Raw genomic sequence first — 56,841 nt, forward strand, 5'->3', positions numbered from 1 at the left:
CGTCCACTCGAACGGCGCGAACCAGTCCTCGGCGGTGCGTGAACCGTCCAGCCCGTAGAACGCGCTGGCCACATGGACCGGGGTACGCGCGTCCCAGTTCGCCTGGTTGGCCAGGAGCATCTCCTCGATGCTGGGCAGGGTCACCGGGAGCGGCGCCGGCTCGCTCTTCTCTGTGGTCATCCCTGACGTCTACCCGCGGGGCGGCGAGGGCCATGCCCCGCGGGGCCGGAGCGGCGCGCCGGACGGAAGCGGCGGGCCCGGGGGGCTCCTACGGGAGCTGTGTCGGCGTCGTCCACACCTCTCCGTCGAGCACATTGCGCATCCCCACCCACACCATGTTCATCAGCCGCAGAGTGATCCGCTCCGGGGGCTCGCCGGGGTGCAGCGCCATCCAGTCGGTGAGCGAGTCCGCCGCCCCGACGAGGGTGTACGCCACGAATTCGGCGTCGTCGTCGGGGCGGGCGGGTCCGTCACTGGCTGCGATGTCGGCCCGCACCAGTCCGGTGACCTCCGCCAGCAGCGCCCGCCGCGAGCGGGCCAGCTCCGCGGTGATCGCCGGGCTCGGCTCGGAGGACTGGCGGTGCAGCACCACCCAGCTGTCGCGGTGTTCGGTGACGAAGGTGAAGAACGCCAGCAGCCCGGCCCGCAGCCGCAGTTCGGGGGAGTGCGCGGGGACCGCGGCGGCCCGGAAGACGGCCAGCAGGCGTTCGGCCTCGCGCCGCAGACAGGCGAGGAACAGCCCCTCTTTGGAGTCGAGGTAGAGATAGACCATCGGCTTGGAGATGCCGGCGAGTTCGGCGATCTCGTCGACCGAGGCAGCGTGGTAGCCGCGCCGGGCGAAGACCCGGATCGCCGCATCGATGATCTGCTGCTCCCGGACCGGCCGGGGGACGCGTCGCCTGCGTATGTCGCTCATTCGCGTCAGCTTACCCTAACCTTACTAGCGAGTAAGGTTACGCGGAAGTAAGGCGATGGGGCCCGGTGGGGTCCTGTCGTCCCGATCGCCGGCAGGTGTAAAGCGCGCCGAAGGTGGTAGGCGATCCTCCGTAACGCCCCGCATCGCAACGGCCGTTGATCGGGTGATGGCCGACGCGGCGCTGTCCGTGGCACGGGCCGGAGTGCTCCTCGGCCGGTCCGTGGCACACGGGGCGGAGCCCGGCGCTGGGTGTCGCCGGGGGAAGTGAGAGCGGGCCGCCGCCGATGAGTGGCGAGGCGGCGGCCCGCACCCCAGCCCCCGGCCGACCTCTGACCCGCGCGGGCGATTTCCGGCCGGAAGGGCCCGGAAGCGGCTCCCCGTCACCGCCGGATGGCCGGTCGAACCCCCTTGATTCGCACGTCTGTTGGGTTTGTGGCGCGCCGGTGGCGCCGCATCCGTCACTCCGTGCACGTGACCCGGTCACTTGTCTGCACCAACCCCCTTCCGGTGGGTATGTTGGGGGCTGCGGGGCGTGGTCGTACAAACACGCAATGATCGCGGCTGCCCCCTGGCTGAATGCTGTCGAAGCGACGGGAAAGTGTGGAATGAGCCAAGAAGCGCGACCGCCCTCCGGAGTCGTCGACGTCAGCATCCCGAGCGTTGCCCGGATGTACGACTACTACCTCGGCGGCAAGGACAACTACGCCGTCGACCGCGAGGCCTGCGAAGAGCTGAGCAAGGTCGTTCCGAGCACTCAGGTGCTGGCGATCAACAACCGGCGCTTTCTGCAGCGGGTGGTCCGCTGGCTGGCCCGCGAGCACGGCGTCCGGCAGTTCATCGACCACGGATCAGGCCTGCCGACGCAGGACAACGTCCACCAGGTCGCCCAGCAGGTCGACCCCGCCTCCCGTGTGGTGTACGTCGACAACGATCCCATCGTGCTGGCGCACGGCCGCGCGCTGCTGGAGGAGAACACCAACACCGCCGTCATCCAGGCGGACATGCGGGACACCGACGGCATCCTGAACAGCCCGGAGGTGACCCGCCTGATCGACTTCGAGCAGCCCGTCGCCGCCCTGTTCGTCTCCGTGCTGCACTGCATAACGGACGCCGACGACCCGGCCGGTCTCATCAAGCGGGTCGCCGACCGGCTGGCGCCGGGCAGCTTCCTGGTGGTGTGCCAGCTGGTCAGCGAGGACGCCGCCACCCGGGACTTCGTCACCGAGTTCATGCGGGTCAGCACCCAGGGCCAGTGGGGCCGGGTGCGCCAGGCGCACGAGCTGGCCGGCTTCCTGGACGGCCTGGAGGTCCTGGAGCCGGGTCTGGTGGAGGTCTCCACCTGGATGCCGGACGCGGACATCGGCCCCAAGCAGCTCACCCAGGAGTGGATCGAGTTCGGCGGCGTCGCCCGCAAGTCGTAGCGCGGCGGCCGCAGGAGAAGAGGGGCGGGGCGCCCACCGGGACCCGGCCCCTCTTCCGCCCGGGACGGGCGTCAGCTCTCCTGCTTGAGCAGCCGTTCCAGTATCACCAGGGATTCCCGCGGGGACTCGGACTGTGCGCTGAGCCGGTCCATCACCGCGAGGTAGTGGTCGACGTCGTCGCGCTTGTCCAGATAGAGCGCGCTGGTCAGCTGCTCCAGATAGACGATGTCCGGCAGGTCCGGCTCCAGGAACCGCAGGATCGTGATCGGTCCGCCGGCCGCCGCCAGCCCGCCGAGGCTGAACGGCGCGATCTGCAGCGTGACATTCGGCAGCTCGGCCATCGTCAGCAGATGTCTGAGCTGGCCCTCCATCACCTCGGGCCCGCCGAGCGGACGGCGCAGTGACGCCTCGTCGATCACGGCCCACACCCGCGGCGCGTCCGGGACCCTCAGCAGCTCCTGACGCTGGACGCGCAGCCGCACCCGCCGCTCGATCTCCTCGGCCGAGGCCCGCGGATGACCGAGCTGCGTCACCGCCCGGGCGTAGTCCGGGGTCTGCAACAGGCCCGGCACGAACTGGACCTCGTAGGTACGGATCACCGAGGCGGCCTCTTCGAGGCCGATGTGAGTCTCGAACCAGCCCGGCAGCACATCGCCGTACTGATGCCACCAGCCGGGGGTGCTGGTCCGGCGGGCCAGGGTGAGGAAGTCCGAGCGGACCGATTCGTCCGTGACGTGGTAGAGCGTCAGCAGGTCGGCGACGTCCCGTTCCTTGCAGCTCACCCGCCCCAGTTCCAGACGGCTGATCTTCGCGTGGGAACCGCGGATGGCGTCGCCCGCGGCCTCGCGGGTGATGCCCGCCCCTTCGCGCAGCCGGCGAAGCTGGGTGCCCAGCACGATGCGCAGGACGGTCGGGCCGCCCCGCGGGTGGGTGAGGTAGCGGCGCAGCGACGGATCGCCGCTCGGCTGTTCGGCACTCATGCCGGGACCCCGTTCCGCTCGGCCTCGCACTCGCGCGGCGCGCACCGTTGCGCGGTTCGCTCGCTGCGCTCGCTCATGCTGACTCCCCTGGGTGGTCGGGCGAACGCCCAGTGTCCCATTGCCCCCAGCCCGCGTACAGCCGGGGCGGGTATTCGGCCGACATATGCGTCAGCCGCGGCCGATGAGATCGTCGAAGTCGCCGTCCTTGGCGCCCTGGACGAAGGCGGTCATCTCGTCGCGGGTGTAGACCAGCGCCGGACCCGAGGGGAAGCGGGAGTTGCGCACCGCCACCTCCCCGTCCGAAAGAACCGCCAGTTCAACGCAGTTGCCGCTGGGGTTGCTGCGACGGCTCTTGCGCCAGACGGCGCCGTCGATGGCGGTTGCCGCTATGCCGTTGGTCACCGGCTCCATATCAGATGCTCCCTTGCTGGAGGACGTGCCTCCGACCGATCCCGGGCCTTCACTCACCTTGGCGTGAACGTGCCCCTGTGTGGCCGTACTTACCGATGTAATTGCAGATGCACTTGCATCGACGGACGACTGACGAGGATATTAGCTCTCCGAGGCAGTCCGGCCCAGTCCCGAAATCCCCTTCGCGGAGATGTTGATGACCACTCATCCGGCAGAGACCGTGCACGACGCCCTCCGGGATGAAGCGTGTGACGACACCTGGTGGATGCCCGCCCCGGACGACTTCGCGGCGTGCGCACTGAGCAGCTCGGCCCGCACCGTGGCGGAGGCCCGCCGGTTCACCCGGGCGACGCTGGAAGGCTGGAAACTCTGCGCGGGCGTCGCGGAGGACGCGGCCCTGGTCGTGTCCGAACTCGTCAGCAACGCCCTGCGCTACGGCAGCGGTACCGGGGCCAGGCGCGGGCGCGACGAGGCGCTGGCCGCGCTGTGCCCGGCCTGGCTGGCGCTGACCCGGCAGGGGGCGACGGTGCTGTGCGCCGTCTCGGACGCCGGCGGCGGCGCACCCGTCGTCAGGCCCCAGGACACACTTGCCGAATCGGGACGTGGTCTCCAGATCGTCGACCGACTGAGCGATGCCTGGGGCTGGACGCCCCCGGACCGCTCGGGCAAGACGGTCTGGGCGACCGTGTCGGAGCGCGGCTGAGGGGGGATCGCGCTGCGACGACGCGGCCCCGCCCCGAGTGAGCCGATGGGCCGCTCGGGGCGGGGTCGCGTTGTGGGGCGGGTGCTAGCCCTGCGGGTCGCCCAGCCCGAACGCGGTCAGCAGCCGTTCGGCCGCGAGCGTCGCGGTCAGTTCACCGTCGCGCACCGCCCGTTCGACCTCGGGGCTCAGCCGGCGCACCTCGGGGTGTTCCTGGAGCCGGTCGATCATCCGGTCCCGGACCATCGACCACGTCCAGTCGACCTGCTGGGTGCGGCGCCGCTCGGCCAGCGCGCCGGTGGAATCCAGCAGGGTGCGATGCTGCTCGACCCGCTCCCACAGCGCCTTCAGGCCGGTGCCCTCGCGGGCGCTGCAGGTCAGGACGGGCGGGGTCCAGGCCGCGTCGACGGGCTGCAACAGCCGCAGCGCACCGGCCAGTTCGCGGGCCGCGGAGCGGGCGTCCCGCTCGTGCGGACCGTCGGCCTTGTTGACGGAGACCAGGTCCGCCAGCTCCAGCACGCCCTTCTTGATGCCCTGGAGCTGGTCGCCGGTGCGCGCCAGGGTCAGCAGCAGGAAGGTGTCGACCATGCCCGCGACGGTGGTCTCGGACTGTCCGACGCCCACCGTCTCCACCAGGACGACGTCATAGCCCGCCGCCTCCATCACCACGATGGACTCGCGGGTGGCCCGTGCCACACCGCCCAGCGTGCCGGAGGTGGGGGAGGGCCGGACGAACGCCGCCGGGTCCGTCGCCAGGCGCTCCATCCTGGTCTTGTCGCCCAGGATGGAGCCGCCGGTGCGGCTGGAGGACGGGTCCACGGCGAGCACCGCCACCCGGTGCCCCATGCCCGTCAGCAGCGTGCCGAGGGCGTCGATGAAGGTCGACTTGCCGACACCGGGCACCCCGCTGATGCCCACTCTGCGGGCCGCGCCGGAGTACGGCAGCAGCTCGATCAGCAGCCGCTGGGCCGCCGCCCGGTGATCGGGGCGGGTGGACTCGACCAGGGTGACGGCCCGGGCGATCCAGGCGCGGGAACCCGCGCGGACACCCTCGGCGTACCGTTCGACATCGATCCTCGCCGGCATGTCCCCCCGCTCACAGCTCGTGGCCGAGGACCGCAGCCAGGTCCCGCACCAGATCGTGGGCGGCCTCGGGAATCACCGTGCCGGGCAGGAAGACCGCGGCGGCGCCCATGTCGCGCAGCGGCTGCACGTCCTGCGGCGGGATCACCCCGCCCACCACGATGGTGATGTCCTCCCGGTCCTCCGCGGCCAGCGCCTCGCGCAGCGCGGGCACCAGGGTCAGATGGCCGGCGGCCAGCGAGGAGACGCCGACGATGTGGACGTCCGCCTCCACGGCCTGGCGGGCCACCTCGGCCGGGGTCTGGAACAGCGGGCCGACGTCGACGTCGAAGCCCAGGTCGGCGAAGGCCGTGGCGATCACCTTCTGGCCGCGGTCATGGCCGTCCTGGCCCATCTTGGCCACCAGGATGCGAGGCCGGCGGCCCTCGGCGCGCTCGAACTCGGCCACCAGCGACCGGGTGCGCTCGACACCGGAGGAGGGGCCCGCTTCGTCTCGGTACACACCGGAGATCGTACGGATCTGGCCGGAGTGGCGCCCGTAGACCGACTCCAGTGCGTCGGAGATCTCACCGACGGTGGCCATGGCGCGGGCCGCGTCCACCGCCAGTGCCAGCAGATTGCCCTCCAGCCCCTCGCCGGGACCGGACTTCGCCGCCGCGGTCAGCGCGCGCAGCGCCTCCTGGCAGGCCTGCTCGTCGCGCTCGGCACGCAGCCGCTTGAGCTTGTCGATCTGCTGGGCGCGCACCGAGGAGTTGTCGACCTTGAGGACCTCGATCTCCTCATCCGTCTCCACCCGGTACTTGTTGACGCCGATCAGCGCCTGCCGCCCGGAGTCGATCCGTGCCTGGGTGCGGGCCGCGGCCTCCTCCACCCGCAGCTTCGGGATGCCCGCGTCGATGGCCTTGGCCATGCCGCCGGCCTCCTCGACCTCCTCGATGTGCTGCCAGGCGCGCCGGGCCAGGTCGTGGGTGAGCTTCTCGATGTAGGCGCTGCCGCCCCACGGGTCGATGACCCGGCAGGTGCCCGACTCCTGCTGCAGGAACAGCTGGGTGTTGCGGGCGATCCGGGCGGAGAAGTCGGTGGGCAGCGCCAGCGCCTCGTCCAGGGCGTTGGTGTGCAGGGACTGGGTGTGGCCCTGGGTGGCGGCCATCGCCTCCACGCACGTGCGCGTGACGTTGTTGAACACGTCCTGCGCGGTCAGCGACCAGCCCGAGGTCTGCGAATGGGTGCGCAGGGACAGCGACTTGGGGTTCTTCGGCTCGAAGCGCTGGACCAGACGCGCCCACAGCAGCCGGGCCGCGCGCAGCTTGGCGATCTCCATGAAGAAGTTCATGCCGATCGCCCAGAAGAAGGACAGCCGCGGCGCGAAGGCGTCCACGTCCATCCCGGCGGCCAGGCCCGCGCGCAGGTACTCGACCCCGTCGGCGAGGGTGTACGCCAGCTCCAGGTCGGCCGTCGCGCCCGCCTCCTGGATGTGATAGCCGGAGATCGAGATGGAGTTGTAGCGCGGCATCTTCTGCGAGGTGTACGCGAAGATGTCGGAGATGATCCGCATCGAGGGCTGCGGCGGATAGATGTAGGTGTTGCGGACCATGAACTCCTTGAGGATGTCGTTCTGAATGGTCCCGGCCAGCTTCTCGGGCGGTACGCCCTGTTCCTCCGCCGCCACGATGTAGAGGGCGAGCACCGGAAGCACCGCGCCGTTCATCGTCATCGAGACGGTCATCTTGTCCAGCGGGATGCCCTCGAAGAGCTGCCGCATGTCGTAGATCGAGTCGATGGCGACGCCCGCCATGCCGACGTCACCGGTCACCCGCGGGTGGTCGCTGTCGTAGCCGCGGTGCGTGGGCAGGTCGAAGGCGACCGACAGGCCCTTCTGGCCGGCCGCGAGGTTACGGCGGTAGAAGGCGTTGGACTCCTCGGCCGTGGAGAAGCCGGCGTACTGCCGGATGGTCCAGGGCTGGTTGACATACATCGTCGGGTACGGGCCGCGCAGATACGGCGTGATCCCCGGGTAGGTCCCCAGGAAGTCCAGGCCGTCGAGGTCCGCCTCCGTGTAGAGCGGCTTGACGTCGATGCCCTCCGGCGTCTCCCACGTCAGATCCGCCACGCCCTTGCCGGTGGCCTGCTCGACCGCCTCGGCCCATCGCGTGCCGTCGCCCGCGCCGTGCGCCGCGTCCGGTTCCCCCAGCTCGACCGCGCTGAAGTCCGGGATGGCGCCGGCCTGCTGCGTCGTGTCTCCCATCACGCCACCTCCATGACATCCAGGGCCGAGGAGAGGACCTCGACCGCGTCGCAGCCGGCGAAGACGAAGGTGTCCACGCCCGCCGCGGTGAATTCCTCCCGGTGCTCGCCCGGCTTGCCCGCCAGCAGCACCCGTACCGCTCCCGCCGACTTCAGCGCGGCCGCCACGGCCGCCGCCTGTTCGCCGTAGACCGCGTCGCTCGCACACAGACAGGCGATCCGCGCGCCGCCGGCGGCGAACGCCGCGGCGACCGACTCCGCGTCCACCGGCGCGGGTTCGGACACCGTCTCGATGCCGCCGGCCTGGAACAGATTGGCGGCGAAGGCCAGCCGGGCGGTGTGCGCCGCGACCGGGCCCAGCGCGGCCAGGAAGACCTTCGGGCGGGCGCCGCTCGCCGCCAGATGGGCGTCGGAGCGCGACCGCAGCCGCTCGTACGCGTCGTCCCGGCGCACCCGTGGCAGCCCCCCGCCGATCGGCGCGGGCGCCGGTTCACGGGTGACCGGGGGCTCGGCGAGATGCGGGAACTCGCTGACGCCGGTGATCGGTTCGCGCCGGCGGGCGAGATCGTCGGTGCGCCGCTGCCAGGTCTTAGCCAGCCGGCCGGCGATCAGTCCGGAGCGCAGCGCCGCGGCCTGGCCGCCCGCGCCCTCGATCTCCTGGAACCACGCCCAGGCGGCGCGGGCCAGCTCGTCGGTGAGACTCTCCACGTACCAGGAGCCGCCCGCCGGGTCGATGACCTTCGACAGGTGCGACTCCTCCAGCAGCACGGACTGGGTGTTCCGGGCGATCCGCCGGGCGAACGCGTCCGGCAGGCCCAGCGCGGCGTCGAACGGCAACACCGTCACCGCCTCCGCGCCGCCCACCCCGGCGGACAGTCCGGCGACCGTGGTGCGCAGCATGTTCACCCAGGGGTCACGACGGGTCATCATCACCGTGGAGGTGACCGCGTGCTGGCGCTGCGCGGCCGCGTCGGGCGACGCCCCGCACACCTCGGCGACCCGGGCCCACAGCCGTCGGGCCGCGCGCAGCTTGGCGATGGTCAGGAACTGGTCGGCGGTGGCGGCGTAGCGGAACTCCAGCTGCCGGCAGGCGTCGTCGATGCCGAGTCCGGCCGCCGTCAGCTGCCGCAGATAGGCGACCCCGGTGGCCAGCGAGGCGCCCAGTTCCTCGGCGGCCGACCCACCGGCCTCGTGGTAGGGCAGCGCGTCGACGGCCAGCGCCCGCAGGCCCGGCGCGTCGGCGGCGCAGCGCCCGGCCAGGCGGGCCGCGGCCGCCAGCTGGAGGCGCAGCTTGGCGTCGTCACCCGTACGGGCCAGCAGGCCGAGCGGATCGGCGCCCAGCGCGCCGGCCGCCTCGCCGAGCGGTGCGCCGGACGCGGTGTACAGGCGCAGCAACTCCTCGGCGGCCGCCTCGAAATCGGCGCCCGCGTCCAGGACCACCGCGGCCAGGTCCAGATAGACGCCCTGCAGCGTCTGCTCCAGACCGGAGACCGGCACGCCGCCGTCCCCGACGGTCAGCCAGACCGACGTGACGCCGTTCTCGAGGTCGGCCAGGATCGACGCGTTGGCCTGCCGCGGATCGGTGTGGACGTGCTGCTGGCGCACGTCCCACCCGGCGACGGTGGTGCCTTCGGGCCGGCCGGCCCGTACGAAGGGCGGGAAGCCCGGGTGGGCCGGGAGGGCCGCACCGTCCTCGGCGGTGTAGAGCGGGCGGATGCGGATGCCGTCCTGGAGGCCGGTGGAGAGGGCGTCCTCGGCGGCGGCACCGGACGCCTCGGTGACGCCCGATTTGCGCAGCACACCTTCGACGAGGCGCTGCCACTGCTCTCGGTCGGCATCCGGGAAGGCGGCGGCCAGGGGGAGTTCGGGGGACTCGGCGGTCATGGCAGCAGGCTAGGCGAACGACCGTTAGCCGGAGCAGTGTCTCAGGCTGTGACCTTGCACTCGTTGACCACTGGTGGATCTTCCTGTTTTCACGCGAGAAGGGGCAGGTGGGACGGGGTCGCCGGTATCGTGCGCGGTCGGTCTTTCCGGTACCCGACGCGCCTGCTCCGGCGCGGGCGCCGGGTTCACTACGGTGGGCGCCGCACCCCCAAGGAGCGCGATGCCCCGGGCCCCGATCCGCACCACGGCCGCCGCCGGACTGCTGCTGCTCACCGCGGCGGCCGCCGGGCTGCCGCAGGGGCCCGCCGCGGGCACGCGTGCGGGCCGCGCCGAACGCCGGATCGCCTCCTGGTCCGCCGATTTCCGGCAAACCGCGGAATTCACCCGTTACGGCAACGACAACACCCGCCTGGACGACTGGACCGGCGGCGACGGCACCCACTCGGTGCGCCTGCCCGACGGCCGCACCCTGTGGCTGTTCTCCGACACCTTCCTCGGCCGGGTCCACGCACCACCCGGCCCGCACGGTGACACCCACCACTGGCGCACCTCCGGCACCGGCGGCACGCCCTCCCTGTGGCACAACTCCGCGGTGGTGATGTCCCGTTCGGGCCGTGCGCGGCGCACCCTGACCGGTGGCGGGGCGGCCGCTCCCGGGCCGTTCTTCCCCGACCCGCCGGGCGGCGGCCGGCGCTGGCCGGTCGGCGCGCGGGTGGAGCCGCGTGCGCCCGGCGCCACCGCGCGGGTCGTCCGCGTCCTGCTGTGGCGCCGCACCCCCGGCACCGGGCCGTGGATCTTCGGTGAGCCGCACGGCACCGAGGTCGCCACCCTCTCGCTCCCCGGGCTGCGCCTGGCAGGCATCACACCGGCCGTGGACCAGGCGGCCGTCCCGGATCCGGGACGGCGGGTCCTCTACGGCACGGCGGTGGTCCCCGTCGGCGGCTGGACGTACGTCTTCGGCGGCGACGACCCGCCCACGTCACCGGCCTCCAGCGCCTACCTCGCACGGGTCCCGGCCGGGCGGCTGGCGGACCGCGGCCGCTGGCGGTTCTGGGACGGCGCCCGCTGGCGGCGCCGGGCCGGGCGGGCGGTGCCGGTGCTGCGGGGCAGCGGCCGGCGCGGCGTGGGTGCCTCCTTCACCGTGGTGCGCGACGGACCGGCCTGGGTGCTGTTCACCATGGACACCGGCGGCGACGGCTCGGCCGGGCTGCGGGTGATCACCAGCTACCGGGCCGGTGCGCCGCAGGGCCCCTGGCGCGGTCCGCACGGCCGTCTCACCCCGCCCCGTCCGCCCGCCGCCGACCCGCGCCACGTCGCCGTCTACAACCCGCAGGCGCACCCCGAATTCACCGGCGGCCGCGGGCTGCTGCTCAGCTACGACATCAACTGGCTCGGCCCGCCCGGCGTCCCGCCCGGCCCCCGGATCAACGGCGCGGTCGAGCTGTACCGGCCGCGATTCCTGCGGGTACGGCTGGCACCGCGCGCACCGTGACGGGCGGGCCGGTGCGCTCCGGCCCCGGTCTCAACTCCCGTGCTCCCGGCGCCAGGTGCGCGCCGCCTCCTCGATGTCGAACGGGACGAGACGCAGCGGGGGGCCGTCGAGCGGCGCCCGCAGCGCCGCGCGGATCCGTTCGTTGATCTCGGACAGGATGCGGCGCAGCGCGGCCTCGCTCGGCGCCGCGGCCGCGGCCTCCCGGGCGTCCTCGGCCTCCTTGCGCAGGACGAGGCCGGCCGGCAGGAAGGACAGGTGCTCGCGGTGCATCTTCTCCTTGATCCACCACATCTCGTCGTACGGCCGGTCGAGGTGGGGGAGGGGCTTGCCGGCCCCGGTGAGCCCGTCGAAGGCACCGCGCTCGGCGGCCTCGCGGATCTGCCGGTCCGCCCAGGTCTCATGGCTCATGCCGGGGGGTTTGCGCTCGGTCATCGTCAGCGTCTCCCGAGGTTCGGACGCCGGCGGAGCGCTCCGTCCGGCGTGCGGGGAAGGCGGATGCCTGACTTCACCGTAACGCGGTGCCCCGGCCCGGCGGGCGGCCCGCGGGTTCAGCTCGCCGGCTGCGCGGTGCCGCCCGGCGTGGCGGAGCCGCCCGGGACCGGGTCGGACGGCCGGGTGGCGGAGGGGGTCGGCTCGACGACCGGGAAGGCGTTGTTGCCGCCGCACACCATCGGGCCGATGCGCACGGACGAGCCGGCGAGGGTCACCGGCACCCGGTCCGGCGGCTTGTTCCCGGGCACCCGGGCGTTGGCCGCGGTGCACACCAGCTGGTTGAGCGAGGCGGAGTCCAGCAGCTTCACATTCATCGGCAGCTCGATCTCCACGCCGCCGTTGCGGGCCTCGGCGGTCAGCGCGCCGGGGAACTTCGGCAGCACGCTGGACAGACCGCGCATCCGCTCGGCGTGGTTCGGCCCCCTGAGCAGCAGCTGGATGGCCTGGTCCGGGTCGGCCGGTGCCTTCGCCGGGCGGGTCGCGGAGCGCAGCCCGGAGGGGCCGTAGAAGAACAGCTGGACATCGGACTCGGGCTGGCCCGGCGACTTCACACCGGTGGCGGGCTCGCCGGCGTCGATGACATCGGTGGGCGCGATACCGCAGCCGGCCAGCGCACCCGCGAGGACGCCGGCGAGCACGAGGCCGCCCGGCAGGCGGCGCGCGGACCGCGGCGCACGCGGGGCGTTCGGGACGGAGGGGGTGTTCATTCGTGATGCGCCTTCCCGGCCACGGGACGTGCGTCGTCCCGGTCGTCCTCCGCGGCCGGCCCGGCGGCCGCCCCCGCGTCCTGCGGCGGTGTGGAGTCCTCCGCGCCGGCCTCGCCCGCCTCCTCGTGGCGCAGCGGCAGCTCCACCGTGAACACCGCACCGCCGTCAGGGCAGTTGGCGGCGTGCAGGGTGCCGCCGTGCAGCCGGATGTTCTCCTGCGCGATGGCGAGTCCCAGCCCGCTGCCCTCGGAGCGGGCGCGGGCGGAGTCGGCCTTGTAGAAGCGGTCGAAGACATGCGGCAGGACCTCGGGGTCGATGCCCGGCCCGCTGTCGAGGATCTCGATCCGCAGCCGGTCCGCGTCCGGCTCCGGCGCGTGCAGCACCACCCGGACCGGCTCGCCGCCGTGGTGCAGGGCGTTGCCGACGAGATTGGCGACCACCACGTCCAGCCGCCGCGGATCGAGCCGCGCCCGGACGTCGGCCGGCAGCTCCGCGGCCACCCGCTTCTGCCAGGCCCTGGCCTGCAGCGTCTTGCGGATGGTCTCGGCCACGTCGACCTCGTCCAGATGCAGGGCCGCGGCCCCCGCGTCGAAGCGCGAGACCTCCATCAAGTCCTCCACCATCCGCGCCAGCTTCCCGGTCTCCTGGCTGATCAGCCGGACCGCGGAGGCGGTGTCGGGGTCCAGGGACCCGGCGTCCTCGTCGAGCACGTCGGTCACCGCGGACATCGCCGCCAGCGGGGTGCGCAGCTCGTGCGAGACATCGGCCGCGAACCGTCGGGCGTTGGACTCCAGACGGCGCAGCTCGGCCATGCTCTCCTCCAGCCGGGCCGCCATGTCGTTGAAGGTCCGCGACAGCTCGGCGAGTTCGTCGGCGCCCTTGACCTCCAGCCGGGTGTCCAGCCGGCCTTCGGCGATCCGCCCGGCCGCCTGCCGCAGCCCGCGGACCGGCCGCAGCACCCCGCGCGCCGCCAGCAGCGCCAGGACCACGGTCAACACCAGCACCGGCACCACGCCCCGCTGGGCGGCGCTCACCAGCGCCTCGACATTGGACTCCTCGGCGCTCAGCGGCACCTGGGCGTACACGGACAGCGCGGAGGCCGTGCCGTCGGACTGCCGCACCGGCATCCCGATCAGCAGCCAGGGCTCGCCGCCGCGGTCCACCCGCTGGAAGGCCGGCACATGCCGCTTCTCCACGGAGCCCTTGAGGCCGGCCGGTACCGTGAAGCCGCCCTGAAGACTGCCGTCGCCGCCGTCCGCAACCCCCCGGTAGTGCGTCGAGATGTCCCAGTCCCGTGACGTGCCCGAGCGCTCCAGCTGGACCCGGAAGAAGTCCAGATCGGCCCGGGACGGCGGGGTCGGCAGCTCCGGGGCCAGCGAATTGACCTGCGCCCGCAGGTCGTTGACGGCGGTGTCCTGGGAGCGCTGGAGGATGGCGTTCCGGGCCTCCTGGTAGGTCAGCAGGGCGGTGGTCAGCGCGCTGAGGACGGCCACCACCAGGAACCCGACGACGAGCCGGGCCCGCAGCCCGCGCAGCATGGTGCCGGTCGGTATCCGGCGGCCGGCGCGCTTCACAGGGGACCGAAGCGGTAACCGAAGCCGCGCACGGTCTGGACGTAACGGGGGCTGCGCGGGGTGTCCTCTATCTTCGTCCGCAGCCGCATGACACAGGCGTCCACCAGCCGTGCGTCGCCGTGGTAGCTGTGCTCCCACACCTGCTCCAGCAGCTGCTGGCGGCTGAAGACCTGCCCCGGAGTGGCGGACAGGAACAGCAGCAGCTTCATCTCCGAGGGGGCCAGCGCCAGGTCCTTGCCGGCCTTGCCCACGACCAGACCGGCCCGGTCTATGGCCAGTTCGCCGTAGGCCTCGACGGGGGAGGGGCCCGGCTCGGCGGCGGGCGGCGCCCCGTCGGCGGGCAGCGCGGTACGGCGCAGCACCGCACGGATGCGTGCTTCGAGGACCTCGCCGCGGGCCGGTTTGACGATGTAGTCGTCGGCGCCCGCCTCCAGTCCGAGCACCACGTCCAGATCGTCGCCACGAGCGGTGAGCATGATGATCGGCAGCTGCCGCTCGGCGCGGATCAGCCGGCACACCTCGAAGCCGTCCTTGCCGGGGAGCATCAGATCCAGCAGCACGATGTCGGGGCGGAAGCCCGGCAGGGCGGTGAGGCCCTCCTCGCCGCTGGCCGCGGCAGCCACCTCGTGGCCGCGCCGCCGCAAGGCGAGGGACACCCCGTCCCGTACGGCGGCGTCGTCCTCGATCAGAAGTACACGTGGCATGGGTCCAGTATCAATAAGTTTCATGATGGATCCGTAACAGGAGCAGCCTCCCCGGCCTTCCGTGCATCTCCCGTGGTGCAGGCGGCGCGAGACCTCCGTGAGAGGTGTCCGCCACCGACCGGTACGGACACGAGCACGGTGACGAGGGACGGGATCAGGATGGCACGGGGCTTCGGAGGTCAGCGCGGCATCATCGGAGTGACCGCGGCGGCGGTGGTATCGGCGGTGGTCGCGGGGGTACTTGCCTTCTCGAATGCCGGAAGCGGCTCCAAGGCGGAGGCGGACGACGCCGGGTCCGGCCAGAAGTCCAAGCCGGCTCCGGTCGACTCCTCCATAGTCCACTCCTCGGACCGCCCCGGCCGCAGCCTGAACATCACCATCGATGACGGCCCGAGCCCGGAGTGGACGCCGAAGGTGCTCGACGTGCTGAAGAAGCACAACGTCAAGGCGGTCTTCTGCATGATCGGCCCGCAGGCCGCGGCCCACCCGGACCTGGTCAAGAAGGTGGTGGCCGCCGGCCACAAGCTCTGCGACCACACCATCAGCCACGACACCACCATGGACAAGAAGCCGGAGAGCTACCAGTCCAAGGAGATAGTCGACGCCGAGAAGATGATCGAGAAGGCGGCCGGCGGCACGCAGGTCGAGTACTACCGCGCCCCCGGCGGTGCGTTCACCCCCTTCAGCCGGAAGCTGGCCGCGGACCGCGGGATGCGCCCGCTGGGCTGGAACGTCGACAGCAAGGACTTCGAGAGCGGCAGCGTCCAGACGATCGAGTCGACGGTGCGCGCCGAACTCAACCAGCCCCACCACACGACCCTCCTGTTCCACGACGGCGGCGGCGACCGCTCCCGGACCGTCGAGTCCCTGGACCGCCTGCTGCCCTGGATGCAGAGCCAGGGCTACGGATTCGGCTTCCCGCAGCGCTGAGCGCGCGGAGGGTTCGGGCCGGTCACCCTCGGGGGTGGCCGGCCCTCGGCGTGCAGCGGCCGTGCGGGGGAGACAGATCGGGGGCCCGCAGGAATCACCCGGTCCGGATCTCCAGGGAGGGGCCACCCGCGCTACGCCGCGCCGAACAGCTCCGCGAGGTCGCGCTCCAGGCCGAGGTGCGCCATCTCGCTGCCGGCGGGCACCGCCCGGTAGGAGCGGGACAGGAACCGCCGGACATCGGAGGTCTTCAACTGGAGCATGGCGATGCCCTCGTCCGAATGGAACTCCATCACCGTCCGGTCCGGGCCGGAGGGCCGCACCCGCACATCGCCCCGCCCGGCGGGCATCCGCAGCCCCTCGTCGAGCAGCTCCCGGGCGAACGCCCAGTCCACCGCGGTGCCGTCCAGCGAGATCTCCGGCGGGAACGACATCCGCACCGCCAGCGGGTCGGCGGGCTGGTAGTGCAGCACGGCCGGCGCGGGATGGCTGCGGGGCGAGGTGGCGAGGAGGCGGACCTGAACGGCTTGGTCGATGACGCGGTGCATCGCGCTGCTCCTCACGGCTGTCGAATCTCGGTGACTCATCCAGTAGGACGGTGTGGCCGTCCCCGCAGTGCACACGACAGGGGTGTGAGGTATCTCATGCAGATCGCCCTTGACCGGCGGTCCGGGTGGGGGCGCGGCCGGCGAGCGCCGCGGTGTCCGGCGGGGAGTGGGCGTCCGGACGGACGGCCCGCTCCCCGCCGGACCTCAGTGCGCCCGCTGTTCCGGAAGGTGCCCCGCCTTTCCCGGGTACACCAGGAACTCCTCCAGGATCCCGGGGGCCGTCGCCGCGGCGAAGCCGGGCGCCTCGTCGGCCGCGAGGTCCGGGATGCGATAGCCGTTGTCGCCGGCCGCGACCGCGGCGGTGAGCGTGACGACGCCGGCCCGGCGGGTGAAGGGCGAGGTCGTGAACGTCCAGGCGGCGATGGCATCGCGCTGGAGGGCGAGGGTGTCACGGCTGACGGTGCCCGAGCGGGCGACCAGATACGGACCGTCGACGCCGTGCCCCAGACTGCGGTACGCGTCCCGTGCCAGCCACAGCACCACCGCCGTGGAGACCACCGCGTAGATCCAGGCGCAGTGCAGCAGGACGGGGGTGAACGCCAGGCCGAGACCGGCGAGGACGGCGGTGCCGGGCAGCACCACGAACAGCAGCCCGCGTACCCGCCGCCGGCGCAGGGCGACCCGGGGATGCGGCATCAGCGCGACCGGCGAACCGTCACCGGGGAAGGGCGACCGCAGCACGCCGCCCGCCACCCGGAGCGCCTCGGTGCGGGGCGCGGGCGGCAGCAGACCGCTGCGCTTGCGGTTCTCCTCCCGGCTGCCCAGCCCGCCGGCCACCGCACGCACCGTCGCCCCGCCGCCGGCCCGCAGCAGCAGCGGTTCGCACAGCAACACCCCGCGCAGCCGGGCCCGTTCGATGGTCACCGCGCGGGTGGTGAACAGTCCGCGGCGCACCCGCAGCGTGCGGGCGTCGGTCCACTCCAGGCAGTAGCTCCACCAGTTCTCGATGTACAGCACCACGGAACCGACCGAGCCGAGAGCGAGGACGGCCAGCAAGACCGCCGGGATCGTCAACCACAGTGCGCCGGCGCCGAGTTCGGTGAACGCCCGCCGGACGATGCCGAGTTTCCACGGCACGATGCCGATGCCGTCGAGCACCCGGTAGCCCGACCCGGCCGCCACGAACACCCCGCCGATGACCCAGAAGGTGAGCGGCGCGTACCGCAGCCAGCGCCAGCTGATCCGCGCCAGCACCGGGTCGTTCGCGGTCGCGTCGGGGTCGGCGTACGCGAGCAGTTCCGCACGCAGCCGCTCCGCCTCGGGGGTCGCGAGCGCCTCCAGCGACAGGTCCTTGCTGCCGACGCCCGAGCCCGCCGTACCGGCCCGCAGCACGGTGACGCCCAGCAGCCGGTGCAGCGGCGAGGCCGTCAGATCGACGGTGCGGATCCGGTGCAGCGGCACACTGCGCAACCGCCGGGTCAGCAGTCCGCTGCGGACGTCGAAGGTGCGGGCGCCGCCCTGGTCGTCACCGTCTGCCGCCCCGCCCTCGCGGCTCGGGGACACGGTGATCCGGAATTCCGTACGGGCCCAGCGGATCAGGCCGATCGTGGTCACCACGGCGAAGGAGACGGCGAGCGCGCCGAGGGTGAACCAGGCCTTGGGGGTGATCCGGCCTCCGGTGGCCAGCGCCGTCAGCGCCGCCGAGCCGAGCGGCGCGGCCAGCCAGCCGCAGTGCACCAGCAGCGTGCGCGCATCCAGCCGCCGCCACTCGCCCGTCTCCCCGGCGGAGGTCGCGGCGCCGGAGGCGGCAGGGGCCGCACCGGACCGTGTGCCGGGTGCGCCGTGCTCTGTACCGGGCGTGCCCGGGTCCAGCGGCGCGCTCATGCGGCATCACCCGGCACGTCCTGCGCGGCCTCGCCGATCCGCCGGGACAGTTCCTCGGCGTCCGCGTCGGACAGTCCCGCGATCTTGATATCGCCCGCGGTCGAGGCGGTGGTCACGGTCACCGTCGCCAGCCCGAATCGCCGCTGCAGCGGGCCGCGCACGGTGTCCACCGTCTGCACCCGGCTCAGCGGTGCGATCCGCCGCTTCTGCCAGAACCAGCCGCCCGCCGCGTAGACGGCCCGCTCGCCCAGCTCCCAGGCGTGCACCGCGTACCGCCACCGCGGCATCACCACGAGATAGCTCACGGCCGGCACCACGAGCACGACCAGCAGCAACGGGCCCAGCCAGGGCAGCGCGTCGGGGAAGAAGAGGAGGGACAGCACCGTCAGGGTGAGCGCGATGAGCAGCATCGGGCCGCTGAGCGCCACCAGTGCCTGAAGCGTCCACCAGCGGCGGGCCCGGGGGTCGACGCGGTGGCGGGGCGGTCGCAGCAGCGCGGCGGCGGGTTCGGGCATGAGGTCACCGGTTTCCAAGTCAAGCGTATTGGGTGGCGATACGTTATAACGGTACAAGCGACTTGTAAAAGTGGGCAGGGTTCCGCGAGGTCAGAACTCCCTGCATGGGGGCCACGTATCGAAGTGCCGAGCGTGGGAGGTCATCCGTGCCCAAGAAGGTGGATCACGAAGCGAGGCGTCAGGAGATCTCCGAGGCGCTGTGGCGGCTCGCGGGTACCCGCGGACTGGAGGGGGCGAGCCTGCGTGATGTCGCCGCGGAGGCCGGCATCTCGCTCGGCCGGCTGCAGCACTACTTCCGCTCCAAGGACGAGATGCTGCTCTTCGCCCTCCGGCGCATCAACCGGCTCGCCGGGGACCGGATCCGCGAGCGCATCGAGGCGCTGCCCGGGGAGCCGACGCCCCGCGAGGTGCTGCGCGCCTGCCTGTCGGGCATGCTGCCGCTGGACGAGAAGAGCCGCGTCGGAGTGCTGGTCGGCGCCGCCTACTTCACCCGTGCCGCGTACGACGAGACCCTGCGCGCCGAGGCCAAGAACGGCATTCCCCAGCTCCGCGCCCTGTTCACCGAGCAACTGCGGCGGGCCGCCGAACGCGGCGAACTCCCCCCGGAACGCGCCACCGAGGACGAGGCGATGCTGCTCATCGGCATGGTCGACGGCCTGTCCACCTACGTCCTGCTCGATGTGTACGACGGCCGGACCGCGCTGCGCATGATGGACGGGCATCTGGCGCAGCTCTTCGAGGCGAACGGCACCGCCACCGGTGCGCCGGCGGCGAGCGGGGTCTAACCCTGCCGGGTGGGGCGGAGGGGTCGGACGGGGCGGGCGGTTGCGGCCTACGCCTCGCGCAACAGCGCGGCGAGGTCGGCCTCGACGTCCAGGTGGCCGGCCTCCTCGCCCTTGGCGACGATCCCGTACGACCGGGTCAGGAACGCCCGCAGCTCCTGCGCGTCGAACTGCACCACCGCCATGCCGCCGACGGCGTGGAACTCGATGACCACCGCGTCGGCGTCATACGGCCAGATCTGCACATCGCCCGCCCCGGCCGGCGTGCGCAGCCCCTCCTCCAGCAGCTCCCGCCCGAACGTCCAGGCCACCTCCGCGCCGTCCAGCGACGCGGAGGGCGGAAAGACCAGGCGCACCGCGAACGGGTCGGCACGGTCGTATCGCAGGTTCGCCGGAATCACCTGCGACCGGGGAGCGGTTGCGATGAGACGGGCCTGAACGGCTTGGTCGATGACGCTGGACATCGCCGGCTCCCTTGCATTCGTTGCGGACACTTGCGCCTTTGGCCACTAGGACGCGCGGGATATCGCGCCAGTGCATTGGATTCCTACGTGACATGCGTCACGGACCTTCGAATGTACGTATTTGCCCTCTTTGCTGGGGCCTGGCGGGCGCAATCGGCACCCAAGAGCGCGGTCTGACGGGGCGTGAGGGGCCGGGGTGTGGCCTGATCGCGACGCCCGGAATGTACGGATGGGGTGTGGTGTGCGAAGGAGCGGCTGTGCGTGGGGGGATCGGGGCGGGTGGGTGCCGCGGGGTGGGGGAGGAGTGGTGTGGGGCCGGGAGATCGGCGGTTGGCGCGGACCGTCATCCGCCGGGACGCGCGGGCGGCGACCGGCTGTGGGTGGTGGTCGCGGTGGGGGGCAACGGCGGCGGTGCGGGTGCTGAACGGCAGTTTTTCGCCGTTCCGTGCGAGGTGCGAGGTGCGAGGGGGATGCTGGGGTCAGTGGGGTCAGTGGGGTCAGTGGGGTCATTGGGTCGGTTCGGGTCGGTCGAGTCTGCTGGTGGGGAGGGGGGCTTGGGCGGGGAGGCCTGTAGAGCTCCCGCTGCCAAGTACAGCCGGACCGTACGGATCTCGGGCCGACGATGGCCGCTCATGGCGACGACCGCGGTGATGTGCACGTCGACACCCATGGCGACACCCACGATGCGACCTTGGCCGGGCCGCCCGCTTCGGGCTCCCTGCCGCCTGCCGCCCGCCGCCCGGTGGCCGTCGCCCGCCGCCCGGCGTCCGGTGGCGAGCACATTCGGTCGGCGTGTGCTGCCCCCGGCTGGCATCGACGCGCCGTGGCCAGCACCCACCGCTTGCCGGGGTGGCTGCCCGTAGGGCCGAGCAGACGGGCCCTCAGTCCATCAGGCCGGGGCTCAGTCCATCAGGCTGGGGCTCAGTCCATCAGACCGGGGATCAGTCCATCAGGCCGGGGATCAGTCCATCAGGCCGGCGAGCCGCCCCTCCAAAACCACCAGCAACTCACTCAGCGCCTCGGAGAGTTCCTCCTGCCGGTGGTCGCCGATGCCGCCGAGCAGCGCCGCCTCGTACTCCAGCTGTTCGGGCAGCAGACGGTCGACGGTTTCGCGGCCCTCGTCGGTGAGCGAAAGATGCGCGACCCGGCGGTCCCGGCCGTCGGGTCGGCGGGCGATCAGGCCCCGCTCCTCCAGCTGCCGTACGCGCTTGGTCACCGCGGCGCCGGAGGCGAAGGTCTCACGGGCCACCCTCCCGGGGGTCAGCTCGCGGTCCATCCGGCGCAAGGTGCCGAGGATGTCGAACTCGGGACGGGTGAGCCCGGCCTTCCGCAGCGGCGCGTCGGCCGCCTGCTGGAGCAGCGCGGAGCAGCGGTTGAGCCGCCCGATCACCGCCATCGGGCCGGTGTCCAGCCCGGGGTGCACCTGCTGCCACTGGCGCTGCACCCTCGCGACGATGTCCTCGGTCACCCGCACTCTCCTCTCGGTCCGGCGGTAAGCCTCCCCAATTGTGCCTGCCGGACGGTGCCCTCCGCCGGGCGGCACCGCCGGCGTCAGGCGGCTGCCACCGGCACCCGGAGCTGCCGGACGAGCAGCGTCAGCGTCCGGTGACCCTGCTGCTGGGCATGGTCGATCCGTTCCTCCGGTAGGGCGCGCTGCCACCACTCGCCGGCCGCCACCTCCACGGCCTCGCGGAGTTCGACCAGACAGCCGGCCAGCCGGTCCCGGGCCCAACCGGTCTCCCGCGCATCGTCCGCCCCCTCCGCGCCCCCTGCACCGGACGCGGACCGCGCCCCGAGCAGCCGGGACGCGGCGGCCTCCGCGGCCACGACCAGCTCCAGGGCGACCTCGACACGGTCCGCGGCACGTCGGTTGGTGACCACGACGCAGCAGGCCAGACCCACCGCCGCGCCCACCACGGTGTCGATCCAGCGGTCGGCGATCAGTGCCCTCGCCGGCAGCTGACCGCCGAACCCGGACAGCAGCAGGGCCAGTGGTGTGACACAGGTCGAACCGAGCCAGTAGTTGCGGCTGATCCAGGCCTCCGCGCCGAGCTGGCAGGCCAGCGCCAGCCCGATCATCGCGAGGTGTCCCAGGTGGATCAGCGGCAGCAGCGCGGTGTAGAGCAGCAAGCCGGACAGATTGCCCAGGGTGCGCTGCAGCGCCCGCTGCCAGGTGAGGGTGGTGTTGGCCTGGTAGATCGAGGCGGCGGTGACCACGGCCCAGTACGGGTGCCCGACGCCGAGAGCCATCGATGTCCAGCCCGCCAGCACGCAACCGGCAGTCACCCGCGCCGCGATCGGCAGCAGCGGCGACCCCGGCCCGAGCCGGGCGAGCACCGGCCGCACCCCACGCGGATGCCCCGGCGCCGGCCGCCGCACGCCGGTCACCTCGCCGCCGACGTCGAGCCCCTCCCTGCCCTGCCTCTCCCCGTTCTGCCAGGACGAGGCGTCGGTCGCCACGTCCGGCAGCGGTCCGCCGCCACGCAGCTCACGGGCCCAGTCGCCGAGCCGGTCGGCTTCGAGACGCCCGAGGCCGTGGCCGAAGTCCCGGCCGAAGTCCTGATCACGGCTCTGGTCGACGGCCCGGTCGAAGGCGTCGTCGAAGCTGTGCCTGTAGTGCCGACCGCCATCCGGCCCGGCCGCTCGCTCGGCTTTCCCTCCGACTCTCCGCCCCACGCTCCCCAACGCCGACTCAGCCTCTGTCAGCAGCCGTTCGAGCCCTGCCCGGGCCGCGGCCCTCGCCGGGGTGTGCGCCGGAACCCCGTACAACGTGTGCCACGCGGTATTCACCGCGGCGGTGGTGGCATGCCAGGCGTCCGTCGCCCCGGAGGGCCGCCCGCAGGCGGGGTCCGATTCCGTACGCAACAGCCCCGCGGCCGCCTCCAGCGCACGGGCCACGACGATCCGCTCGGGTCCCTGCGGCCGTATCGGCGCCGGAGCCATACAGACCAGCCAGGCCAGGATGCCGGTGCCGAGCGTCAGGGCGAGGTGCAACGGCACCTGCCCGAGGCGCTGCGGCACAAAGAACGCCGACGCGGTGACGAACGTCAGGATGATGTTCCCCGGCGGCCCGATCCGCGTTGCCTCGCAGACCGTCTTGTGGATCGCGGCGACCAAGGCGGCGCACACGACGAGCAGCGCGGTCGACGTGGTCAGCGACGCCGCGGTCAGCGCGACACCGACACTCGCCACCATGCCGAGAACCACCCACGACAGAGTGCGGGCCCGGGCGGCATACGGCAGGCCGTGCCCGTACAGGGCGCACAACGCCCCGGCCGAGGTGTAGAGGATCAGGTCCAGCCGCCCCAGCGCGAACAGTGTGAGGTCCGGAACGGCCATCGCCACCAGCGCACCGACGGCCGACTTGTACCAGATGTCGCTGGGCCGACGCAGCCGCAGAGCACCACGGACTGGCAATGACCGCACCCGCACCGCACCTCCCGGCCCGCTACGCCAGCTCTGCCCGGACGGCTTGCGATGCTTCCCCATACGAAAAGATTAACAGGTGTTTCACTAGTAAAAGATACGTCTCGATCGGGCGCGACGCCGGTGATGAGGGGGCAGCGAGGCCTGTCGCGGAGGTCTTCCAGTGAAGGGGCGGCTCAGCGAGGGAGCGTTTCCGCGTGGGAGCCGGCGAGGAGGTGGCTCAGTGAAGGGGACCACTGCGCCCCCGAATGCGAACCCGGCGAGGGGTGAGGAGAGACAGCGAGGAGATGTGCCGAGGGGAGGCGACGAGGAGAGGTGACTGGGAGGGGCGATGGGGAGGTGCAATGGGGAGGGCCGCGGGGTTGGGCAACTCAGCGAAGCGAGCCGTCGAAGTGAACGACGGCGGAACGCCGCTGGCTCGCCGGGGGAGCGACAATGGCCGGGTGTCAGCCGCCAAGAAGAAGACGACGACCGCGAACGCGTCCCCCGAGCGTCGCCGCGAACTGCTCAACACCGCGGCGGAGGTCTTCGCCGCGCACGGCTACAACGCCACCACCGTCCGCCGCATCGCGGACGAGGCCGGGATGCTCGCCGGCAGCCTCTACTACCACTTCGATTCGAAGGAATCGATGCTGGACGAGATCCTGTCCAGCTTCCTCACCGAACTGTGGGACGGCTATGACGCCGTACTCGCATCCGGACTTGGCCCCCGGGAGACCATCGAAGCCCTGGTCACGGAGTCATTCCGGGAAATCGACCGTCATCGTGCTGCTGTCGCCATTTATCAGAAGGAATCCAGGCATCTCACGGCCCTGCCCCGCTTCGGCTATCTCACCGACTCTCAGCGGAAGTTCGAAAAAGCCTGGCTCGGCACCCTGGAGCGCGGCGTGGCCGACGGGGTCTTCCGCGCCGACCTCGATATCCGGCTCACCTACCGCTTCGTTCGCGACACCGTCTGGGTCGCGGCGAGTTGGTACCGGCCGGGCGGACAACACAGCCCCGAGGAGATCGCCCGCCAGTACCTCTCCATGGTGCTGGACGGTGTCGCCGCACGCAGGTGACGGCCCCGGCAGCCACGTCGCTTCACGCGCCCGCCGGGGTACGTCCGTCCGTTATCGCGCTCCGGTCAGCAGGGCGTGTTCTTCACGAACAGGGCTCGCGAGCCCGCGGTCGTCCCGTAGCGGACGTCCTTCGTCGCGCCCTTGGGAAGGCTGCCGTGAGGGTCACGCTGATGCGGAACGATGATGGTGAAGCACGAAGTCCGTTTGGTGCACAGATTCGTCAGGCGGACATAGCGCTGATGGCCCTTGTTGAAGTACTTCCGGACCTTGACGCACTGCGGCGACCGATCGGCGGCTGCCGCACTCGAGGCCGAGGTAAGCGTGACGGAGGCGCTGCACGCCACTATCGCCACCACTATGGCCAAGAACTTCCTCATGTGATCCCCCGCTGGACTACTCAGATTTCCCCCGCGAAGCTTCTCGTCGCTTCGCACGTTCATTCCCCATTGTCCACATCCACTCTGGGAATATCAGCCCCGGGGGCCACACAGGGACACAAGCGCGACACAAGCGCGACCCTTTCGGGATGGGGTGCGGCCGCGGCGGAATGTCTCCCTGCCTCCTCGGTCGAGGGCATCCCTCGGCACCGCGCCCAGTGGCCCGCTACGCATTACATCGCAGGTCAGGCCCCTCACGGGGGTGCGCGATGGACCCAACATCCGATGCGTAATTGCCCTTTTCCGGTCACCGTCGCGGAGATAGTTCAATGCGAGACGGGACAGGTTGGTCACATTTTCCGGTATGCCCTGTCTATCCAAGATCCGCATCAGTTGACGAGCCCGCCAAGCCCGTCGAGCGCGCGGACCGAGGCCGAGCGCCGGAGCCGATGACCGGAGCCGGTCGCCAAGCTGTTGGCCAAACCCGGTGCCCAAAGGCGATGGCCGGAGCCGATGGCTGGAGCTGGTGAATCGAAGCCGGTGACCGACGCCGATGGTCGGCGCTGGGATCGAAGGTGGGCAGGGCGGTCACGGTCCGAGGCCGCTTGCGCCCCTACCCCTCGGTGGTTCCCGTCCGAGAGATCACTCGCTCCCGGACGGGCGTGCCGTCACCACCCGCAGGCCCCGGTCCGTGAACTCGCGGCGGGTCGCCTCCTTCGCTCCACTGTCCGTGATGAAGGTGTCAAAGACATCCGCGTCGCCTACCCGGGCGAAGCAGCGCTCGCCGATCTTTGACGAGTCCGCGACGACGACGGCCCGCCGGGCGCGCTCGGCCATCAGACGATTGACCCGGGCCTCGGCCTCGTCGTGCACGGTGGCGCCCATCATCGGTTCCATGCCGTTGGCGCCGATGAATGCGAGGTCGATCGAGATCTGCTGAAGCACCAACTCGCTGAACGGGCCGACCAGTTCGAACGACCGCGAGTGCGCCACCCCACCCGTGAGCACAATCTTGATCTGTGGCCGCACGGCCAGCTCATTCGCGATGTTGAGGGAATTGGTGACGATCGTCAGATGCGGCTGCGGGCCCGCCTCCGCGAAGTCCGGGCGGGTGGCGAGCACCCGGGCGATGGCCGTGGTCGTGGTGCCGCCGCTCAGCCCGACCACATCCCCCCGTTCGACCAGCTTCGCCGCGGCCTGGGCCACCGCCTCCTTCTCCGCGGAGCGGTGCGCGTGCTTGTAACGGATCGGCAGGTCGTACGCCACCGAGCTGAGCACCGCACCGCCCCGGGTACGGGTCAGCAGCTGCTGCTCCGCGAGGGCGTCCATGTCGCGCCGCATGGTGGCGGCCGAGACCTCCAGGGCGGTCGCGGCCTCCTCGACATCCACCCGGCCCCGGTCGCCGAGCAGCTCGAGCAGTGCGTTCATCCGTTCATGGCGCTTCATGCCGCGAGCCTAATTCGTCTCCGCCGCATCCCCTCCTCCGCCGGCTCATCCCGGGGCCGGGGCCTGGTTGACGTACTGGTCCGGGACCGTCGCCGGTGTGCCCAGGACGTCCAGCAGGCGTGCCGCCTCATCGGTCACTGCTGCCCTGGCCGGCTTGAGGTACTTCCGGGAGTCGACGAGCGCCGGGTCGGCATCGAGGGTCTGCCGTATCGACCGCGTGAAGACGGACACCAGATGAGTGGAGATATTGATCTTCGTCATTCCGGCGGCGATGGCCCGGCGCAGTTCGTCGTCCGGCACTCCGGAGGAGCCGTGCAGAACCAGCGGCACCGGCAGAGTGGAATGCAGCGCGGCGATGAGTTCCTTGTCGAGCACGGCGGTGCGTTCCTGCATCGCATGGGAGGACCCGACGGCCACGGCCAGGGCATCGACGCCCGTTGCGCGGACGAAGGCCAGGGCGTCGTCCGGGTCGGTACGCACCCCTGGCGCATGGACCCCGTCCTTGCCGCCGATCTCACCGAGTTCGGCCTCGACGTAGGCGCCGCGCTCGTGACACCAGGTGGTGAGTTCCGCGGTGGTGGCGATGTTCTCCTCGTAGGGGAGGGCGGAGGCGTCCACCATGACGGAGCCCACCCCGGCCCTGATGCCCTGCTGGACCAGGTCCCTGTCGGTGATGTGGTCGAGGTGGACCGCGATGTGGGCGGTGGACTCCTCGGCGAGGGCGAGGGTGGCGCGGGTGAGGGGCAGCATGCTGCCGTGATAGCGGATGCAGTTCTCGCTGATCTGCAGGATCAGCGGGATGCCGGTGCGCTCGGAGGCGGTGACGAGTGCCTCGGCCGTCTCCAGATGGATGACGTTGAACGCCGCGGCACCGACCCGCGCCGCTGAGGCGGCATCGATGATCGATGAGGTCGGAACGAGGGGCATGGGCGCTGACTCCCTTGCGGGCGAGGCGGGTTGGCGTGAGGTGGGTGGTTGCGGTGCGCGGGAGAGGAGGGCGGTCCGCTAGGAGACGGCCGGCGCCTCGAGCATCACCGAGCGGGTCAGACTGCGCGGGTTGTCCGGGTCCAGGCCGCGGGCCCGGGCCCGCTCCAGCGCCACCCGCTGGACCAGCACCAGGTCCGCCAGCGGGTCGCGGTTGTGGCGCACGAAGCGGGCGCCGGTCCGCACCACATCGGCCTCCAGCCCGTCCGGTGCCTGGCCGAACAGCCAGGTAACCCGGCCCGGTGCGGCTATCGCGATCGGCCCGTGGCGGTACTCCATCGCGGGGTAGGACTCCGTCCAACTCTGCGACGCCTCCCGCATCTTGAGCGCCGCTTCATTGGCCAGCCCGTAGGTCCAGCCCGTGCCGAGGAAGGAGAACTGCTCGGCGTCCACCCATTCCTTCTCCACGGGCGCGGCCAGTGCCTCTTCCGCGTCGGCCACCGCCCGGGAGACGTCCTCGCCCAGGTGCGCACGCAGCAGCGTCAGCGCCGTCGTCGCGAATCGGGTCTGTACCACCGACTTCTCATCGGCGAACGGCAGCGCGAACGTCCGCTCGGAGAGGGCCATCGCGGGTGTCCCGGGATCGCCGACGATCGTCACCGTCGGGATGCGGCCCTTGACGGCGTCGAGCACGCGCAACACCTCGGTCGTGGTCCCGGACCGGGTGATGGCCACGATCACGTCGTAGCCGCGGTCGCTGCCGAGGAAGGCCTCCGACGCGGCGAACGGATCCGTCACCCCCTGCCCGGCCGCCTCCCGCAGCGCCGCGTACGACTGCGCCATGAACCATGACGTGCCGCAGCCGATGACGGCCACCCGCTGTCCGGCTTCCGGCAGCGGACCGGCCGTCGCACCGAGCCGCGCCGCCTCCCGCCAGGTCTCCGGCTGACTGTGCAGTTCCTGCTCCATGTACGAGATCTCGCTCATGGCCACCCTCCCGTGATCTTCACCGTGCGGTGCTGCGCCGTACTGTGCTGTGGCACATCTGCGCGAAGCTGCACTTTTGTGCTTCGTTGCAATCGACTGTACGCAGGATTCGCGCAGCGTTCCATCCCTCGAACGAGTGGACGTATCGGAGGGGGTGCGGGTGGGGCGTCGGCATAGGTCGGCCCCTGTGTGCCCGTGCGGGGCGCGGATGAGCCTGATGGGAGCTCGCAGGGCAGGGCCCAGCAGGGGGCTGGCGGGTGCGGCTACGAGGTGGCGAATGAGTGTTGACAGTTGCGTGAAAGGAGTCGAATACTCGCAAGATCAGTCACGCACGTTCCGTCATGCAGCAAGGCCCGCCCCGCCGCACAAAGGACTTCCCGTGTCCACTGCCACGCTCTCCGAGACGCCCCCGCCCCCCTCAGCCCGAACCGCACGGCGCACCGGCAGGATGTTCGCGCTCACCGGCGCCGTCGTCGGCGTCATCTATGGCTACGACACCGGCAGCATCTCCGGTGCCTTGGTGTTCCTGAGCAAGGACTTCCATCTCACCGCGGCCGAAAGAGGCCTGGTCAACAGCATCTTGGTGGGCGGCTCCATCGTGGGGGCCCTGATTGGCGGCAAGCTCGCGGACGCCTTGGGCCGCAAGGCCGCGATGCTGATCGTCGCCGCTTCCTACGCGGTGTTCGTCGCGCTCTCCGCCCTCGCGCCCAACGTCATCGTGCTGGACATCGTCCGCTTCCTGCTGGGTATCGCCATCGGCATCTCGATCGTCGCCGCCCCGCTCTATGTCGCTGAATCGACACCGGCGCGCATTCGAGGTGCCTCCGTCGCGGCCTATCAAGTCGCCACGGTCGCGGGCATCGTCATCACGTACTTCGTCAACTGGGGCCTGTCCGGCGGCGGTCACTGGCGCTGGATGCTCGGCCTCTCGGCGATCCCCGCCGCACTCGTCCTGATCCCGCTGCTGCGGCTGCCGGACACGCCGCGCTGGTACGTCCTCAAGGGGCGCACGGAGCGAGCCGTCGAGGTCATGGCCGTGACCGACCCGGAGGTCGATCCGCGTACCGAGGTCGCCTCGGTGGAGGCGGCGCTCGCGGAGGAGAGCGGCGGCTCGGCGCGCTCCCTGCTGCGCAAGCCGTACGCCCGCGCCGCGCTCTTCGTCGTCGGCCTCGGGTTCTTCTGCCAGATCACCGGCATCAACGCCGTGACCTACTACAGTCCGCAGATCTTCGAGGAGATGGGCTTCACCGGGAACGGCCAGAACTTCCTGCTGCCGTCGTTCGTCCAGCTCGCGTCGCTCGCCGCGACGGTGCTGGCCATCCTCATCATCGACCGGCTCGGCCGCCGGGTGGTGCTGCTCAGCGGCATCGGCACGATGGCCGTGATGCTCGCCGTGCTGACCGCGGTCTTCGGCACGGGCGAGCTGCACGGCACCATGACGTGGGTCGGATTCGCCGCCATCCTGCTGTTCACCGCGGCCTTCAACTTCGGCTTCGGCTCACTGATCTGGGTCTATGCGAGCGAATCGTTCCCCGCCCAGCTGCGCTCGACCGGGGCGTCGGTGATGCTCACCGCCGACCTGGTGGCCAACCTCCTGATCGCCCAGTTCTTCCCCTCGCTGATGGCCTGGGCGGGCGCCGCCCGGACGTTCGCGGGGCTCGGCGTCCTCGCGCTCGCCGCCCTGGTCTTCGCCGCCTTCACCGCGCCGGAGACCAAGGGGCGCCAGCTGGAGGAGATCAGGGAGTACTGGGGCAACGGGGGACGCTGGCCCGCGCCGCTCGCACCGGCGTCCGCGCACGCCGGCCAGGACCGTGCGGCAGCGGCGCCGCCGACCACGACGCCGTAGGCGCGGGCCGGTGGTGCCCCACGAGCCCCGGGTGACGCTTCGCTGTGGCGGCAGGTGCAGCTGCCGCCACGGCAGCTGCCGTCTCAGGAGGGAAGTTGCTCCCGGTACTGCTCCAGCGCGGGCGCGGTCGTCGTCGCCACGAACTCGGTGACGCGGTACTCGCACACTCCGGCGAGGACGAAGGGATCCGCGGCCACGATCCTCTCGATGGTCGCGCGGTCCGGCCCGGCGGCGAGAATCACGCCGCCGTCGCGCGGAACCTTGCGGCCGGCCGCGAGGAAATGCCCTGCGGCGTATTCCTTCTTCAGCCACTCCACATGGTCGGGAAGGGCCTCGTCGACGCGGGCGAGAGGTGCGGTATAGGTCAACTCCAAGACGAACATGGCGGCAATATAGAGGAGAACCGGGCAGCGCCGGCCGATCCGCCCGCGCCGGACTCAACCGGCGGTCGGTAGCGTGGTGATCACCATGGACACTCCCGGAATGCTCCGCTGCGACGACGCCCTGCGGCACTGGCCCACCGACGAAGCCCAGGCGCGCGCGGTGCAGGACCGGCTGCGGCCCCGTGTACGGCTCGATGAACCCGGCCCGGAACCGGGGTTCGACGGCACCGTGGTGGGGGTGGACGTGGCCTACGACGACGCCCGGGACGTCGTCGCCGCGGCCGCCGTCGCGCTGGACGCCCGTACGCTCGCCGTCGTCGACGAAGCCACCGCCGTCGGCCGGATCTCCTTTCCGTACGTCCCCGGGCTGCTCGCCTTCCGTGAGATCCCCACCGTGCTCGACGCGCTCGCCCGCCTCGCCCGTGTTCCCGGCCTCGTCGTCTGCGACGGGTACGGGCTGGCGCACCCGCGGCGCTTCGGACTGGCCAGCCATCTGGGGGTGTTGACGGGGCTGCCCACCATCGGGGTGGCCAAGAACCCCTTCACCTTCCGCTACGCGCCTCCTGGGCCTGACCGCGGCGCCACCTCCCCGCTGCTGGACGGCGCCGAGGAGGTGGGACGTGCGCTGCGTACCCAAAAGGGCGTGAAGCCGGTCTTCGTCTCCGTGGGGCACCGGGTCGGCCTCGACCGGGCGTGCGCGCATACTCTCCGCCTGGCGGCCCACTACCGCCTTCCGGAGACGACGCGGGCCGCCGACTCGCTGTGCCGGAAGGCACTCGCGAGCACCTGGGCGGGGCGAGGGGGCCGGGCTACTCCTGGACGACGCGGAAGGTGATGCCGGCCTTCTGGAGGCGAGCGGTCAGTGCGTCCCCCATGGCGACCGCGGTCGTGACCTGGCCCGCGGTTTCCGGCAGGTCGTCGAAGGCCAGGCTGAGCGCCGACTCGGCGAGCATCTTCGCCGTCTCGTCGTAGCCGGGGTCCCCGCCCGCGACCTCGGTGATCAGGCGCTTTCCGCCGGCGGAGGCGACGAAACGCACCTTGAACCAGCTGCGTGCACGGCGCGCCGGGTCCGGCCCGTCGCCCGGCTCCAGCCGCGCCGACAACCAGCGTCGTGCGGGCGGCACCTGGGCGAGCGCACACACGGCGCCCGCTCCCAGCGCCCCGCCGACGGCGATCGGCAGCCGCTGGACGCCCGCGTAGTGGCGATAGCGGAAATCCGGCCCGTAACGCTCCAGCGCGGCGGCCGAGCGGCCGATGATCTGCGGATCGACGGTCGGCAGCGGCACACCCCAGGTGTGTGTTTCGCGGCTCCTGACCGGCGTGCCGAGGGGCGCCCGCACCGTACGGCCGCCCGGTCGCGGTGTGGTCCGCTGCCGTGCGCGGGCGGCCCGCGCCATGGCGACCGGGCGCGAGGCGGCGGTCAGCGCGGAAGCCAGGGTGCCGCCGGAGAAGGTGGCGTTGGTCCGTACGAAACCGTCGATGCGCAGGGGGACACCCTCGGGCAGGAGCCCCACCGTGAAGAGCACACCCAGGTCGTGCGGGACGGAGTCGAAGCCCGAGGCGTGGACGAGGCGGGCGCCCGTGGCGCGGGCGGTCGCGTCGTGCCGGACGTACATCCGGTCGATGAACTCCGACTCACCGGAAAGGTCGGCATAGTCGGTGCCGGCCGCGGCGCACGCGGCCACCAGCGGCTCGCCGTGCCGCACATAGGGGCCCACCGTCGACACCAGCACCCGGGTACCGGTGGCGAGCGCGCGGAGCGAGTCGGGGTCGCCGCTGTCGGCCCGCAACAACGGCAGCTCGGCACAGGCGGGGTCGATCTTCATCAGCCGGTCGCGCAGCTGCTCCAGTTTCGCGGTGTTGCGCCCGGCCAGGGCCCAGCGGCAGTCCCTGGGTGCGTGGGCCGCCAGATACTCGGCAGTGAGCGCGCCGGTGAAACCTGTCGCCCCGTAGAGGACGAGGTCATGGGCCCGCCCGGTGGTGTCCTGCCGTCGCATCCCGCGTCCTCTCCAGCACCCGCTCGACCTGGAGTCCGGACCCTAGGCAGTCACCGTCGCCCCGTCAACGCCCCTCGACGTCCACCCCCTTGGGCCTCCGGGGGCGGATGGGGCGCGGCACGCGGCCTTGACGGTGCGTCGATACGGAGCCAGATTCACGGGAGCGCCCCGGCATGGGACGTCCGCCGTCCGCTTAGCCGGTCACCGCTCCCGCATCGCTTAGCCGACCGCCGCCTGACGACTTCCGAGGAGGGCCGGATCATTGTGACGACGCGCCCCGGGGACACGCCCGGTCGGATACGGCACGGGTGGCGGGAGGTCACCCCGGCCCAGTGGAAGGCGATGTTCGCCGCCTGGATCGGCTACCTCCTGGACGGCTTCGACTTCGTCCTGATCACACTGGTGCTGACCGACATCGCCGACGACTTCCATCTGCGCACCGCCACTGCGGCGTCGCTGATCTCCGGTGCCTTCATCACCCGGTGGCTGGGCGGTGCCGTGCTGGGCGCGATGGGGGACCGTTACGGGCGCAGGGTCGCCATGATCGCCAGCATTCTGCTCTACTCGCTCGGCACCTTCGCCTGCGGGTTCGCCTGGGATTACACCAGTTTGTTCGCCGCCCGGCTGGTCATCGGTCTGGGGATGGCGGGGGAGTACAGCGCCAGTGCGACGTATGTGCTGGAGAGCTGGCCCACCCGATGGCGTAACCGTGCCTCCGGATTCCTGATCTCCGGCTATGCGGGCGGCACCGTCCTCGCGGCCGAGCTCTACAAGTGGGTGGTTCCCCACGGCGGCTGGCGCTGGATGTTCTGGATCGGCGTACTGCCCGTCCTGGTCGCCCTCTGGGTGCGCAGGACGCTGCCGGAAGCGGGCGACTGGCAGCGGCAGGTCGCCGCCCGCGCGGACGGGGAACGCCCCGATGCCTTGCGGCCGTTGTTCACCGGCCGTCTCCGCCGCTGGGGCAATGCGACCCTGGCGGCGGTGGCCTCGGTCGCGCTGTTCTGCGTCTTCACGCCGGTCGGCGCGGGCGGAGTCCCCTGGCTGTCGGGCGTCGCCGCGCTGTGCCTGATCGGGTTCGCGGCGCAGCTGGGCGGCCGCCGCGGAGGGCCGCTGTACGTCTCCCTCATGGCAACGGTGTTCTGCGCCTTCCTCTACAGCTGGCCGATCCAGGCCCTGCTGCCCACCTACCTCAAGACCGACCTCGGATACGCCCCCGCGCAGGTCACCGACGTGATGTTCTTCGCGGGCCTCGGCACCATGGCGGGCTGCTGGCTGGCGGGCTTCGCCGGCGACCTGCTGGGCACCCGCCGCGCCTACGCTTACACCCTGCTGGCGTCACTGGCCTTCGTCTTCCCGGTCTTCGCGGTACGGGACAGCCTCCCGGTACTGGGTGTGCTCCTCTTCGGGCTGCTCGCGCTCAGCCAGGGCATCTCCGGAATCCTGCCGAAGTACATCGCCGGCCACTTCCCTACCGCGACCCGCGCCGCCTCCCTCGGCTTCGTCTACAACGTCGGCGCCCTGGGCGGTGCGGTGGCGCCCGTCCTCGGGGCCCGTCTGGCCGAAGGCATGCCCCTGGGGAGGGCGCTCGCCGTGCTCACCTTCGGGCTGACGCTCGTCGTCGTCCTACTGGTGGGCGGCGACGTCCCCCGGCGGCTGGGGCGCCTTGCGGACCGTCAGGTGCCGGACGACCAGCTGGTGTCGGAGGCCGGGGGAGCGGGTGGCCGGTCGATGGGAGCGGCCCCCGGCCCGGCTTCCGGGGAGGGGGCTCCCGACGCGCCGTAACGCTGGCGCCGGTTCCTCCTGCGCCGCGGGTCTCCGTACGAGGAAGGGGCGCTGCGCACGTCACCGCGCCCCGCGCCCACCGGCGAGCGTGGCGCCCCGCCGGGCCGGGCAGGCATGGCGGCAGGTTGTCCCTTGGCCGGCAGGGCGTCCGGCGCTCCGCGAAGCCGTTGTCAGTGGTCGCCGTTAGCGTGGAATGCGTTGGACCGGCCCGCGCGGAGTACGCGTGGCGCCGGGCGGCGCCGCGGGTGCCGTGCGGGGGACGGACGTGGAGGAAGCCATGGCGAAGGCGTCGGATCCGGCGGCGGTGCGGGAGCGGGTGCGGGAGTTCGCGCTGGGCCTGCCCGGGACCGTGGAGGAGTTTCCCTGGGGCGAGAGCGTCATCAAGGTCAACAAGAAGGTCTTCGTCTTCCTCGGCGTCGGGGACGGCAGTCATCCGCTCGGGGTCACGCTCAAGCTCAAGGACCCGGAAGCGCATGCCCACGCACTGACCTCGCCCGGCGCCAAGCCCGCCGGTTACGGACTGGGCGCGTCCGGATGGGTGCAGGTCCCCCTGGAGGGGCACGGTGCTCCGCCGGCCGAGCTGCTCTGCGACTGGGTGGAGGAGTCGTATCGCGTCATAGCCCCCAAGAAGCTCATCGCCGAGCTCGACGGGGGATAGCGGCGCAGCGGCAGCGGACGCGCAAAGGCCCGTGACGGCGAGAGCGAGGGAGCCTCGTCGGCACGGGCTTTTTCCGTGGTCGTCACTTGGCATGAGGGGCTTGTGGAAAGTGGAACACGTTCTTAACATCGCGAGTGTTACATCAGAAGTGTCACAGTGCGGAAAGGCATGGGGCGCGATGGCAGAGTCAGACAACGGCCCGCTGAGCGGCGTGCGGGTCGTCGAACTCGCAGGCATCGGCCCCGGCCCCTTCGCCGCCATGCTGCTGGCCGACCTCGGCGCCGATGTCGTCCGCGTCGACCGTCCCGGAGGCGCCGGGCTGGGCGTCGATCCCGCCTACGACATCACCAACCGCAACAAGCGCTCCGTCCTGGTGGATCTGAAGAGCCCGGACGGGGTGGCGCAGGTGCTGGACCTGGTGGAGCGCGCCGATGTGCTGGTGGAGGGGTACCGCCCCGGGGTGGCCGAGCGGTTGGGAGTCGGCCCCGAGCAGTGCCTGGCGCGCAACCCCCGGCTGGTCTACGGCCGGATGACGGGCTGGGGGCAGCAGGGTCCGCTCGCCGACACCGCCGGACACGACATCGGCTATATCGCCATCACGGGCGCCCTCGGCATGATCGGACCGCCCGACGGACCGCCCGCCATCCCCGCCAACCTCGTCGGTGACTACGCCGGCGGCTCCCTCTACCTCGTCATCGGTGTCCTCGCCGCCCTCCAGCACGCCCGCACCGAGGACGGCAGGGGCCAGGTCGTGGACGCCGCCATCGTCGACGGCACGGCCCATCTGACGGCGATGATCCACGGCATGCTGGCGGCCGGCGGCTGGCAGGACCGGCGCGGCAGCAATCTGCTCGACGGCGGCGCACCCTTCTACGGTGCCTACGAGACCGCCGACGGCGGCCATATGGCGGTCGGTGCGCTGGAGAAGCGCTTCTACGCCGAGTTCATCCGGCTGCTGGGTCTCCCGCAGGAGGTCCCCGACCGCGAGGACCTCGCCGCGTGGGGAGAACTGCGCACGGCCATCGCCGCCCGGTTCAGGACCCGGACCCGCGAGGAGTGGACGGCGGTGTTCCAGGAGTCCGACGCCTGTGTGGCGCCCGTGCTCTCCCTCCGCGAGGCCCCGCAGCATCCGCATCTCGCCGCCCGCGGCACCTTCGTCGAACACTCCGGGCTCACCCAGCCCGCGCCCGCGCCCCGCTTCTCCCGCACGCCGGGAACGGTCCGCAGACCCCCCGCACGGCCCGGTGCCGACACCGCGGAGATCGCGCGCGACTGGCAGGTCCCCGGGCTCCTCGCTCCGTCACCGGCCGACCCGTCCGCAGCCGCGCCCGCGCCGGCCGGCGGCGCGGGACGGGCCGAACAGAAGGACGCGGCCGGCTGATGGCACGGGCTACCCGACCCCGCGGGCCCTGCCCCGACGGACGCCGGCAGGCAGCCGTCCCCGGCTCCGACGCCCGCGTGGCCGGGGATCGCTCCCGCAGCCGGTGCACGGCACGCCGGGAGGCGGGGCATGACGCCGCCCGGCGCCCGCCCCCGGAGGCCGGGGCCCGCCATGTTGACCGAGACACCGTCCAGCACTGGCTCTGAGGAGGGCCCGGACAGATGAAGCGCCAGATCTTCACCGCGGACCACGACGCGTTCCGCGAGACCGTACGCACCTTCCTCGCCAGGGAAGTGACACCCCACTACGAGCAGTGGGAGAAGGACGGCATCGTCAGCCGCGACGCCTGGCGGGCGGCCGGTGCCCAGGGACTGCTGGGCCTCGCGGTGCCCGAGGAGTACGGCGGTGGCGGACAGCCCGACTTCCGCTACAGCGTGGTGCTCGGCGAGGAGTTCACCCGGGCCGGAGCCGCCGGGCTGGCCGTGGGTCTGCACAACGACATCATCGGGCCCTATCTGACGGCCCTCGCCACCGAGGAACAAAAGCGCCGCTGGCTGCCCGGCTTCTGCAGCGGCGAGATCATCACCGCCATCGCGATGACCGAGCCCGGCGCCGGCTCCGACCTGCAGGGCATCCGCACCCACGCCGAGGACGCCGGCGACCACTGGATCCTCAACGGCTCCAAGACCTTCATCTCCAACGGGATCCTCGCCGACCTGGTCGTCGTCGTGGCCAAGACGACCCCCGAGGGCGGGGCGCGGGGCCTGAGCCTGCTCGTCGTCGAGCGGGGCATGGAAGGCTTCGAGCGTGGCCGCAACCTCGACAAGATCGGCCAGAAGGCCCAGGACACCGCTGAGCTGTTCTTCCACGACGTGCGCGTCCCCAAGGAGAATCTGCTCGGCGAGCGCAACGGCGCCTTCGTCCATCTGATGACCCATCTCGCCCAGGAACGGATGAACATCGCCGTCTCCGGGATCACCGCAGCCGAGCACCTGCTGGAGATCACCAGCCGGTACGTCAAGGAGCGCGAGGCGTTCGGGCGTCCGCTGTCCAAGCTCCAGCACATCCGCTTCGAGATAGCCGAGATGGCCACCGAGTGCGCCGTCACCCGCGCCTTCCTCGACCGCTGCATCACCGACCACACCGCGGGCGAGCTGGACGCGACGCATGCCTCGATGGCCAAGTGGTGGGCCACCGAGCTGCAAAAACGCGTCGCCGACCGCTGTCTGCAACTCCATGGCGGTTACGGCTATATGGCCGAATACCGCGTGGCCAAGGCCTTCACCGACGGCCGTATCCAGACGATCTACGGAGGGACCACCGAGATCATGAAGGAGATCATCGGACGCTCCCTGCTCGACTGACCCGGACGGCCCCGCCCCCCCGCCGCCCTGCCCCACCCTCATGCGAAAGGCTTGTTGACTTGAGTACCGAAGCGTACGTATACGACGCGATCCGCACCCCGCGCGGCCGCGGCAAGGCCACCGGCGCACTGCACGGCACCAAGCCGATCGACCTGGTCGTCGGACTCATCCACGAGGTGCGCCGGCGCTTCCCCGGCCTCGACCCGGCCGCCGTCGACGACATCGTGCTCGGCGTCGTCGGCCCGGTGGGCGACCAGGGATCCGACATCGCCCGGATCGCCGCGATCGCCGCCGGCCTGCCCGACACCGTCGCCGGCGTTCAGGAGAACCGCTTCTGTGCCTCGGGCCTCGAAGCCGTCAACATGGCCGCGGCCAAGGTGCGTTCGGGCTGGGAGGACCTCGTCCTGGCCGGCGGCGTCGAATCCATGTCGCGCGTCCCGATGGCCTCGGACGGCGGCGCCTGGTTCGCCGACCCGATGACCAACTTCGACACCGGCTTCGTCCCCCAGGGCATCGGCGCCGACCTGATCGCCACCATCGAGGGCTACACCCGGCGCGATGTCGACGAGTTCGCCGCGCTCTCCCAGGAGCGCGCCGCCGAGGCCTGGAAGGACGGCCGCTTCGACCGCTCCGTCGTCCCGGTGCGCGACCGCAACGACCTGGTCGTCCTCGACCACGACGAATTCCTGCGGCCCGGCACCACCGCCGACTCCCTGGCCGGCCTCAAGCCGTCCTTCGCCACCATCGGTGACGCCGGCGGCTTCGACGCGGTCGCCCTGCAGAAGTACCACTGGGTCGAGAAGATCGACCATGTCCACCACGCCGGCAACTCCTCCGGCATCGTGGACGGCGCGGCGCTCGTCGCCATCGGCTCCAAGGAGGTCGGCGACCGCTACGGTCTGACCCCGCGGGCCCGGATCATCTCCGCCGCGGTCTCCGGCTCCGAGCCGACGATCATGCTCACCGGGCCCGCGCCCGCCAGCCGCAAGGCCCTGGCCAAGGCCGGGCTGACCATCGACGACATCGACCTCGTCGAGATCAACGAGGCCTTCGCCGCCGTGGTGCTGCGCTTCGTCAAGGACATGGGCCTGAGCCTGGACAAGGTCAACGTCAACGGTGGCGCCATCGCCCTGGGCCACCCCCTCGGCGCCACCGGCGCGATGATCCTCGGCACCCTGATCGACGAGCTGGAGCGGCAGGACAAGCGCTACGGCCTGGCCACCCTCTGCGTCGGCGGCGGCATGGGCATCGCCACCGTCATCGAGCGCCTCTGACCGCCCGTCCCCACCCCTTACGGAGAAGCCACAGTGAGCGAGTCCCCTGCGTCGTCGACCATCCGCTGGGAACAGGACGAGACCGGCATCGTCACCCTGGTCCTGGACGACCCCGACCAGTCCGCCAACACCATGAACAACGCCTTCAAGGCCTCCCTGACCGCGGTCGCCGACCGCCTGGAGGCCGAGAAGGACAGCATCCGCGGCATCATCTTCACCTCCGCCAAGAAGACCTTCTTCGCCGGCGGTGACCTGCACGAACTGATCGCCATCACCCCCGACCAGGCCGAGCAGGCCTTCGAGACCGGCAACGGCATCAAGCGCGACCTGCGCCGCATCGAGACGCTCGGCAAGCCCGTCGTCGCCGCGATCAACGGCGCCGCGCTGGGCGGCGGTTACGAGATCGCCCTGGCCTGCCACCACCGCGTCGCCCTCGACACCCCCGGCACCAAGATCGGCCTGCCCGAGGTCACCCTCGGTCTGCTGCCCGCCGGCGGCGGCGTCACCCGATCCGTCCGGCTGCTCGGCATCGCCGACGCGCTGCTGAAGGTGCTGCTCCAGGGCACCCAGTACAACGCCACCCGCGCCCAGGAGGCCGGGCTGATCCACGAGGTCGCGGCCACCCCCGAGGAGCTGCTCGCCAAGGCCCGCGCCTTCGTCGACGAGCACCCCGAGTCCCAGCAGCCCTGGGACGTCAAGGGCTACCGCATCCCCGGCGGCACCCCCGCCCAGCCGAAGTTCGCGGCCAACCTGCCGGCGTTCCCCGCCAACCTCAAGAAGCAGTTGAACGGCGCGCCGTACCCGGCCCCGCGCAACATCCTGGCCGCCGCGGTCGAGGGCTCCCAGGTCGACTTCGAGACGGCGCAGACCATCGAGGCGCGCTACTTCGTCGAGCTGGTGACCGGCCAGATCTCCAAGAACATGATCCAGGCGTTCTTCTTCGATCTGCAGGCCGTCAACTCCGGCGCCAACCGGCCCCAGGGCATCGAGCCCCGCAAGGTCGAGAAGGTCGCCGTCCTCGGCGCCGGCATGATGGGCGCGGGCATCGCTTACTCCTGCGCCCGGGCCGGCATGCAGGTCGTCCTCAAGGACGTCTCCGTGGAGGCGGCCCAGAAGGGCAAGGCCTATTCGGAGGGGCTGCTCGCCAAGGCGGTCGCCCGGGGCCGGACGACCGAGCAGCAGCGCGAGGAGCTGCTGGCGCGCATCACGCCCACCGCCGAGCCCACCGACCTCGCGGGCTGCGACGCCGTCATCGAGGCGGTCTTCGAGGACGTGGGCCTCAAGCACAAGGTGTTCAAGGAGATCCAGCACATCGTCGCCCCCGACGCGCTGCTGTGCTCCAACACCTCCACCCTGCCCATCACGCTGCTGTCCGAAGGCGTGGAGCGCGAGCAGGACTTCATCGGGCTGCACTTCTTCTCGCCGGTCGACAAGATGCCGCTGGTGGAGATCATCAAGGGCGAGCGGACCGGCGACGAGGCGCTGGCCCGCGCCTTCGACCTGGTCCGCCAGATCCGCAAAACGCCGATCGTGGTCAATGACTCGCGCGGCTTCTTCACTTCCCGCGTGATCGGCCACTTCATCAACGAGGGCGTGGCGATGCTCGGCGAGGGCCTCGACCCGGTCTCCGTAGAGCAGGCCGCCGCCCAGGCCGGCTACCCGGCCAAGGTGCTGTCGCTGATGGACGAGCTGACCCTGACGCTGCCGCGCAAGATCCGTGAGGAGAGCAAGCGGGCGGTCGAGGAGTCCGGCGGCACCTGGCAGCCGCACCCGGCCGACGCGGTCATCGACCGGATGGTCGACGAGTTCGGCCGTCCCGGACGCAGCGGCGGCGGTGGCTTCTACGAGTACGGCGACGACGGCAAGCGCACCCGGCTGTGGCCGGGGCTGCGGGAACACTTCGTCCGGGAGGGCGCCGCCATCCCGTTCGTCGACATGCAGGAGCGGATGCTGTTCGCCGAGGCGCTGGACACCGTCCGCTGCCTGGAGGAGGGCGTGCTCACCTCCGTCGCCGACGCGAACATCGGCTCCATCCTCGGCATCGGCTTCCCGGGCTGGACCGGCGGAGTGCTCCAGTACATCAACGGCTACCGGGGTGGGCCGGGCCGGGAGGAGCTCGTCGGACTGCCCGGATTCGTGACCCGCGCCCGTGAGCTGCAGGCCGCCTACGGAGACCGGTTCGCGCCGTCCCCGCTGCTGGTCGACAAGTCCGGCAAGGGCGAGAAGTTCAGCGACTGAACGGTGGGGGCGGGCCCCGGCGGCCCGCCCCCGTCCGCCCCGTCGCCCCGGGGCCGGCTCCTCGCCGTCACTCCTGGGGCCCCTCCCGCCGGCCCCGGTCGCCTTCCCTGTCGAAGGACTCCCGCAGCTCCTGCTTCATCGACCGCTGGAAGGCGGTGACCAGTGCCTGCACCACCATCGGCTGCATATGGGCCGACAGCGACTTCATCCGCGCCAGCTCCTCCTCGTCCGGCCCGCCGTGCCGGTTCGGCTCCCACACCTCGTCCTTGAAGAGCCGGCTCAGCTCCCGGGCCGCCGCGCGGGTGTGCTCGATGACCACGCCGCGCGCCGCGAGGATGGTCTCCAGCGCGATCGGGACGTCCAGCAGCCGCGTGCCCAGGTGGAGCAGCCCCGGATCGACCCGGTAGATCCGCGGGTCATCGGTCCGTACGAGCACACTCATCGCCGCCAGCCGGTCCACGTCCTCCTCGGTCAGCGCCCGGCCGACCCGCCGCTCCAGCTGCTCCCGGGTCGCGTCCTCCGCCTTGTCCGGGATCCAGCTCGCCACCAGCGCCCGGTGGATGGCCAGGTCCTGCGCGCTCAGGTCGGGCGGCAGCTGCTCCAGATAGCGCTCGATCGCCGACAGGGTCAGGCCCTGGTGCTGGAGCTCTTCGATGAGCGCGAGCCGTGAGAGGTGGTCCGGCCCGTAGCGGCCGACCCGGCGCGGACCGATCTCCGGCGGCGGCAGCAGACCGCGGGTGCTGTAGAAGCGGATCGTGCGGACCGTGACGCCGGCGCGGGCGGCCAGCTCGTCGACGGTCAGATCGGTGGCGGGCTCCATCATGTTCAACAGTATTGCTGTCTCACCACTCTTGTGAAACCTCTCGGCGCCTTCTCCACCGGGGCGCCGCCGCCGCGGACCGGCCGCCCGCGGCCCTGCGGCACGGGCTCGGGAGCCGCCGGGACCATGCGTCGTGACCACGATCCTCCGCCAGCCCGGTGCGCCGGGTGAATCCACCGGGCCGGCGGCCGATTCGTGACGGATGAGGGCCTTGAGCGCGGGGACGACACCCGTGCGTGCGAGGTGGCGCGAGGCCGGCGGGTGCGGGGGGAGCGGGCCGGGCCTCCCGTGGCGCCGATCGGGGCAGCCACATGAGTTGTCGTTTTGGCCAACATCCTCCGTAGAGGGATCGAACGGGTCCGAAAATCTGCGGTGCTGGGTGAGGGGTGGGGTCCGGAATCGGGTGAACTGAGGCCCACTTTCCCGATGAGACGCCAGAAAATGCACGACAAATACGGACAAATCTTAGGTGACCTGTACACGGTGTGATCTTGCGCACAGACGGGGGGCCACTCTTCAGGGAACGTGTGCCGTCGACCGGATGTGCGATCCGCGAAATCCGGCCATCGCTCAAGCCTGCCCGAAAGCGAGATGCACCACCAGTGAGCACAGAAACCGTCACCGACGCAGCCCACAGGTCACCTGACGGGGGGAGCGGCGCTCCGCAGGACGCGGGCGACGCGGGCTACAGCAAGGGCCTCAAGGGCCGGCACATCAACATGATCGCCATCGGTGGAGCGATCGGCACCGGGTTGTTCCTGGGCGCCGGGGGGCGGCTGCACTCCGCCGGACCCGCGCTGGCCATCGCCTACGCGGTCTGTGGCCTCTTCGCCTTCTTCGTCGTACGCGCCCTGGGCGAGCTGGTGCTGCACCGCCCGTCGTCCGGCTCGTTCGTCTCCTACGCCCGTGAGTTCCTGGGGGAGAAGGGCGCCTACGTCGCCGGTTGGATGTACGTCGTCAACTGGTCGACGACCGGTATCGCCGACATCACCGCGATCGCGCTCTACACCCACTACTGGAGCATGTTCACCAGCATTCCCCAGTGGGTCATGGCGCTGATCGCCCTCGCGGTCGTGCTGACGGTGAACCTCATCTCGGTGAAGATCTTCGGTGAGCTGGAGTTCTGGTTCGCGATCATCAAGGTCGCCGCGCTGGTCGCCTTCATGTTCATCGGCATCTTCCTGCTGGCCACCCAGCACCCGGTCGGCGGGCATGCGCCGGGTCTGAACCTGATCACCGACAACGGCGGCATCTTCCCGACCGGCCTGTTGCCCGTCGTGATCGTGCTGCAGGGCGTGGTCTTCGCCTACTCCGCGGTGGAGCTGGTCGGTGTGACCGCCGGTGAGACCGGTGAGCCGGAGAAGGTCGTGCCGAAGGCCGTCAACTCCATCATGTGGCGGGTCGGCGTCTTCTACGTCGGTTCGGTGATCCTGCTTGCCATGCTGCTGCCGTGGAACAAGTACACCGGTGGGGAGAGCCCCTTCGTCACGGTACTGTCCAACGTCGGTGTGCCGGCGGCGGGCGATGTGATGAACCTCGTCGTGCTGACCGCGGCGATGTCCAGCCTGAACTCCGGGCTCTACTCGACCGGCCGCATCCTGCGCTCCATGTCGATGGCGGGGTCCGCGCCCAAGTTCGCCGGCCGGATGAACCGCAACCAGGTGCCGTACGGCGGCATCATGCTCACCTCCACGGTCTGTGTACTGGGCGTCGCGCTCAACTACGTCGTGCCGGGCGAGGCGTTCGAGATCGTGCTGAACATCGCGGCGCTGGGCATCATCAGCACCTGGTGCACGATCATGGTCTGTCACATGGTGTTCGTGCGCAGGTCGAAGGAGGGCCTGGTCGAGCGTCCGCGCTTCCGGCTGCCGGGCACGCCGGTCACCGACATCGCCACCATCGTCTTCCTGCTCGGCGTCATCGTGCTGATGTGGTTCGACGACGGTGTCGGCCGGCAGACCGTGATGATCATCCCGGTGCTCGCCGCCGCCCTGGTCGCCGGCTGGTTCGCGGTCCGCGGCCGGGTCAGCCGGATCGCCGAGGAGCGCGAACTGTCGAAGTAGCCACGCAAGCGCGCGGCGCCTGAAACGGGGCGGTCGCGGATGCCGGGAGGCGTCCGCGACCGCCTTCGTGCGGGGCAGGCCCGGTCGGGACGGTGCCGGCCGGTACCGGCGGGTGCGGTCCCGGCCGATTGTCAGTGGCTGCCCCTACTGTGAAGTCATGGCAGAGAACACGGGGATCATCACGTACCTCGGGCCGGTGGGCGACGCCTGGTCCGGGGCGGAGCCGTCGATATCCGACCGGCCGGCCCGGCGGGGCATACCGGTGACGGACCACGACCGCTGAACCCGCCGCCCGGTCGCCCGCCGCTCGCTCGCACGGTCCCGCGTCCGCCTCCCGTTCACCGTTCCCTGCGTCCCCCGCGTCCCCCGGTGTTCAGCCGGCGACGAGCGGATAGTGGTCGGAGAGGTTGGTGTACGTGTAGTCCTTGCCCCAGCTGGACACCGTCCAGGGCGCCGACTCCTCCTTCACCACGGTGTTCCGCCACCCGGCGGGGCGGGCGTGGCCGTTGCGGTGCAGGACGTAGTCCAGGTCCTCGCGGGGGTCGTTCGGGTAGCGGTACTTCGCGATCGAGTTCTCCTGGGTGTCGAAGGAGTAGGGGTGCCCGGTGCGGCTGTCGGCGGGCGCCAGATCGGCGTTGCCGAGCAGTGCGTGGTACTCGTCGCTGTGTGAGTCGATGTTCAGGTCGCCGGCCACCATCACCTCCTCGTCCGCCGGGATGTGCTTGGCGTCCAGGAAGGCGTCCATCTCCTTGAGCTGCTTGGCGCGGTCCGCGACGGCCTCGCCCGCCCGGCAGCCCGAGTCGGTGGACTGGGTGTGGGTGCCGACGACATGCACCTTGGTGCCGTTGACGTCCAACACCGCGTAGACGAAGCCCTTGTTGGAGAAGTAGTCCGACCCGCAGGCGTCCTTGTAGATGTACTGCTCTTTGCGGACGACGGGCCACTTGCTCAGCAGCGTGACGCCGCCGTCCTCCGGGGTGACGGCCGAGTAGGCACCGCCCGTGGCGTCCCAGCCGCCGCGGCTTCGGCCCACCACCGGCGTCTGGTACGGGTACTGCGCCGCGGCCCGGCTCTTCAGCGCGTCCGAGGTGGAGTTGTCGAAGGCCTCCTGGAGCACGACGACGTCGTTGCCCTGGAAGAAGTCCGCGTCCGTGAGGGCCTGGGCGCGGTGTTCCTGGCCCCAGTTGGGGTAGAGCGTGCGGCTCATCAGGAAGGTGTTGTAGCTGAGCACCTTCAGACGGGGGGCGGCGGTGGCCGAGGCGGAGGGGGCGACGGTCAGGGTGACGGCGGCGAGGGCCGCGGTGAGGGCAGCGATCCGGGACGTGCGCAGCGTGGAGTGCGACACTGAATCTCCCTGTGGGGGTGGGGACTTGAATCGGCGACGCTCATCCAACCAGCTAGGGTTACTTTCAGGTAGCCGCTCGGGGGGCGTGAGATGTACAGAGCAAAGCGGTAACCGGAGCGGGACCGGAGGGCTCGGCGGCCCGGGCCGGGAGTCGCAGGGGTGGGAGCCGGGAGTGCCCGCGAGGCCCGTCGCTCCCCGGGCTGCCGGCGGGCCGGCCGGCAGCCCGTCGCCGCCTGGCCGGTGTCCCCGGTAGGTGCCTCGGATGCCCGGACGGCGGGAGGCCCCGTGCGGGTGGCGCGGAACCGCTCCCTCCCACGCCGGGCGCAGGGGCCCGCCGTATGATGAGCAATGCAATGAATACGGTAGATAACGATCCAAAACCGCCGCCGGTCGGAGGGGTGCTCTGGTCGCTGGCCGGGGACATCCGCATCCTGCTGACCCTGCCGGCCGCGCTGACCATGCAGGTCGCCCACCCGGCGGTGGGTGCCGGAGTGGACGAGCACTCCGTGTTCCGTACGGATCCGTGGGGGCGCGGCGAGCGGTCGCTGACCTCGCTGCAGCTGTGGGTGTACGGCGGTGCGGGCGCGGCCGAGGAGGGGCGGCGGCTGCGGCGGCTGCACAAGACCATTCAGGGGACCGACGCGCACGGCCGCAAATACCACGCGCTGACCCCCGCTTACTACGCCTGGGTGCACGCGACCGGCTATCCCGTCTTCCGGCACGCCCAGCAGTATCTCGGCCGCCCCTTCACCGAGGCGCAGGAGCGGCAGCTGTACGCGGAGTGGTTGCAGGTCGGCCGGGTGCTGGGCATCCACGACCGCGATATGCCGCAGAGCATCGAGGAGTTCTGGCCGTATTACCGCAAGGTCCTCGACAACGAATGCGAAGCGACCGTCGTGGTGCGGGAGTTGATCGCACCGGACCAGCCGGTCCCCGCGCCGGACCGCGGCCCCCGGTGGCTGCGTCTGCTCCTGCGAGCGGTCTGGCCGTGGCTGTGTCCGCGGTTCACCCGTGTCCGGCGCTTCCTGTCGATCGGGCTGATGCCGCCGGACGCCCGCGAGGCCCTGGGGCTGGAGTGGACGGACGCGCAGGAGCGCAGGCTGCGCCGCTTCGGCCGGGTGGTGCGCGCCGTGGTGCCGGTCCTTCCGGAGCGGCTGCGCTTCCTGCCGCTCGCCTGCCGGGCCCGCCGGGCGGCGCGCGGCTGAGGCCGCGGCACGCACACGGAGCCGGGGGTGTCCCCGGCTCCGTGCGAAGGGTGCCGAGCCGGCCGGCTCAGTGGCCGTGCACTTCGTGCACGCCGTGGGTGGCCGCCGCGATCTGCCGCCACGACCGGGGCTCGGCGACGGCGGTGTGCGACGCCCCGAGCGCCTGCCGGGCCGCGCCCGCGGCGGGCCGGGTCGGCTCGAAGAGCCAGGTGTCGAAGAAGCCGTCGAGCGACTTCCCGGACTTCTTCGAGGCGAACTTCACGAAGTCGGCGACCGAGGCGTTGCCGTACCGGTGCTCGGTCGGCCAGGACTTGAGGAGGCCGAAGAAGACCTTGTCGCCGACCTTGTTGCGGAGCGCCTGGAGGGCCAGCGCGCCACGGTCGTAGACCGCGTCGTCGAACTGATTCTCCGCGCCCGGGTTGCCCGGCCGGACCTTCCAGAACGGGTCATCGGCCGGGTGCTGGGCGTAGACGTAGTCCGCCAGCTGCTGGGCGGTGCCGTCGCCCTCCTTCTCCGACCAGAGCCACTGGCTGTAGGCCGCGAAGCCCTCGTTGATCCAGATGTCCTTCCAGTCCTTGAGCGACACGCTGTCGCCGTACCACTGGTGCGCCAGTTCGTGCACCACGACGGACACGTTGGTGCCGTTGTCGAAGGCCTTCTTCCCGTAGAACGGCCGGGTCTGGGTCTCCAGCGCGTAGTGGGCCGGCACGTTCGGCACATAGCCGCCCACGGCGTTGAACGGGTAGGGGCCGAAGACGCTCTCCAGCCACTCGGTGGCCTCGGCGGTGCGCGCGATGCTCGCCTTCGCCGACCCCTCGTTCGCGCCGAGGTCCTTGCTGACCGCGTTGATCACCGGCAGGCCGTTCGCGGTCGTGTCGGTGGTGATGTCGAACTTGCCGACGGCCAGCGTCGTCAGATACGTCGCCTGTGGCTTGTCCGAGCGCCAGTTGTAGCGCGTCCAGCCCAGCTTGGAGGACTGCGAGGCCAGGACGCCGTTGCTGAGCGCCTGGGTGCCGTCCGGGACCGCCACCGAGACGTCGTACGTCGCCTTGTCGGTGGGGTGGTCGTTGCTGGGGAACCACCACACGGCGGCGTCCGGCTCCTGCGCGACCACACCGCCGTCGGGCGTGCGGGCCCAGCCGCTGTAGTTGTCGATCTTCACCTCGGAGGGCTTGCCCGCGTAGCGCACGACGACGCTGATCTGCTTGCCCTTCTCCAGCGGGGCGGCCGGGGTGACCTCCAGCTCGTGCTTGCCGGAGGTGGCGAAGCGGGCCTTCTTGCCGTTGACCCGGATCTCGCTGACCTTCAGCGCGAAGTCCAGGTTGAAGCGGGAGAGATCCTGGGTGGTGGTGGCGAGCAGCGTCGCCGTGCCCTGGAGCAGGTCCGTCTTCGGCTGGTATTTGAGCCGCAGATCGTAGTGGGAAACGTCGTATCCGCCGTTCCCGCTCTCGGGGTAGTAGGTGTCGCCCACACCCGGAGCGCCCGGGGTGAAGTCGGCCGCGGAGGCCGGGACCGCCAGCACCAGGCTGAGTGCGGCCGCGCCCGGGACGAGGAGTCTGTGACGCACGAGTCCTCCAACTCGTAGGGGGGATGGCTCTGTTCAGACCCTATGTACACCGCCGGGCCGGCGTCATGTACATGGCCTCATCTGACACATGGCCGACATGAACGCCTTCCGGCCACTCCCCGCCCCGTACTCGCCCCCGTCTCGTCACCCGGCGCACATCCGTCGTCACCCGCACCCTTACGCACGGGAGTTGGACCGCGCTACCGTCCGCCTCGTGACCAGTCCTGCGCGAATCCCCCGCATCTCCTTCACAGCGCTCGTGTCGGCGGCCGTCGCCGCCCTGCTGTGCGCTCTGCTCGGGCCGTCCGCCGCGCAGGCGGCGCCCGGCGAGAGCAGACCCGTCTACTCCTACGACCACGCGATACGCGAATCGGTCTGGGTGGACACGGGGCTCGACGGCGACGCGGACGGCCGGACCGACCGGGTCGCCGCCGACATCGTGCGGCCCGCCGAACCCGCCCGGCAGGGCCGCCGGATACCCGTGATCATGGACGCGAGTCCGTACTACTCGTGCTGCGGGCGCGGCAACGAGAGCCAGAAGAAGACCTATGACGACCGGGGCCGACCCGCCGGGTTCCCGCTCTTCTACGACAACTACTTCGTGCCGCGCGGCTATGCGACGGTCCTCGTCGACCTCGCGGGGACCAACCGCTCGGACGGCTGCGTGGATGTCGGCGGCCCCTCCGACGTCCGGTCGGCCCGGGCCGTGGTCGACTGGCTCGCCGGCCGGGGCCGCGCCTACACCGCCCGGACCGGCGGCAGACCCGTCAGGGCGGGCTGGTCCAACGGCCGTACCGGCATGATCGGCAAGAGCTGGGACGCCACCATCGCCAACGGCGTCGCGGCGACCGGTGTCGGCGGGCTGAAAACCATCGTCCCGATCTCCGGGATCTCCTCCTGGTACGACTACTACTTCTCCCAGGGCGCCCCGCTCTACGACTCCGGGCCCGACTCCCTGGCGAGCCTGGTCGAGAGCCCAGAGGCCGGCACGCACTGCGCCGCGGTGCAGCGCGCGCTCGCCGCCGGCGCCCCGCGCAGCGGCGACTGGACGCCGCTGTGGACCGCGCGCGACTACGTCCGCGCCGCGGGCAAGGTCCGGGCCAGCGTCTTCCTCGTCCACGGCATGCAGGACCTCAACGTCCGCACCCGGCACGCCGGTCAGTGGTGGGACGCGCTCGCCCGGCACGGCGTCGAGCGCAAGATCTGGCTGTCCCGGACCGGGCACGTCGACCCCTTCGACTACCGCCGCGGCGCGTGGGTCACGACCCTGCACCACTGGTTCGACCACTATCTGATGGGCTACGACAACGGCATCGAGCGGACCCCGGGGGCCGATGTCGAGCGCTCGCCGGGCCACTGGTCCACCGACGCGCGATGGCCCGCACCCGGCACCGCGACGACCGTCCTGCGGCCGCGCGGCGGCAGCGCGCCCGGCGTCGGCCTCCTGGGCACCGCCAGGGCGCCGCGGGGCGCGACCGAGACCTTCACCGACGACCCGCGGCACGGCGAGGCCGACTGGGCCGCCCGGGCCGGCCAATCCACTCCGGACAAGGCCGGTTTCAGCACCGGGGCGCTGAGCGGCCCGCTGCGGCTGTCCGGCTCCGGAACGGTCACGGTCACCGCCACCCCGAGCACCTCGACCGCCCACCTCTCCGCCGTCCTGGTGGACCTCGGGCCCGCCACCATCCGCAACTACACCGCCGACGGCGAGGGCATCACCACGCTCGACAAGCGGACCTGCTGGGGCGAGGGCACCCCGGCCGACACCGGCTGCTTCAAGGAGACCGCCGCCGACACGAAGAGGGTGGCGTACACCGTCTTCAGCCGCGGCTGGGCCGACCTCGGCACCTACGCCGACGCCCGCAAGGGCCGCCCGCTCACCCCCGGAAAGCCGTACACGATCACTTTGCACCTCGCCGCGAGCGACCATGTCGTGCCCGCCGGACACCGGCTCGCGCTCCTCGTGGGCGGCACCGACGCCGGGCTGATCGACCCGCCCGCCTCCCGCCCGGCGCTCACCCTCGACCTGTCCCGCACCTCCGCCGCGCTCCCGCTGACCGGCGGCGCCCCCGCCTTCGCGCGGGCCACCGCGGGCGCGCCCCGGCCCCCGTCGGGCGGCGCCCCGCTGGACGGCCTGGCCCCGCCGCACGCCCCGAGCCGGCTGCCGGCCGGGGGCTGACCGCCCGGCACCGTACCGGCGCGCCACGACCGCCGGGGCCGCCCACCGCGGGCGGCCCCGCCCCACCCCCACCGCTCACCCAAGGGAGGCACCCCCTCGTGACACCCCGCTCCCACCGCCTCGCCCGAGGGATGCTGGCCATCGGACTGACGGCCACCCTCGGCGCGACCCTGCCGGCCCCTCCCGCCGGCGCCACCGGAACCCCCGCACCCCGTACGGGATTCGAGACCAGCCACGGTGCCCACTGGACCGGCGAGGCCGAGGAAGCGGAATTCCTCGCCGCCGTCGACCGCGGATCCGCGCGCGTGCGCATCGACCGGATCGGCACCACGGCGCAGGGCCGCCCGATCCGGCTCGTACGGATCGGCGCGCCGGCTCCCGCCCGCCCCGCGGACGTACGGCGCGGCAACTCCGTCCTGCTGACCTGCTCCCAGCACGGCGACGAGCCCTCCGGGCGCGAGGCGTGCCTGACCACCGTGCGCGCCCTCGCCTACGCCCGGGACCCGGCGACCCGGCACTTCCTGGCGCGGACCAGCGTGCTGGTCATCCCGACCGCCAACCCCGACGGCCGGGCCGCCGACACCCGCGGCAACTCCGACGGCGTGGACATCAACCGCGACCACCTCGCCCTGAAGACCGCCGAGGCCCGCGCGATGGCCGTCGTCCTGCGCGACTACCGCCCCGACACCGTCTACGACCTGCACGAGTACGGGCCCACCGTCCCGTACTACCGCAAGGACGTGCTGTCGCTGTGGCCGCGCAACCTCAACACCGCGGACCGGGTGCACCGCGAAGCCGCCACGCTCTCCCAGGACTTCGTGACGCCCGCCGTCCGCCGGGCCGGCTACTCCGCCGGCGTCTACGGCATCTGGACCGACCCGGAGACCGGCGACCCCGTCAAGCAGGTCGCGGGCGACGGGCAGGAGCGGATTCTGCGCAACACCGCGGGGGTGAAGGGCTCGCTCGGCATGCTGGTCGAGACCCGGGTCGACGCGCTGACCGACGCCGAGAAGGCCGACCCCGCACGCAACAACCGGCGCCGGGTGCGCTCCCAGCTCGCCGCGCTCAAGGGCGCGTTCACCTTCCTGGACCGGCACCGCCCGGCCATCGAGGCGGCCACCACCGCCGCCCGCCGCGCCGGTGCCACCGACCGCGGACCGGTCTACCTCGGCGGCGCGGACAACGAACCCGCCACTGACGCACAGATCCTGACCGACCCGCCCTGCGCCTACCGCTTGGACGCGCGGCGGTTCGCACAGGTCAGGGACGTGCTGGCGGGGCACGGGGTGCACTGGGAGCGCGAGGGCGACGGCGTGGTCGTCCCGCTGCGCCAGCCGCTGCGCGCGCTCGTCCCCCTGCTGCTGGACCAGCGGGCCGCCTCGCACGTCACGGCCGCGACGCCCCTGAACGTCTGCCCCCGTGTGGCAGGGGGCAACGGGTCGGGAAAATATGGCTCTTTGAAAGGTTGACAGGTGTCGGACCGCGGGACGCCGCCCAGGCGATGGACACCGCGATGGCCACTGCGATGTTCCACCGGACGCTGCACCCGTGGGCGATCTACGGGGCCGTGGGGCTGGCCATCGCCTACAGCTGCTTCCGGAGGGGGCGGCGGCAGACCATCAGCGCGGTGTTCACGCCGCTGATCGGCACCCGGCGCGTGAACGGTCGGTGCGGCCGGATCATCGACATCCTGGCCATCTTCGCCACCCTCTTCGGCTCCGCGGCCTCGCTCGGGCTCGGGGCACTGCGGATCGGCAGCGGCCTGACGGTGCTCGGCTGGACGGACGGCGTCGGCACCGGCCTGCTGGTCGTCATCATCACGGTGCCGACCCTCGCCTTCATCCTGTCCGCGGTCTCCGGCATCGCCAAGGGCGTCCAGCTGCTGTCGAACATCACCTTGGTGCTGGCGGTGACCCCGGCGGTCGTGTTCGTGGTCGGGCCGACCGTCCTCGTCCTCAACCTGGTCCCGACCTCCCTCGCCTCGTTCCTCGGCATGGTCATCGCCCGGATCAGCCGGGGCCGCACGATCCGTCGGTTCACCGGCGGCGTCATCCTCGTCCCGAGCGTGGTGAGCCTGGGTGTGGTTCGCGGCGTTCGGCGGCTCGGCCGTGAAGCTCCGGGCGACCGGGCGACCGGGCGGCTGGGCCACGCCGGCACCCCCGAGGGCCAGCTCTTCGACGTCCTGCACCGGTACCCGCTCGCCACGGCGATGAGCATCCTGGTCATGGTCCTGGCCGGCATCTTCTTCGTGTCGGGCGCCGATGCCGCGTCCCTCGTCATGGGCACCCTCTCGCAGAAGGGCACCTTCGAGCCGACCCGGCCCGTGGTGGTCTTCCGGGGCGTGGTGACCGGCGCGGTCGCCGCGGTCATGCTGCTGATCGGCGGCGGCACGGGGGACGCCCTGACGGGGTGGCAGAATCCGACGATCCTGGTCGCGGTGCCGTTCATGGTCGTGATGATCGCCATGTGCGGTGCGCTGCCGCGCGATCTGCGCAGCGATCCGCTGACCGTCCGCGACCGGCAGGGCGCCGAGGCCGGGGGAGCCGGCGGCGGTGACCGCGAGGCCGGCGGTGACACCGGCGGTGACCGCGACCGCGACGCCGACCGCGACTGCGAGACCGGCGGTGACCGCTACCGCGAGACCGCCGAGGGCCGGCAGCCGGCGCGCGGGTCCGGGAGGGGCCACCCGGCCATGACGAAGGGGCCCCTCCACGGCTGTTCTGCCGCGGAGGGGCCCCTCGCCGGACCGGACGGTTACTTCTTGAAGCCGTAGTCCATCAGCTTCTTGGCGTCCGCGGTGCGGTTGGCCACCGAGGAGGAGGCCAGGACCGTGCCGATGACCGTCTTGCTGCCCCGGGTGGCGGCGAAGACCAGGCAGTACTTGGCCTCCGGACCCGAGCCGGTCTTGACGCCGATGGTGCCCGCGTAGCTGCCCAGCAGATTGTTGGTGTTGGTCCACGACATGTAGCGGTAGCCACCGCTCTTCGTCGTGACCTTCTGCTTGGTCGACTTGGTCTTCACGACCGTGCGGAACGTCGAGTACTTCATCGCGTTGCTGGCGAGCTTCGTCAGGTCGCGCGGGGTCGAGTAGTTCCCGCCGCTGCCGATGCCGTCGAACGAGTCGAAGCGCGTGTTCGTCAGACCGAGGCTCTTGGCCGTGCTGTTCATCTTGCCGATGAACGACTTCACCCGCGCGGCCCGGGTCGAGCCGCTGCCGAACTTGTCGGCCAGCGCGTACGCCGCGTCGCAGCCGGACGGCAGCATCAGCCCGTACAGCAGCTGGCGGACCGTGAGCTTGTCACCGACGATCAGATGCGCCGACGACGCCGTCTTGGAGACGATGTAGTCGCTGTACGCCTTCTGGACCGTGACCTTGGAGTCAAGGTTGAGGTTCTGCTGCGCCAGCACCACCCGAGCCGTCATGATCTTGGTGGTGGAGCCGGTGGAGAGTCGGGAGTCCGCGGCCTTGGTGAAGAGGGACTTCCCCGTGCCGTTGTTCATCACGAAACCGCCCTTGGCGGTGATCGTGGGGGTTTTGAGCGTGGCGGCCTGCGCCGGGGACGTGAACGCCCCGGCCGTCAGGACGGCTCCCGCGGTGACGGCCACCGCGGACACGCGCCGAATGCCCTTAATGCCGATTTTCAAGTGAATGCTCCAAATGAAATGCCCCTGCTGTGCGGCCCCATGAGAGTGCCGCTCGGAGGTGAGACGCGTGAAACAGGCGGATGGATGCACTCACGGGGCGGCAAATATGTTCGTGTCCGCATGCCGGACGGCGGCCGGGCGGCCGCGACGGCACACCTAGGCCCGCTCGCCGCTCCGGATCTCCCGTACGGTCCGCAGGACTTCGTCCGCGCAGCCCCACGCCACGGTCACGCCCGCGCCGCCGTGCCCGTAGTTGTGGACGCACACCGTGCCGCCGGCCAGCCGCTCCGCCTCCAGCCGCACCGCCGGCCGGGCCGGGCGCAGCCCCACCCTGTGCTCCAGGATCCGGGCCTGCGCGAGCGCGGGGACGTGCCGGGCGCACCGTGCCACGATGGCCCGGGCCACCTCCGGATCGGGCTCCCGCGACCAGGCGTGCTCCACGGCCGTACCGCCGAGGACCAGTCCGTAGGGCTGCGGCAGCAGATAGGTGGTGTCCGCCGCGCCGGTGTCGGCGCAGACGTACCACTCCTCGATCCCGGGGTTCTCCACGATCACCAACTGGCCCTGGACCGGATGGACGTCCGGATCGGGTACCAGGTCACGGGCGCCGAGTCCGGAGCAGTTCACGAGCAGGCCCGCCGACCGGCCGGCCTCCTCCAGGGAGGCGACCGTACGCTGCTCCACGGTGGCGCCGGCGGCCGTCAGCCGCCCTTCCAGGTACCGGAGATGGGCCGGCATGTCGACGAGCGGGGTCCGGGCCCGCCACCCGGAGGCGGACCCGGCGAGCAGCTCGTCCGGGCGCGCCCGCCGCAGGCCCGGGACCGCCTCGTACCAGGCGGCCAGGCCGTCCTCGACGCCGTCGTCCGGCTCGTGCGGGGTGTCCTCCCCGGGGGCCGTGCCCACCGCCATCGTGCCGGTCACCATCCGGGCGCCCGTCTCCTGCGGCCGCCGGGCGAGGGCGGTGAGCGCCTGGAAGGACCGGACCGACCAGCGCACGGCCCGCTCGTACGGCTGGATGCGGTAGGGCCAGCACAGTCCGCCGGCCACCGCGGACGTCGTCGCCCCGGCCGCCGCACCGCGCAGCAGCCGTACCCGCAGCCCGTCCTCCGCCAGCGCGATCGCCGAGGTCAGCCCGATCACGCCGCCGCCGATCACCCATATGTCGTCCGTCCTGAGCGTCATGGTGCGACGCTAACCCGTGCGGCCCGGGAAGCCGAGGGGCGGCGAAGGGCGCGGGCCGGGGCGCCGGCCCGGGGGCGGCCGCCTTCTCGCCGCCCACCTGTGATCTTGCGGTAACCCCGCAGCAGCGAGGCGGACAAGCCCCGCGCTTACGCTGGGAACACCACCGTCGGCCGATGTCGCCCTTCGGATCCCGCCGGACCGGCCCGCCCGCCGTCCGGGCGTCGTCGTCTGAGGAGGCCCATGCTCCGCGCGCAGCGCGCCGTGCCCGCCTGGCTGGCCCATCCCTTCCGCTGGCAGCGGCTGCCCGTGCCCTGGGCGGCCGTGGCCCGCGGCGCGCTGTGCGCGGGGCCGCTGCTGGGCGCGGGCATCGCCACCGGCCACCCGGCGCCCGGCGTGCTGGCCGGGCTCGGCTCGATGCTGGCGGGGGTCAACGACCGCCCCGGCACGCGGCGCACGGGCATCGTCCACATCGGGCTGCCGGCCCTCGCCTCGGCGCTCGGCATGCTGATCGGAGCCTCCTTGCAGGCGGCCGGGGCGGGCTGGTGGCTCGTGCCGGCGCTGTTCGCCGTCGGCTTCGTCTCCGGCGCGGGCAGCGTGGCCGGACCGGTGCGCTCCAACGCCGGGATGCAGATGCTGGCCGCCACCGTTCTCGGCGCCGGGGTGCCGCTGCCCGGCGCGCCCTGGACGAAGGCCCTCTACGTCCTCGCCGGCTGTCTGTGGCTGCTCCTGCTGCGGCTGGCCCTGCGCTCGCCGCGGCCCGCCGGCGGGCCGCTCAGTGGTGAGCGGGCGGCCGTCGCCACGGTCTTCGACGCGCTCGCCGACGCCCTGGGCGCGGCCGGCGGGCCCGGTGCCGAGGCCGCCCGGCGCCGACTGACCGCCGCCCTGGACCGCGCCGACGAGGCGCTGCGGCTGCGCCGGCTCACCAGCCGGCTGCTACACCGTCCGGCCCGTGCCGAAGAACTGCTGCTCACCGAGCGGTTCGCCGCGGCCACCGCGCTGTGCGAGGCGAGCGTCGCGCTGTTGTGGGAGGCCCGGCCGCTGCCGCCCCGGGTGGCGCGGAGCCCCCGCCGGTTCGCCGACGCGCTGCGCACCGGAGGCTCCCCGGGCCGGGTGGCCGCCCCGGAGACCAGTACGGCCGGCCGCGGCGCCTTCGACCGGGCGCTGCTGGACGCCGCGGTCGCCTTCGCCCGTCAGGAGCCGCTGCCCGGCACGGAGCCGGACCCGGCGCCGCGCGGGCGCCCCGGCCGGGCGCGGGTGCCGGTGGCCGTGGCCGGCCGCGCGCTGGCGGCCGTCGGCGGCCGGACCCGGCGCGGCCGCAGCCTGTTCGGGCCCGCCGGGCGCGACTACGGGCTGCGGGTCGCCGTCTGCATCGCGGCGAGCGCCGCCGTGGCCCTGCTGCTGCGCGCCGACCACTGGTACTGGCTCCCGGCGACCGCGACCTTCCTCGTCAAGCCGGACCTGGGGCCGCTCTTCTCGCGTACGGTCAACCGCTTCGCCGGGACCGTCGCCGGTGTGCTGGTCTTCGCCGGGGCGGGGCTGCTGCTGACCGGCACCTGGTGGCCGGCGCTGGCGGCCGCCGCGGGCGGGGCGCTGCTGCCGTTCGCCACCCGGCACTTCGCGCTCCAGACCGTCGCGATCACCCTCATGGTGCTGGCGTTCGTGACCGTGAGCGGTGATCCCCAGGCCGCCGCCGAGCGGATCGTCGACACCTCCCTCGCCTGCGGCATCGTCCTCGTCGTCGGGCATCTGCCGCACCTCGCCGATCCGCGGCGGCGGGTCGGCCACCGCGTGACCGCCGCGCTGCGGGCCGCCGAGGACTTCCTGCGGCACGTCCTGGAGGCCGAACCGGGCGCGGACCCCACCGCGCGGCTGGCGCTGCGCCGCGCTGCCTACCGGGCGCTGGCCGAGGCCAGGGCGGCGGCGGAGACCGCGGCGGCCGAACTCCTCGCGGCCCGCGACCGCA

Annotated in this window: 49 protein-coding genes (2 of these 49 running past the window's edge); 21 read left to right on the forward strand and 28 right to left on the reverse strand. The window is 71.9% G+C overall.

The genetic code is table 11. From position 1 onward, the window contains the following. On the reverse strand, positions 1-180 hold the start of the coding sequence (locus tag ACQP17_RS29435) for a class I SAM-dependent methyltransferase (protein ID WP_433858992.1). 693 nt of this gene lie to the left of the window's left edge; only the first 180 of its 873 coding nucleotides appear in the window; its start codon is at positions 178-180; its stop codon lies off the left edge, out of view. An 88-nt stretch (positions 181-268) separates the two neighbouring features. Next, complete coding sequence (locus tag ACQP17_RS29440; protein ID WP_364881590.1) at positions 269-916, reverse strand: TetR/AcrR family transcriptional regulator; 648 nt, start codon at positions 914-916, stop codon at positions 269-271. Between the two features lie 605 nt (positions 917-1,521). On the opposite strand from ACQP17_RS29440, the gene ACQP17_RS29445 reads away from it, so the two are divergent. After that, entirely contained in the window at positions 1,522-2,337 is an 816-nt protein-coding gene (locus ACQP17_RS29445; RefSeq protein ID WP_433858993.1) for an SAM-dependent methyltransferase, read from the forward strand. 71 nt (positions 2,338-2,408) lie between these two features. Here ACQP17_RS29445 and ACQP17_RS29450 read toward each other — a convergent pair whose 3' ends face one another. Together ACQP17_RS29450 and ACQP17_RS29455 are read right to left on the reverse strand one after the other, a co-directional pair. Next, positions 2,409-3,317, reverse strand: a complete 909-nt coding sequence (locus tag ACQP17_RS29450; RefSeq protein WP_364881595.1) for a helix-turn-helix domain-containing protein — start codon at positions 3,315-3,317, stop codon at positions 2,409-2,411. Between the two features lie 168 nt (positions 3,318-3,485). Continuing rightward, on the reverse strand, positions 3,486-3,728 hold the full coding sequence (locus ACQP17_RS29455; protein WP_364881597.1) for a DUF397 domain-containing protein: 243 nt from the start codon (positions 3,726-3,728) through the stop codon (positions 3,486-3,488). A 196-nt stretch (positions 3,729-3,924) separates the two neighbouring features. Between ACQP17_RS29455 and ACQP17_RS29460 the strand changes: the two genes are divergently transcribed. Further along, positions 3,925-4,431 carry an ATP-binding protein gene (locus ACQP17_RS29460; RefSeq protein WP_433858994.1) on the forward strand — a complete coding sequence of 169 codons (507 nt, stop codon included), beginning with the start codon at positions 3,925-3,927 and terminating at the stop codon, positions 4,429-4,431. Positions 4,432-4,515: 84 nt separating this feature from the next. Here the strand turns inward: ACQP17_RS29460 and meaB are convergent, their stop codons facing one another. Genes meaB through ACQP17_RS29475 form a run of 3 tightly spaced genes read right to left on the reverse strand, consistent with a single transcriptional unit; the run spans position 4,516 to position 9,639 of the window. Continuing rightward, positions 4,516-5,514, reverse strand: coding sequence for a methylmalonyl Co-A mutase-associated GTPase MeaB (gene meaB, locus ACQP17_RS29465; protein WP_433858995.1), 999 nt, complete (start codon positions 5,512-5,514; stop codon positions 4,516-4,518). Positions 5,515-5,524: 10 nt separating this feature from the next. After that, on the reverse strand, positions 5,525-7,756 hold the full coding sequence (gene scpA, locus ACQP17_RS29470; RefSeq protein WP_433858996.1) for a methylmalonyl-CoA mutase: 2,232 nt from the start codon (positions 7,754-7,756) through the stop codon (positions 5,525-5,527). After that, positions 7,756-9,639 carry a methylmalonyl-CoA mutase family protein gene (locus ACQP17_RS29475; RefSeq protein WP_433858997.1) on the reverse strand — a complete coding sequence of 628 codons (1,884 nt, stop codon included), beginning with the start codon at positions 9,637-9,639 and terminating at the stop codon, positions 7,756-7,758. Before ACQP17_RS29475 ends, scpA begins: the two co-directional genes overlap by 1 nt. A 220-nt stretch (positions 9,640-9,859) precedes the next feature. On the opposite strand from ACQP17_RS29475, the gene ACQP17_RS29480 reads away from it, so the two are divergent. Further along, positions 9,860-11,131: a DUF4185 domain-containing protein gene (locus tag ACQP17_RS29480; RefSeq protein WP_433858998.1), complete on the forward strand. Its 1,272-nt coding sequence runs from the start codon at positions 9,860-9,862 to the stop codon at positions 11,129-11,131. Between the two features lie 30 nt (positions 11,132-11,161). On the opposite strand, the gene ACQP17_RS29485 is transcribed toward ACQP17_RS29480, so the two are convergent. From ACQP17_RS29485 to ACQP17_RS29500, 4 genes are all read right to left on the reverse strand, one after another. Next, on the reverse strand, positions 11,162-11,563 hold the full coding sequence (locus tag ACQP17_RS29485; RefSeq protein WP_433858999.1) for a DUF1992 domain-containing protein: 402 nt from the start codon (positions 11,561-11,563) through the stop codon (positions 11,162-11,164). A 116-nt stretch (positions 11,564-11,679) separates the two neighbouring features. Beyond that, on the reverse strand, positions 11,680-12,330 hold the full coding sequence (locus ACQP17_RS29490) for a hypothetical protein (RefSeq protein WP_433859000.1): 651 nt from the start codon (positions 12,328-12,330) through the stop codon (positions 11,680-11,682). Beyond that, positions 12,327-13,868: an ATP-binding protein gene (locus ACQP17_RS29495; RefSeq protein ID WP_433860038.1), complete on the reverse strand. Its 1,542-nt coding sequence runs from the start codon at positions 13,866-13,868 to the stop codon at positions 12,327-12,329. The genes ACQP17_RS29490 and ACQP17_RS29495 overlap by 4 nt, the downstream gene beginning before the upstream one ends. 32 nt (positions 13,869-13,900) lie before the next feature. Continuing rightward, on the reverse strand, positions 13,901-14,608 hold the full coding sequence (locus ACQP17_RS29500; RefSeq protein ID WP_364881618.1) for a response regulator transcription factor: 708 nt from the start codon (positions 14,606-14,608) through the stop codon (positions 13,901-13,903). A gap of 159 nt (positions 14,609-14,767) precedes the next feature. Between ACQP17_RS29500 and ACQP17_RS29505 the strand changes: the two genes are divergently transcribed. Continuing rightward, on the forward strand, positions 14,768-15,538 hold the full coding sequence (locus ACQP17_RS29505) for a polysaccharide deacetylase family protein (RefSeq protein ID WP_433859001.1): 771 nt from the start codon (positions 14,768-14,770) through the stop codon (positions 15,536-15,538). Between the two features lie 131 nt (positions 15,539-15,669). Here the strand turns inward: ACQP17_RS29505 and ACQP17_RS29510 are convergent, their stop codons facing one another. The 3 genes from ACQP17_RS29510 to ACQP17_RS29520 all read right to left on the reverse strand — a co-directional run bounded on the left by ACQP17_RS29510 (position 15,670) and on the right by ACQP17_RS29520 (position 18,482). Beyond that, a complete protein-coding gene (locus ACQP17_RS29510; RefSeq protein WP_433859002.1) occupies positions 15,670-16,083 on the reverse strand; it encodes an SsgA family sporulation/cell division regulator in 414 nt (137 codons plus the stop codon). A gap of 204 nt (positions 16,084-16,287) precedes the next feature. Next, complete coding sequence (locus ACQP17_RS29515) at positions 16,288-17,967, reverse strand: PH domain-containing protein (protein ID WP_433859003.1); 1,680 nt, start codon at positions 17,965-17,967, stop codon at positions 16,288-16,290. After that, complete coding sequence (locus ACQP17_RS29520; RefSeq protein ID WP_433859004.1) at positions 17,964-18,482, reverse strand: PH domain-containing protein; 519 nt, start codon at positions 18,480-18,482, stop codon at positions 17,964-17,966. Before ACQP17_RS29520 ends, ACQP17_RS29515 begins: the two co-directional genes overlap by 4 nt. Positions 18,483-18,628: 146 nt before the next feature. On the opposite strand from ACQP17_RS29520, the gene ACQP17_RS29525 reads away from it, so the two are divergent. Further along, on the forward strand, positions 18,629-19,267 hold the full coding sequence (locus tag ACQP17_RS29525; RefSeq protein WP_433859005.1) for a TetR/AcrR family transcriptional regulator: 639 nt from the start codon (positions 18,629-18,631) through the stop codon (positions 19,265-19,267). Between the two features lie 47 nt (positions 19,268-19,314). Here ACQP17_RS29525 and ACQP17_RS29530 read toward each other — a convergent pair whose 3' ends face one another. The 3 genes from ACQP17_RS29530 to ACQP17_RS29540 form a co-directional block, all read right to left on the reverse strand. Further along, the gene (locus ACQP17_RS29530) at positions 19,315-19,728 is read right to left on the reverse strand and encodes an SsgA family sporulation/cell division regulator (RefSeq protein ID WP_433859006.1); all 414 of its coding nucleotides are present in this window, start codon (positions 19,726-19,728) and stop codon (positions 19,315-19,317) included. Positions 19,729-20,689: 961 nt separating this feature from the next. Further along, the gene (locus tag ACQP17_RS29535) at positions 20,690-21,196 is read right to left on the reverse strand and encodes a MarR family winged helix-turn-helix transcriptional regulator (protein WP_249637765.1); all 507 of its coding nucleotides are present in this window, start codon (positions 21,194-21,196) and stop codon (positions 20,690-20,692) included. A gap of 83 nt (positions 21,197-21,279) precedes the next feature. Continuing rightward, a complete protein-coding gene (locus tag ACQP17_RS29540; protein ID WP_433860039.1) occupies positions 21,280-23,160 on the reverse strand; it encodes an FUSC family protein in 1,881 nt (626 codons plus the stop codon). Between the two features lie 437 nt (positions 23,161-23,597). Between ACQP17_RS29540 and ACQP17_RS29545 the strand changes: the two genes are divergently transcribed. Beyond that, a complete protein-coding gene (locus tag ACQP17_RS29545; protein WP_189097822.1) occupies positions 23,598-24,215 on the forward strand; it encodes a TetR/AcrR family transcriptional regulator in 618 nt (205 codons plus the stop codon). Between the two features lie 65 nt (positions 24,216-24,280). On the opposite strand, the gene ACQP17_RS29550 is transcribed toward ACQP17_RS29545, so the two are convergent. The 4 genes from ACQP17_RS29550 to ACQP17_RS29565 all read right to left on the reverse strand — a co-directional run bounded on the left by ACQP17_RS29550 (position 24,281) and on the right by ACQP17_RS29565 (position 27,949). Further along, a complete protein-coding gene (locus ACQP17_RS29550) occupies positions 24,281-24,592 on the reverse strand; it encodes a hypothetical protein (protein WP_433859007.1) in 312 nt (103 codons plus the stop codon). A 642-nt stretch (positions 24,593-25,234) separates the two neighbouring features. Then, positions 25,235-26,038, reverse strand: a complete 804-nt coding sequence (locus tag ACQP17_RS29555; protein ID WP_433859008.1) for a DeoR/GlpR family DNA-binding transcription regulator — start codon at positions 26,036-26,038, stop codon at positions 25,235-25,237. Positions 26,039-26,083: 45 nt separating this feature from the next. Continuing rightward, positions 26,084-26,965: a class II fructose-bisphosphate aldolase gene (locus ACQP17_RS29560; RefSeq protein ID WP_433859009.1), complete on the reverse strand. Its 882-nt coding sequence runs from the start codon at positions 26,963-26,965 to the stop codon at positions 26,084-26,086. A 78-nt stretch (positions 26,966-27,043) separates the two neighbouring features. After that, entirely contained in the window at positions 27,044-27,949 is a 906-nt protein-coding gene (locus ACQP17_RS29565; RefSeq protein ID WP_433859010.1) for an SIS domain-containing protein, read from the reverse strand. 379 nt (positions 27,950-28,328) lie between these two features. Here ACQP17_RS29565 and ACQP17_RS29570 point away from each other — a divergent pair, with 379 nt between their 5' ends. Beyond that, positions 28,329-29,795 (forward strand): sugar porter family MFS transporter, encoded by a 1,467-nt coding sequence (locus tag ACQP17_RS29570; protein ID WP_433859011.1) that lies wholly within the window; start codon positions 28,329-28,331, stop codon positions 29,793-29,795. Positions 29,796-29,878: 83 nt separating this feature from the next. On the opposite strand, the gene ACQP17_RS29575 is transcribed toward ACQP17_RS29570, so the two are convergent. Next, the gene (locus tag ACQP17_RS29575) at positions 29,879-30,178 is read right to left on the reverse strand and encodes a YciI family protein (RefSeq protein WP_433859012.1); all 300 of its coding nucleotides are present in this window, start codon (positions 30,176-30,178) and stop codon (positions 29,879-29,881) included. 85 nt (positions 30,179-30,263) lie between these two features. Here ACQP17_RS29575 and ACQP17_RS29580 point away from each other — a divergent pair, with 85 nt between their 5' ends. After that, positions 30,264-31,013 (forward strand): endonuclease V, encoded by a 750-nt coding sequence (locus ACQP17_RS29580; RefSeq protein WP_433859013.1) that lies wholly within the window; start codon positions 30,264-30,266, stop codon positions 31,011-31,013. On the opposite strand, the gene ACQP17_RS29585 is transcribed toward ACQP17_RS29580, so the two are convergent. After that, positions 30,988-32,175 carry a saccharopine dehydrogenase family protein gene (locus ACQP17_RS29585; RefSeq protein ID WP_433859014.1) on the reverse strand — a complete coding sequence of 396 codons (1,188 nt, stop codon included), beginning with the start codon at positions 32,173-32,175 and terminating at the stop codon, positions 30,988-30,990. The two genes, ACQP17_RS29580 and ACQP17_RS29585, sit on opposite strands and share 26 nt — an antisense overlap. 264 nt (positions 32,176-32,439) lie before the next feature. Here ACQP17_RS29585 and ACQP17_RS29590 point away from each other — a divergent pair, with 264 nt between their 5' ends. The 6 genes from ACQP17_RS29590 (at position 32,440) to ACQP17_RS29615 (ending at position 40,872) form a co-directional block, all read left to right on the forward strand. Next, complete coding sequence (locus ACQP17_RS29590) at positions 32,440-33,957, forward strand: sialate:H+ symport family MFS transporter (RefSeq protein ID WP_433859015.1); 1,518 nt, start codon at positions 32,440-32,442, stop codon at positions 33,955-33,957. A 277-nt stretch (positions 33,958-34,234) separates the two neighbouring features. Then, positions 34,235-34,615 carry an MmcQ/YjbR family DNA-binding protein gene (locus ACQP17_RS29595; RefSeq protein WP_433859016.1) on the forward strand — a complete coding sequence of 127 codons (381 nt, stop codon included), beginning with the start codon at positions 34,235-34,237 and terminating at the stop codon, positions 34,613-34,615. 178 nt (positions 34,616-34,793) lie between these two features. Continuing rightward, on the forward strand, positions 34,794-35,996 hold the full coding sequence (locus tag ACQP17_RS29600) for a CaiB/BaiF CoA transferase family protein (RefSeq protein WP_433859017.1): 1,203 nt from the start codon (positions 34,794-34,796) through the stop codon (positions 35,994-35,996). 221 nt (positions 35,997-36,217) lie between these two features. Next, entirely contained in the window at positions 36,218-37,360 is a 1,143-nt protein-coding gene (locus tag ACQP17_RS29605) for an acyl-CoA dehydrogenase family protein (RefSeq protein ID WP_433859018.1), read from the forward strand. A gap of 59 nt (positions 37,361-37,419) precedes the next feature. After that, positions 37,420-38,634: an acetyl-CoA C-acetyltransferase gene (locus tag ACQP17_RS29610; RefSeq protein WP_433859019.1), complete on the forward strand. Its 1,215-nt coding sequence runs from the start codon at positions 37,420-37,422 to the stop codon at positions 38,632-38,634. A gap of 33 nt (positions 38,635-38,667) precedes the next feature. Beyond that, positions 38,668-40,872 (forward strand): 3-hydroxyacyl-CoA dehydrogenase NAD-binding domain-containing protein, encoded by a 2,205-nt coding sequence (locus ACQP17_RS29615; RefSeq protein ID WP_433859020.1) that lies wholly within the window; start codon positions 38,668-38,670, stop codon positions 40,870-40,872. A 67-nt stretch (positions 40,873-40,939) separates the two neighbouring features. Here the strand turns inward: ACQP17_RS29615 and ACQP17_RS29620 are convergent, their stop codons facing one another. Then, the gene (locus ACQP17_RS29620) at positions 40,940-41,695 is read right to left on the reverse strand and encodes a MerR family transcriptional regulator (protein ID WP_433859021.1); all 756 of its coding nucleotides are present in this window, start codon (positions 41,693-41,695) and stop codon (positions 40,940-40,942) included. Between the two features lie 599 nt (positions 41,696-42,294). Here ACQP17_RS29620 and ACQP17_RS29625 point away from each other — a divergent pair. Both ACQP17_RS29625 and ACQP17_RS29630 read left to right on the forward strand, forming a co-directional pair. Continuing rightward, positions 42,295-43,755 (forward strand): amino acid permease, encoded by a 1,461-nt coding sequence (locus tag ACQP17_RS29625; RefSeq protein WP_433859022.1) that lies wholly within the window; start codon positions 42,295-42,297, stop codon positions 43,753-43,755. Between the two features lie 157 nt (positions 43,756-43,912). Continuing rightward, a complete protein-coding gene (locus ACQP17_RS29630; RefSeq protein WP_433859023.1) occupies positions 43,913-44,038 on the forward strand; it encodes a hypothetical protein in 126 nt (41 codons plus the stop codon). Positions 44,039-44,128: 90 nt separating this feature from the next. On the opposite strand, the gene sph is transcribed toward ACQP17_RS29630, so the two are convergent. Continuing rightward, the gene (gene sph / locus ACQP17_RS29635) at positions 44,129-45,100 is read right to left on the reverse strand and encodes a sphingomyelin phosphodiesterase (protein ID WP_433859024.1); all 972 of its coding nucleotides are present in this window, start codon (positions 45,098-45,100) and stop codon (positions 44,129-44,131) included. Positions 45,101-45,453: 353 nt separating this feature from the next. Here sph and ACQP17_RS29640 point away from each other — a divergent pair, with 353 nt between their 5' ends. Next, positions 45,454-46,305, forward strand: coding sequence for an oxygenase MpaB family protein (locus ACQP17_RS29640; protein ID WP_433859025.1), 852 nt, complete (start codon positions 45,454-45,456; stop codon positions 46,303-46,305). Positions 46,306-46,372: 67 nt separating this feature from the next. On the opposite strand, the gene ACQP17_RS29645 is transcribed toward ACQP17_RS29640, so the two are convergent. After that, entirely contained in the window at positions 46,373-47,872 is a 1,500-nt protein-coding gene (locus tag ACQP17_RS29645; RefSeq protein WP_433859026.1) for a M1 family metallopeptidase, read from the reverse strand. Between the two features lie 214 nt (positions 47,873-48,086). Here ACQP17_RS29645 and ACQP17_RS29650 point away from each other — a divergent pair, with 214 nt between their 5' ends. From ACQP17_RS29650 to ACQP17_RS29660, 3 genes are all read left to right on the forward strand, one after another. After that, entirely contained in the window at positions 48,087-50,051 is a 1,965-nt protein-coding gene (locus tag ACQP17_RS29650) for a Xaa-Pro dipeptidyl-peptidase (protein WP_433859027.1), read from the forward strand. A gap of 98 nt (positions 50,052-50,149) precedes the next feature. Continuing rightward, positions 50,150-51,520 carry a M14 family metallopeptidase gene (locus ACQP17_RS29655; protein WP_433859028.1) on the forward strand — a complete coding sequence of 457 codons (1,371 nt, stop codon included), beginning with the start codon at positions 50,150-50,152 and terminating at the stop codon, positions 51,518-51,520. After that, positions 51,517-52,824 (forward strand): BCCT family transporter, encoded by a 1,308-nt coding sequence (locus ACQP17_RS29660; protein ID WP_433859029.1) that lies wholly within the window; start codon positions 51,517-51,519, stop codon positions 52,822-52,824. Before ACQP17_RS29655 ends, ACQP17_RS29660 begins: the two co-directional genes overlap by 4 nt. Here ACQP17_RS29660 and ACQP17_RS29665 read toward each other — a convergent pair. Further along, positions 52,806-53,696 carry a D-alanyl-D-alanine carboxypeptidase family protein gene (locus ACQP17_RS29665; protein WP_433859030.1) on the reverse strand — a complete coding sequence of 297 codons (891 nt, stop codon included), beginning with the start codon at positions 53,694-53,696 and terminating at the stop codon, positions 52,806-52,808. The two genes, ACQP17_RS29660 and ACQP17_RS29665, sit on opposite strands and share 19 nt — an antisense overlap. A 156-nt stretch (positions 53,697-53,852) precedes the next feature. Next, entirely contained in the window at positions 53,853-54,878 is a 1,026-nt protein-coding gene (locus ACQP17_RS29670; RefSeq protein WP_433859031.1) for an FAD-dependent oxidoreductase, read from the reverse strand. Between the two features lie 240 nt (positions 54,879-55,118). Between ACQP17_RS29670 and ACQP17_RS29675 the strand changes: the two genes are divergently transcribed. Then, positions 55,119-56,841: the 5' portion of an FUSC family protein gene (locus tag ACQP17_RS29675; RefSeq protein WP_433859032.1), read on the forward strand. It continues 281 nt past the right edge of the window; the window shows 1,723 of its 2,004 coding nt (coding positions 1-1,723); the start codon lies at positions 55,119-55,121; its stop codon lies beyond the right edge, outside the window.

The sequence above is a fragment of the Streptomyces kronopolitis genome (assembly GCF_050953795.1).
In the GTDB taxonomy this organism is placed as follows: domain Bacteria; phylum Actinomycetota; class Actinomycetes; order Streptomycetales; family Streptomycetaceae; genus Streptomyces; species Streptomyces kronopolitis_A.

Excerpts from the sequence above, each read along its gene's own strand:
- ACQP17_RS29440 (WP_364881590.1), bottom strand. The coding sequence starts at position 916 with ATGAGCGACATACGCAGGCGACGCGTCCCCCGGCCGGTCCGGGAGCAG.
- ACQP17_RS29445 (WP_433858993.1), top strand. The coding sequence starts at position 1,522 with ATGAGCCAAGAAGCGCGACCGCCCTCCGGAGTCGTCGACGTCAGCATC.
- ACQP17_RS29450 (WP_364881595.1), bottom strand. The coding sequence starts at position 3,317 with ATGAGTGCCGAACAGCCGAGCGGCGATCCGTCGCTGCGCCGCTACCTC.
- ACQP17_RS29455 (WP_364881597.1), bottom strand. The coding sequence starts at position 3,728 with ATGGAGCCGGTGACCAACGGCATAGCGGCAACCGCCATCGACGGCGCC.
- ACQP17_RS29460 (WP_433858994.1), top strand. The coding sequence starts at position 3,925 with ATGACCACTCATCCGGCAGAGACCGTGCACGACGCCCTCCGGGATGAA.
- meaB (WP_433858995.1), bottom strand. The coding sequence starts at position 5,514 with ATGCCGGCGAGGATCGATGTCGAACGGTACGCCGAGGGTGTCCGCGCG.
- scpA (WP_433858996.1), bottom strand. The coding sequence starts at position 7,756 with ATGGGAGACACGACGCAGCAGGCCGGCGCCATCCCGGACTTCAGCGCG.
- ACQP17_RS29475 (WP_433858997.1), bottom strand. The coding sequence starts at position 9,639 with ATGACCGCCGAGTCCCCCGAACTCCCCCTGGCCGCCGCCTTCCCGGAT.
- ACQP17_RS29480 (WP_433858998.1), top strand. The coding sequence starts at position 9,860 with ATGCCCCGGGCCCCGATCCGCACCACGGCCGCCGCCGGACTGCTGCTG.
- ACQP17_RS29485 (WP_433858999.1), bottom strand. The coding sequence starts at position 11,563 with ATGACCGAGCGCAAACCCCCCGGCATGAGCCATGAGACCTGGGCGGAC.
- ACQP17_RS29490 (WP_433859000.1), bottom strand. The coding sequence starts at position 12,330 with ATGAACACCCCCTCCGTCCCGAACGCCCCGCGTGCGCCGCGGTCCGCG.
- ACQP17_RS29495 (WP_433860038.1), bottom strand. The coding sequence starts at position 13,868 with ATGCTGCGCGGGCTGCGGGCCCGGCTCGTCGTCGGGTTCCTGGTGGTG.
- ACQP17_RS29500 (WP_364881618.1), bottom strand. The coding sequence starts at position 14,608 with ATGCCACGTGTACTTCTGATCGAGGACGACGCCGCCGTACGGGACGGG.
- ACQP17_RS29505 (WP_433859001.1), top strand. The coding sequence starts at position 14,768 with ATGGCACGGGGCTTCGGAGGTCAGCGCGGCATCATCGGAGTGACCGCG.
- ACQP17_RS29510 (WP_433859002.1), bottom strand. The coding sequence starts at position 16,083 with ATGCACCGCGTCATCGACCAAGCCGTTCAGGTCCGCCTCCTCGCCACC.
- ACQP17_RS29515 (WP_433859003.1), bottom strand. The coding sequence starts at position 17,967 with ATGAGCGCGCCGCTGGACCCGGGCACGCCCGGTACAGAGCACGGCGCA.
- ACQP17_RS29520 (WP_433859004.1), bottom strand. The coding sequence starts at position 18,482 with ATGCCCGAACCCGCCGCCGCGCTGCTGCGACCGCCCCGCCACCGCGTC.
- ACQP17_RS29530 (WP_433859006.1), bottom strand. The coding sequence starts at position 19,728 with ATGTCCAGCGTCATCGACCAAGCCGTTCAGGCCCGTCTCATCGCAACC.
- ACQP17_RS29550 (WP_433859007.1), bottom strand. The coding sequence starts at position 24,592 with ATGAGGAAGTTCTTGGCCATAGTGGTGGCGATAGTGGCGTGCAGCGCC.
- ACQP17_RS29555 (WP_433859008.1), bottom strand. The coding sequence starts at position 26,038 with ATGAAGCGCCATGAACGGATGAACGCACTGCTCGAGCTGCTCGGCGAC.
- ACQP17_RS29560 (WP_433859009.1), bottom strand. The coding sequence starts at position 26,965 with ATGCCCCTCGTTCCGACCTCATCGATCATCGATGCCGCCTCAGCGGCG.
- ACQP17_RS29565 (WP_433859010.1), bottom strand. The coding sequence starts at position 27,949 with ATGAGCGAGATCTCGTACATGGAGCAGGAACTGCACAGTCAGCCGGAG.
- ACQP17_RS29575 (WP_433859012.1), bottom strand. The coding sequence starts at position 30,178 with ATGTTCGTCTTGGAGTTGACCTATACCGCACCTCTCGCCCGCGTCGAC.
- ACQP17_RS29580 (WP_433859013.1), top strand. The coding sequence starts at position 30,264 with ATGGACACTCCCGGAATGCTCCGCTGCGACGACGCCCTGCGGCACTGG.
- ACQP17_RS29585 (WP_433859014.1), bottom strand. The coding sequence starts at position 32,175 with ATGCGACGGCAGGACACCACCGGGCGGGCCCATGACCTCGTCCTCTAC.
- ACQP17_RS29595 (WP_433859016.1), top strand. The coding sequence starts at position 34,235 with ATGGCGAAGGCGTCGGATCCGGCGGCGGTGCGGGAGCGGGTGCGGGAG.
- ACQP17_RS29600 (WP_433859017.1), top strand. The coding sequence starts at position 34,794 with ATGGCAGAGTCAGACAACGGCCCGCTGAGCGGCGTGCGGGTCGTCGAA.
- ACQP17_RS29605 (WP_433859018.1), top strand. The coding sequence starts at position 36,218 with ATGAAGCGCCAGATCTTCACCGCGGACCACGACGCGTTCCGCGAGACC.
- ACQP17_RS29620 (WP_433859021.1), bottom strand. The coding sequence starts at position 41,695 with ATGATGGAGCCCGCCACCGATCTGACCGTCGACGAGCTGGCCGCCCGC.
- ACQP17_RS29630 (WP_433859023.1), top strand. The coding sequence starts at position 43,913 with ATGGCAGAGAACACGGGGATCATCACGTACCTCGGGCCGGTGGGCGAC.
- ACQP17_RS29640 (WP_433859025.1), top strand. The coding sequence starts at position 45,454 with ATGAATACGGTAGATAACGATCCAAAACCGCCGCCGGTCGGAGGGGTG.
- ACQP17_RS29670 (WP_433859031.1), bottom strand. The coding sequence starts at position 54,878 with ATGACGCTCAGGACGGACGACATATGGGTGATCGGCGGCGGCGTGATC.